The sequence below is a fragment of the Spirillospora sp. CA-128828 genome, from assembly GCF_050945415.1.
GTDB lineage: Bacteria > Actinomycetota > Actinomycetes > Streptosporangiales > Streptosporangiaceae > Spirillospora.
This window is the reverse complement of record NZ_CP191986.1, coordinates 6,048,325-6,102,726: the sequence shown is the minus strand read 5'-3', so window position 1 is coordinate 6,102,726 and position 54,402 is coordinate 6,048,325. Positions and strand designations below refer to the sequence as shown.

Below are 54,402 nucleotides of genomic sequence, written 5' to 3'. Positions count from 1 at the left end.
GGATCCAGACCGCGCAGCGCCCCACCGCGCCACAACCCCGGGCTTCCTGAACCGGTGCCGCGTGCTTCCGGCCCTCGGCGGTCCCAATGTGGCAGAAGGCACAGACGGGCCTCTGAGAGGCTGAAACACTGACGCAGGCGGAAAAAGCGCAACTGAGAACCGCCACGGATACCGATGAGGACGCTCGGGCAAGGAGCCGTGTGATGGCGGAGCGAGAGCCGGCGGTTCCCTGGCAGCGTGCGCGACTCGTCTTCGGCGGCCTGCTGTCGGTCGGCCTCGGGGCCGTGACCGCCGTCGCCAAGCAGCAGGAATGGCAGCTCGGGCTGATCGTCACGCTCGCCTGCGTCAACCTGACACTGGTCATCGACGCTTTCTTCCGCCGAGAGGAGAGCATCCACCAGGACCGCAGAGAGCTCAAAGAGATCTCCACCGCGCTCGCGATCACCAAGTCGCTGGCCGACGCGCCTCCCGCCTGCCACTCCTTCATCCGTGAGATCGCCGAGCAGTGGACACGGATCGACGAGCGCGACAGCGCGATTCTGCTGAAGCTGCGGGAGGCGCGGCAACGCGCGTTCACCGAGGAGATGCGCGACCTCGCCAACGGCCAATCGTCCCTGAGCCGCCGCCAGGAGTTCCGACCGAGCATCCTGTCCGAACTCGCGGAGATGACCGCGCTCAGCGCGACCGGCAACGACTACTGGTGGACCGGCCGCGACACCGGCTACCTCGCGACCGAACGGTCCGCGATCCTTCACAACGGTCTCACCCTCACCCGGATCTTGATCGTGTCGGAACGCGATATGGACGACGCAATGATCGAGGTTCTCAAGGGGCAGGTGGACGCGGGAATCGATCTTCATGTGGTCATTTCGGAAATGGTTCCGCCGTTGCATCAGAAGTGCCTGGTCGGCGACCGTGCCCTCGTCACGGACAGGGGAGGCATCGTCGGCGTGGTCATCCCGGGGAACGACGCTGAGGACGCCGTGGCCGACGCGGGGCGCTTCACCATCAACGAGGACAAGATCCAAAGCACGCGGGACATCCTGGAGATGCTCGCCCCGTACCAGATTCCCGTCGTCCAGTTCCTGGAGCATCCGGAGGCACGGGAAGTCCCTGATCCGGCCCAGCCCCGCGCCTCGGTACGGGCAGGCCTCCGGCGTAGTTGACGTTCGGGCCCGGATGGGACCGCCCTGGCGGGCGAGATGACCGCCCTGTGAAGCCTACGAATGGGCAGGTAGGGCGAGCCAGTCTTCCCAGGTGATGTCGTGGCCGAGGAATCGGGGATTCTCGAACGGCCAGTCGGTGGCCGTCCAATGCGGGACCAGTTCGTCCAGGGCCTGCTCAACAGGGCTTCCGACCAGGTCGTCCACCACCCACCAGGCGATCTCGCCGTCGGCGCCGGCCTTCTCCGGAGGGTCGATGTACACGCAGCCGAGGATCGCCGTCTCCGCCGTATCCAGAAGTGCGTAGTTGAAGGATTCGTGTGCGGCTATTTCACGCTCGTGGCGCAGCAGATCGACCCGGTCCTCCTCATAGGTCATGGTGGCCGCGGGCCATCCCCAGGCCGGTCCGAAGATGCTCCACAGCCTCTCCCGTGAGCCCATCACGGCCGGAAAGTCCAGGGGAGTGTCCGCCTCGCGGATCGGCCGCAGGTGGTGCGCGCCCCCGGGTAGCGGGACGTGGACGGGATGGACGAAGTCGTCAGGAAGCCAGGCCATGGCGCCCGAGGCTAGCCGAAGCGTCCGGCTGGACGGCGGGGGCCTGGCTCCGGCTATGGGGATGATTCGAGGATCTGTCTGAGAGTGAACGTTTTCCACCAGCGACCAGGGACGGGTGATCACAGCATGATCGCGGGCGGTGTGGCGGGCCCTGAAACATGAAGAAGCCCTGGTAGGACGGGTGATCTCTCACAACCCTCCGCCCCAACCAGAGGCTTCACATGCTTTTCTATCGTTCTTCGCTGCCGTTGTCGCGTCAGACGCTGCAGTACGTGGCCGGGGTCGTCGGCCGGCACCGCAAGCAGGTCGGCAGCAAGGGCCGGGCACTGCCGGCGGGCATGCAGGCGCTGATGACCTTGGCCTACTTGAAGAACGGGGAGACGTTCGCGCAGCTCGGCGCCGGGTTCGGGGTCGGAACCACCACCGCCTGGCGGTACGTCAACGAGACGGTCACGCTGCTGTCGGCCCGATCCCCCAAACTCAGCCGGGCGCTGGCCAAAGCGAAGAAGGACGGCCTGCTCTACCTGGTCATGGACGGCACGCTGATCCCGATTGACCGAGTGAAGGCCGACCGGCCGTTCTACTCGGGCAAACACAAGAAGCACGGCGTGAACCTGCAGGTGCTCGCGTCACCGGACGGGACCATCGTGTGGGTGTCGGGGCCGTTGCCCGGCTCAGTGCACGACCTGAAGGCCGCCCGGATCTGGGGCCTGGTCCGCGAACTGGCCGCCGCTGGGATCCTGGTGCTGGCCGACAAGGGCTACGTCGGCGCCGGCCCGCACGTCAAGACGCCCTACAAGGGCAAGGACAAGCCCGAGTCCTGCAAGGACGCCAACCGCTCCCACGCCAAGCTCCGCGGCCCCGGTGAACGCGCCAACGCCCAGCTCAAGCACTGGAAGATCCTGACCAAGCTACGTTGCTGCCCCCACCGGGCCGGTCATCTGGCCAAGGCCATCCACGTCCTCCAGAACCGCGAGCCCAACGCACGTTGAAAACGGTTCAGTGTTCAGGTTCTTCTTCATGCCCTGCTTGAAAAGGCGTTCGGTCAGGCCGCCTAGGTGGGCGGCGGGACCGGTCAGCCCTTCCCCGCTGATCTCACCGTCCAGCACCAGCCTGGTGCCGCCTGGGATTGGTTCGGTCCGGTAGTGGTAGCGGAAGGGAGTCGGGCCGCTCGTGGAGCGGAACGTGACTTCTCGGCCCGGGGCGTAGGCCGTGATCTCGACGTCGTTCCGCGCGGGCCCGCCGGGCAGGGACCGCAGCATGCGGAACCGTGTGCCCCTTCCGGGCGGGCCCGTCATCGCCGTGACGCCCTCCACCGCCTCGTACCACCGGGGCATGGCGCGGAAGTCCGCGACGAACTCGAACACGCGCGACGGCGGACGGTGGATGTCCAGCGATATGCGAAAGCTCATCGTCGTCTCCGATCGATCAAGCGGAGAGCCGCCGGCCGGGTCCGCCGTCGAGGGCGGCGGCCAGCCGCTCTGCCGCGCCCGGGTCGTGCGCGGGCAGGACGACCAGCCCGGGTAGGCGGGTGCGGAGCTCGTTCACCATCCGCGTCGCCGTCCGCATCTGCCGCTTGTCGCCGACGCCCGGAAGCTTGTTCTGGGCGAGCAGGGCGTCGTCATAGGTCAGGTCGCCGACCATGAGGAGCGGCGGACGGTCCGGACGGCGCACGAGCATCGACAGAGAGCCGGGCGTGTGGCCAGGAGTGGGCAGGAGCACCAGGCTGCCGTCGCCGAACAGGTCGTGCCCGTCCTGGAAGGGGGCGAGCGACGTGTCGGCGAGACCCTCCGGAGCGACGCGCTTCCACCGCAGGCCCGGCAGGTCGATGTGGTCGGGCATGAGGCCGCGGGCTTGCGGCAGCGGCCGGTGCAGTGACTCCCATTCCGGCAGGCTGACGACGATCTCCGACCGGCCGAGGAGCGGAAGCCCGCCGATGTGGTCTTGGTGGAGGTGGGAGACGACGGCTGTGCGGACGTCCTCGACGGCGTGCCCGAGGTGGCGCAGCCCGGCAGCCAGGGTCTCGTCGGGCCCGATGTCGAACCTGGCGAGCCGCGAGTAGACCAGGCCGTTCGCTCCGCCGGGGAAGTACCCGGGGTCGGTGACCGAGGCACGGTCCTGGCCCGTGTCGAACAGCACCAGGCCCTCGCGGTGCTCGACGACGTACACGTTGATCGGTCTCGGGGCCGTCCAGCGGCGGGAGGTGGCCAGCCACAGGTAGGTGTTCTTCCGGGTGGGCCCGACGTGCTCGGGCCGGATCGCGACGCTTCCGGTGCTGATGACGGACACTCCCGCGATGGGGTCGGACGTGTTCATGATGATCCCCTTCGATTGCGTTACACGACATTAGATTACACGACATCTACATCCCGGCAAGAGGTGTCCGGTAAATATGTGTCGTGTAACCTATGGGTCGTCCCGGCGGGGGCGATGCGACCGAAGGCGGACCGTGAAACCTGTTGAGGAACTGCGCTACCTGATCCTCGCCGTTCAGCGTGAGGGAAACCGGATCCTCGCCGCACAGCTGCGGCCGCTCGGGCTCACCCCCTCGCAGGCCGAGGTTCTGCGCGTGCTGCACGATCACCAGCCCCTCACCCTGTCGGCGCTCGGCCACCTCCTGGTCTGCGAGACCACCGCGAGCCCCAGCCGCCTGGTCGACCGGCTGGTGTCGCAGGGACTGGTCCAGCGCGCCACCGACCCGGACGACCGCAGATATGTCACGCTGACCCTCACCTCGGAAGGGCGGGGGCTCGAACGCCGGGTCGCGGACGCCGAAGACCACCTGTACGGCCTCCTGGAACGGCTCGTGGCCGGTGAGCCTCTCGACGAGACCGTCCATCTGCTCCGGAAGGTGGCGGACGAGTTCCCCGCCGGCCAGGCCCTCGCCCACCGCCGCGAGTCGTCACCGCCCCGACCGGCCTGACCTCTCGGAACAGCGAGGCGCAGAGGAGGGCTGGGCGAGTTGGCGGTCTGTGGCGGGACGCTCGCGAGCGTCCCGCCACAGACCGCTGGGTGGGGTCAGGTGCTGGCGGATACCTCCAGGTCCTTGACCTTCGGGTCGCCCTCGTCGGCGAGGTAGTCGGAGGTGCGGGTCGCGTCTTGCCCGTCGGCGAGCTTGGCGGCCTTGAAGATCACGGTGCCGACGACCGCGATCACGACGTTGACGGCGAGCGCCAGCATCCCGGCGTACACCGTGGTCTGGGTGTCCAGGCCGAGGTCGCTGAGGGGGTAGGCCGAGCCGCCGAAGTGCTCCTTGCCCTTGGCCGGGTTGGGGATTTGGTACAGCATCCACAGGCCTGCGGCCATGCCGGCGGCCCAGCCGGTGATCAGGGCGCCGCGGTGGAACCAGCGGGTGACCAGGCCGAGTCCGACCGAGGGCAGCGTCTGCAGGATGATGACGCCGCCGATCAACTGCAGGTCGATGGAGAATTCGGGGTCGAGCGCGAGGATGCACACCACCGCTCCGGCTTTGACGATCAGCGACACCAGCTTGCTGACGGTCGCCTCCTCCTTGGCGTCGGCGTCGCGGCGGATGTACTCCTTGTAGATGTTGCGGGTGAACAGGTTGGCCGCGGCGATCGACATGATCGCGGCGGGGACGAGCGCGCCGATGCCGACGGCGGCGAACGCGACGCCGGTGAACCAGTCGGGGAACATGTGGTCGAACAGCACCGGGACGACGGTGTTGGTGTCGGGTTTGCCGTCGGTGGTGATGGGTTTGACGCCGGCGGCGATGGCCATGTAGCCCAGCAGCGCGATCAGGCCGAGGACGAAGCTGTAGGCGGGCAGTGCCGCCATGTTCCGTTTGATCACGTTGCGGTTGCGGCTGGCCAGCACGCCGGTGACGCTGTGCGGATACAGGAACAGCGCCATCGCCGACCCGAGTGCGAGCATCGCGTAGTTCAGCTGCCCGCTGCCGGCGATGGTGATCCCGTCGCCGGGTGCGGGCGACTTGTCGAATTTGGTTTTGGCGGCGTCGAAGATGTCGCCCCAGCCGCCGAGTTTGGCCGGGATGTACAGCACCGCGACGATGATGACCAGGTAGATCAGCACGTCCTTGACGAAGGCGATCAACGCCGGTGCGCGCAGCCCGGATTGGTAGGTGTAGGCGGCCAGGATCACGAAGGCGATGATGATCGGCCAGTGCCCGTTCACGCCCATCGCCTTCAGCACCGCCTCGATGCCGACCAGCTGCAGGGCGATGTAGGGCATGGTGGCGACGATGCCGGTGATCGCGATGACCAGGGCCAGCGTCGGCGAGCCGAACCGGGCGCGGACGAAGTCGGCGGGGGTGACGAACCCGTGGACATGCGACACCGACCAGAGCCGGATCAGGATCAGGAACACCAGTGGGTAGACCACGATGGTGTAGGGGACGGCGAAGAAGCCGGCGGCGTAGCGCCGAACACCAGGGCGGGGACGGCCACGAAGGTGTAGGCGGTGTACAGGTCGCCGCCGATCAGGAACCAGGTGATCCAGCTGCCGAAGCTGCGGCCGCCCAGGCCCCATTCGTCCAGGCTGTGCATGGTGTCGGGCCGCCGCCACCGGGCGGCGACGAAACCCATCCCGCTGACCAGCAGGAACAGGACGGCGAAGACGATGATCTCGGTGAGGTGGTCGCGCGCCATCGGCTCAGCCCCGCTTCCGGGTCATCTGGTACACCACGACGGTGCAGGCGACACCGAGCGGGATGAAGGCGAGCTGGATCCAGTAGAAGGCCGGGAACCCGCCCAGCCGCGGGGTGTCGCTGTTGTAGAACAGCGTCAGCAGCGGAACCACCACCGGCACCACCAGCAGCCAGTTCCAGCCACTCCGATCCGAACGGCCCTCAGGCGGCGGGGACGATTGCGGCTCCTCTGGGGGTCGGTCATCGATTCTTGGCATGGGTGATCTCCTCGTGAACTGAAGGACAGGGCGGACCTGACCGCGGAGGCGTGCGGTCAGGTGTTCGGTCGGGGGCGTGGTGGCGAAGGGTGTGCCGGGTCTCCCGCGTCGAGCGTCATCGGTGGGGCGGGCGGTCCCGGCGCTCGCGCAGCAGCAGGTACGCGACCAGCATGCAGACGACGCTGCCCGGGACCCAGGCGAACTGGTACCAGTAGAAGAACTCCACCCCGGCCAGCCGCGGTGTCGAGCGGGCGTACCACGGCACGCACAGCAGCGCCACGACGGGCAGGACCAGGCAGGTGCCGGCGGCGGCACGTCGCGCCGGTCGGGTCGGCTTCGCCATCACGCCTCCGGGGGGTTTCACGGTCTTGTGGCAGAGTTGTCGACACCCGCGATCCGGTTGACATCGAATTTCCACGAGATTTTTCCGCCGGCCTGTGTCAACCAGACGTATGACATGCGCAACACAGAGGCAATGCTGGACGGATGCGGCGGTGACGGATGATCGAGCCGGTGAGCGTGGTGACGTTCCTCGCCGTGCTCGGCGGGACGTCGCTGTTCGCGGTCACCGCCCGCCGGTTCCGCCCGGCCCCCGAGCTGCCCACCCTGGAGAGCTGGGCGCTGGCCGACCGCCGGATCGGTGCGTTCGCCATGTGGTTTCTGCTCGGCGGCACGATCTACACCGCCTACACCTTCGCCGCCGTTCCCGGCCTGGTGTACGGCATCGGGGCGCTGGCGTTCTTCGCTCTGGCCTACACCGTGATCGTGTATCCGGTCGCCTTCGTGCTGCTGCCCCGGCTGTGGACGGTGGCGCGACGGCACAGGTACGTCACGGTGGCCGACTTCGTCCGAGGCCGTTACGGCTCCCCGATGTGGCGCTGGTCGTGGCCGTCACCGGCGTCCTGGCGACCATGCCTTACATAGCGCTGCAGCTGCTCGGCATCCGCGCCGTCCTGACCGCGGGCGGGCTCTACCCGCGTGGGGCGGCGGGCGATCTCGCGCTCATCGCGGTGTTCGCGGTCCTGGCGGTGGCGACCTGGCGGCATGGACTGCGCGCACCTGCGGTGATCTCGCTGGTGAAGGGGACGGCGATCGTCTGCGCGGTCGTGGCCGTGGTCGCCCTGACCATGGACCGCCTCGGCGGCCCGGGCCCGATGTTCGCCGACGCGGACCGCCGCCTGTCGACCGGCGGGACCGCCGGGGCCTCGATGGCCCTGGACCCGCGGATGTACTCCGTCTACGCCACCCTCGCGCTCGGCTCGGCGATGGCGCTGCTGATGTATCCGCACGTGCTGACGGCGGCGTTCGCGTCCACCCGAGCGGACGCGCTGCGCCGCACGTCGATCGCGTTGCCCGCCTGGACGGCGGTGCTCGGGCTGTTCGCGGTGCTGGGCGTCGCGGCCCTCGCCACCGGGATCGCCGCACCGCCGGGCAGCGCCGAGGTCGCGGTGCCCCTGCTGGTCAAGGAGGTGACGCCGGCGGCACTGACCGGGCTGGTGTTCGGCGCCCTGGCCGTCGGCGTGCTCGTTCCCGCTGCGGTGATGTCGATCGCGGTGGCGACCCTGTTCGTCCGCAACATCTACGTCGAGTTCTTCCATCCGACGGCCACGCCCAAGCACCAGCGGCGGATCGCGCAGGTGGTCTCGCTCGTGGCCAAGGCCGGGGCCGTGGTGTTCGTGTTCGGGCTCCGCGGCCAGGACGCCATCAACCTGCAGCTGCTGGGCGGTGTCTGGATCCTGCAGACCTTCCCGGCGGTGGCGGGCGGACTGTTCACCCGGCGACTGCACCACGTGGCGCTGCTCGGCGGATGGGCGGCCGGCATGGTCGCGGGCACCCACATGGTGGTCGGCGCCGGATTCACCTCGGTCATCCACGTGGGGCTGGGCGGGTGGCAGGCGCAGGCGTACGCTGCGGTCGTCGGCCTCGGGCTCAACCTGCTGATCGTCGCGGTGCTCACACCCCTGCTGGACAGGTGGGGGGTTCCGCGCGGCCCGGACCTGACGTCGTCGGCCGGCCCGCGGCCCGGAATGGAGACGACCACATGACCGTCCTGAGACCCGGTGTCCCGTTTCCGGCGCCGCAGCCTGCTCCGGACGTCGCGGCGTTCGCCCCGCCCCACGGCGCGGCGCCGTCTGCGCAGGGGCCCGCCACGGGGCAGGCCGACGCCGACGGACGTGCCATGGATCGCGAGGCCGTACTGACCCGGCTGTTCGACCTGCACTACCCCGGGCTCCTGCGGCTGGCCGTGCTGCTCGGCGCCGACGACGCCGAGGACATCGTCTCCGAGGCGTTCTGCCAGCTGCACCGCCGGTGGAACCGGCTCCGCACCCCCGACGCCGCGCTGCCCTACCTGCGGTCGGTGGTCTGCAACCTGACCCGCATGCGGCTGCGTCACCTCCAGGTCGTTCGCAAGCACATCGACCAGGGGGCGGATTCGGTGCAGTCGGCCGAGAGTGCCGCCCTGCTGCGCGATGACCAGCGGGCGCTGGTCGAGGCGCTGCGGCATCTGTCGGCACGGCAGCGCGAGGCGCTGGTCCTGCGATACTGGCTGGGGCTGTGCGAAAGCGACATCGCCGCCTCGATGGGCATCTCGCAGGGCGCGGTCAAGACGCACGTCGCCCGCGGCATGACCACTCTGACCAAGCTGATGCAGGAGCGACGATGACAAGCGGTCCCGCTCTTTCGGGAGATCAGCTGCGCGCGGCCCTCGACGCGCTCACCGACGGGGTCCAACCGGCACCGGACGCCTACCAGCGGGTCCGGCGCGAGTGGCGCCGCCGGGAACGCCGGCGCCGCCGGATCGTGGCCACCCTCATGGCCGTCCTGTTCGTCTGCGCCGACGCCGTCGGCCTGTGGGCCCTCAACCAGGCCGACGACCGGCCCCACGTCATCTTCAACGACCCGGCCCCGTCCCAGCGGCAGGCCCCGGCGATCGACACCCCCTGAGAAAGCGACTCAGGATCGGCTATTCGATCGTGCGTTTGGTCATGTTCTCCGCGTCCGGGTCGATGCCCCAGCTGAATACGGTGCGCGGGTGGACGCGGATGATGTCGCCGCCGAAATGCGAGCCTTCCACCGCCTTGACGACGGCGGTCTCGGCGCGTCCCCGGATCTCGATGCCGCGAACCTTCCACGGACTGACCGAGGCCAGATCGTCGATGACGAGGGCGACCTGGTCGTTGTGCTGCAGGTTGCGGTACTTGCGGGACTTGGCGAGGTTCCAGCCGCCGATATCGATCGTGCCGGTCTCGGCGTTGTAGGTGACTCCTACGGGATTGTTCTGCGGGTCGCCCTTGGGGCCGACGGTGGCGAGGCGGCCGAGCTGCTGCCCGGCGATGTATTCGCGTTCGAGGTCGGTGAGGATCATGCGGTCCAGGCTGCAATCTCAACCGCGGTTGAGGTCAAGTGAGGCGATGACGGTCCGGAGGCGGGGCGACATCTCGTCCGGCAGCGCGTCCAGCGGGCACCAGCGGGCCTCCAGGATCTCGCCGGCGTCCAGGTCGAGCCGCCCGCCGACGACCCGGGCCTCGTAGTAGGTCTCGACCCGGTGCCGGAATCCGCTGGCGACATGGAGCGGGGGCCCGGCGACCTTCACCTTCAGGGCCGTCTCCTCCCGCACCTCGCGCGCGACGCCGTCCTCCAGCCGCTCACCGGCGTTGACGTATCCGCCCGGCAGCCCCCAGGCGCGGTACGCGGGCCACATGCGGTGTCGCAGCAGCAGGATCCGTCCCTGCTCGTCCCGGACGATCCCGCCGGCATAGACCAGGAACGTGCGGTGCCGGAGCCGCGCGAGCCGCCACTGCGTCCGCCCGCCCAGCCGCCTCCAGACCCGCGCGGCCAGCGCCCCGGAGCGGCCGCGCGCACGCCGCGGCACGCCGGACGGGATCCTCATGATCGAGATGCTAGCCGCCGCGGGCGCCCGTCCCACGCCCGGCTCGGCCCGGGTGTGACGCTGGCCACACCGGCCGCGATCGGGATCCCGGACGCGGTTCCGGTTCGTCCCAATGACAAGACGTCCTGGGGAGGCGAAGTGACCACGACCGCGATGGACCGTTCCGGCTCGGAGACCGATCCCTCACCCGAGGCCCGGGGGCGGACGCCCGTCCGCCTTCTGCGCAAGATCGGCGTCGCGATCGTCGGCACCGCGCTGATCGTCGCGGGTGCCGCCATGCTCGTCCTTCCTGGCCCCGGCATCGTCGCGATCCTCGCGGGCCTCGGCCTGCTCGGCACCGAGTTCCCCGCCGCCCGCCGCGTCAGCACCCGCCTGAACACCCACGCCCGCACTGTTTGGCGCAAGATCCGCCGCCCTCGAAATCCCTGATCCCGCGGTATGGTGCGGGCATGGCTTTCCTTTACTTCGTCTGAGTCCGGGCACGGCCGATGCCGCCGTTTCTGCTGCCCGTAGACCCTTCGTACGTCCAGGAAAAGTCATATGCGCGACCGCGCCCATACCGTCCTGCCCACCGTCGCCCCCGTTGCCGTGGTGCAGTTGTCCGTCAAGGACGTCACCAAGTCCTACGGCACCCGGACCGTCCTCGACCAGATCTCCTTCACCGTCCGGCCAGGTGAGAAGGTCGCCGTCGTCGGCGAGAACGGCTCCGGCAAGTCCACCTTGCTGCGGCTGCTCGCCGCGGCCGAGATGCCGGACACCGGAGAGATCAACGTCGGCTTCCCCGGCGGCACCGGCCACCTCGCCCAGACCCTCGACCTCGATGCGTCCCGCACCGTGCAGGACGCCGTCGACCTCGCCCTGACCGAACTGCGCGATATGGAGCGAACGCTCCGTGCGGCAGAGGAGTCGCTGGGAGACGCGTCGGACGAGGAACTCGCCGCGTACGGCGAACTGCTGGTCGAATACGAGGAACGCGGCGGATACGAGGCGGACGCCCGTGTGGACGCCGCGATGCACGGGCTCGGGCTCGCCCGGATCACCCGTGACCGCCTGCTCGGCTCGCTGTCCGGCGGTGAGCAGTCGCGGCTCGCGCTCGCCTGCGTGCTGGCGGCCGCCCCCGAACTGCTGCTCCTGGACGAGCCGACGAACCACCTCGACGCGGCGGCCGTGCGCTGGCTGGAGGAGCACCTGCGCGCCCACTGCGGCACCGTCGTCGCGGTCACCCACGACCGCGGCTTCCTGGAGCGCATCGCCACCACGATCCTGGAGGTCGACCGTGATGAGTGCACCGTGCGACGGTACGGCGACGGCTGGGCCGGCTACCGCGCCGCGAAGGCCGCCGCCCGGCGCGGCGCGGAGCAGCGGTACGCGGCCTGGGCCGACGAGGTGGCCCGCATGGAGGAACTGCTCGAGGCCGCAGGGAGGCGGCTGGCCACCACCCGCCGCGACCCGAAGGAAGGGTTCGGCAAGCACCGCCGGTCCAGCGAGGCGAAGCTCGGCGGGCAGGTGCGCTCCGTCCGGGAGCGCCTGGCCCAGCTGCGGCGCAACCCGGTGGCGAAGCCGCCGGCACCGCTCCGCTTCACGGCGGCCCTGCCGGCGGCGGACGGCCCGGCCCGGCGGTCTCTCGCCGAGCTCGACGGCGTACGGGTCGGCGAACGACTCCGTCTGGACGGGCTCCTGACGATCGCGTCCGGACAGCGGCTGCTGGTCACCGGCGAGAACGGCGCGGGCAAGACGACGCTCCTGCGTGTACTGGCGGGCGACCTGGAGCCGGACGCGGGCGCGGCCCGGCGCCCCGCCCGGATCGGCTACCTCGCGCAGGAACTTCCCGCGCGCTCCACGCGGCTCCCGCTGCTCGCGGCGTTCGCCGCCGGGCGGCCGGGGCCGCCCGACGAGTACGCCGAACAGCTCCTGGCCCTGGGCCTGTTCCGCGAGGAGGACCTGCACATCCCGGTCGCCGCCCTGTCCGCGGGGCAGCAGCGGCGGCTGCAGATCGCGGCCCTGGTGACCAGGCCCGCGGACCTCCTCGTCCTCGACGAGCCGACCAACCACATCGCGCTCGACCTGGTCGAGGACCTTCAGAGTGCGCTCGCGGCGTACCCGGGGGCGGTGGTCGCCGTCTCGCACGACCGCGGCTTCCGCGCACGCTTCGAGGGGGAGCGGCTGGAACTCCGGGCCGGGCGCGGGCGTGGACGTGCGTGACCGCCGTTGCCCCGTTCGCTCCGCGACAGGGGAGCACGAATGGGGCCGGTGTGATTCCTGAGGCGGTCGTTATTGAGTCGAAAATGGTTGTTGTTCCTTGTGTCTTGACGGTCCGAGATTCTCGTATTTCGGATTGCAATGGCGGATAGTGCCAAACACTGTTGATCAGTTTGGGGCTTGGGGGAATGGCGGGGCGGGTATAAGTCGGGCGACACAATTCGATACGTCGCCCGGAGTGTGCAGATGCGTCTCTCCCGCCCCTGTCTGGTCGCTTTCGGTGCGGTGACCTTCGCCGCCGGCTCAGTGGCATGGTCCGGGTCCGCCTCGGCGGCCGGAACCAGCTACGTCGCATTGGGGGACTCCTACTCGTCCGGCACGGGGGCCGGGAACTACGACCCCGGCAGCGGGTCGTGCAACCGCAGCGCCAACGCCTACCCGAATCTGTGGGCGGCGGCGCACACCACGCAGTCGTACAAGTTCGCCGCCTGCTCGGGCGCGACGACGGACACCGTCGCCAGCGGGCAGCTCGGGGCGCTCAGTTCGTCCACGACGCTGGTGAGCATCACGGTCGGCGGCAACGACGCCGGGTTCAGCGACGTCATGCAGACCTGCGTCCTGGAGTCGACCTCGTCGTGCCAGAGCAGGGTGGCGCAGGCCGAGAGCTACATGAAGAACACGCTCCCTGGCAAGCTCGACTCCGTGTACGCCAAGATCCGGGCGAAGGCGCCGTCGGCCCGCGTGGTGGTGCTCGGCTACCCCCGCCTCTACAAGATCGTCAACTTGTGCGCGGGGCTGAGCAACACCAAGCGGACCGCCCTCAACGGCGCCGCCGACACCATGGACGGCGTGATCTCCAAGGCGGCCGGCCGCGCCGGGTTCACCTGGTCCGACGTCCGGGACGAGTTCGCCGGCCACGAGCTGTGTTCCGGCGACGGCTGGCTCAACGCGGTGACGATCCCGATCGGCTCGTCCTACCACCCGACCGCGCTCGGCCACCGGTCCGGCTATCTGCCCGCCATGACCGGCTCCGCCCTCCGGGCCCTGGAGAAGCAGGCCTGACCGGCCAGCAGCGCGATCGCGCCGGCCATCAGCAGCGCGCTCACCCAGACGGGCGAGCGGTAGCCGAGGCCGGCGCCGATCGCGGTGCCGCCGAGCCACGGGCCGATCGTCCCGCCGACGTTGAACGCGGCCGTCGCGAACCCGCCCGCCAGCGTCGGCGCGGCGGAGCCCTGGTCGAGGACGCGTGAGATCAGCGCCGGGCCCGTCCCGAACGCCAGCATGCCCTGCACGAACACGAGTGCGATCGTCGCCGCCGGGCTACCCGCGCTCAGCGCGAGGACGGTCCACCCGGCGGCCAGCGACGACATCCCGGCCGCGATCAGGGCGGCCGGGTGAGTGTCGGCGATCCGCCCGCCGATGGTGACGCCCGCGAAGGACCCGGCCCCGAAGAGGGCCAGCAGCGCCGGGACCCAGACTGAGCCGAACCCCGTGACGTTGGTGGCCAGCGGCGCGAGGTAGGTGAAGGTGCAGAACGTCGCCCCCTGGAAGAGCGCGTTGACCGTGAGGGTCAGCAGAAGCCGGCCACTGGCGAGCGCGCGGAGTTCCCGCCCCGCGCTGCTCACCGACGGGCGCTCCTCCGGGATCGCCTTGGCGATCGCGACCATCGCGGGCAGCGACACCAGCGCGACCGCCCAGAAGGCCGTCCGCCAGCCCCACGCCCCGCCGAGCAGCGCGCCGGCGGGAACTCCGGCGACGCAGGCGACGGTGACGCCGCCGACGACGACGGACGTGGCGCGGGCCCGCGCGGCGGGGGAGACGAGCGCGGTTGCGGTGGCGAGCGCGACCGCCCAGAACCCGGCGTTCGTCAGGGCGGCGGCGACGCGCGTCGCCAGCAGCACCGCGTAGCTGGTGGTGACGGCGCCGACGACATGGACGGCGATGAACGCGCACAGGAACGCCAGCAGGGCGCGGCGGCGCGGCCACCGGCGGGCGAGCAGGGTCATCGACGGGGCGCCGACCACCATGCCGATCGCGAAGGCCGAGGTGAGCAGGCCGGCGGCGGGGATGGACACGTGCAGGTCGGCGGCGATGCCCGGGATGAGGCCGGACAGCATGAACTCCGAGGTGCCCTGGGCGAACACGGCAAGCCCGAGGACGTAGACGGCGAAAGGCAAGGGGAGACTCCCGAATCGGCGAACAGGTCTGCTGATCGGCGGGGGCTGTGCCGGGAGGGCCGTCCGGGGTCGTCACGGACGGCGATGGCGAGAAGAGATCCCTCGGATCAGAGGGCGAAGGCAGCCCACCGCAGGCGGCCCGCACTCAGGGGAGCCGCCCGGGAGTCAGCGTCTGTCGGACTCGGGGCTGGACATGGGGACGAGGCTAGCAGCCCGGCGAGCGGGGTGAGCTCGGGAGCTTCTACCACGGGAGCATCCGAGGCGTGCCCGGTTCCTGTTCACCTGTTGCCTCCGGTGTGGAGGCAACGTCCTTCAGGGCGGGAGGAAACGCGGCATGGTGCCTCAGGATGTTCTCTCGGGTTTTGTCGGTGGCGGCCGGTAGCTTTCCGGGCATGTCCCGCTACCGTCTGCAGCCGACGCCCGCTCAGGAACAAGCGCTGCTGGAGCATTGCGGGCACGCACGTTTCGTGTGGAACCTGTGCGTCGAGCAGCGTGCGTGGTGGCGGCCGGGGCGCGGTTCGGCGCCGGGATTCGTCGAGCAGTGCCGCCAGTTGACGCAGGCCAGGTCGGAGTACGGGTGGCTGCGGGCGGGGTCGGTGACGGTGCAGCAGCAGGCGCTCAAGGACTTCCACCAAGCCATGGCCCACTTCTTCGCCGGTACCCACCGGCGCCCCACCTGGCGCAAGGTCGGACGGCATGAGGGGTTCCGGGTCGTGGCGGTCAAGCCCGGGGACGTGCGGCGGGTGTCGCGGCGGGTGGGTCAGGTGAAGATCCCGAAGGTGGGGTGGGTGCGGTTCCGCTTGTCCCAGCCCGTCCCCGACGGCGCCAGATCATTCCGGGTCACCCGGGACCGGGCGGGCCGCTGGCATGTCGCGTTCGCCGCGATCCCCGACCCCATCCACGCACCCGGCACCGGCAAGGTCGTGGGGGTGGACCGGGGCGTGGCCGTGGCTGCGGCGTTGTCGACCGGTGACCTGCTCACTGTGCCCGGACTGCGGGAGACCGAGCGGGCCCGGCTGGGGCGGCTGCTGCGCCGACTCGCCCGCGCCCAGCGCGGGTCGAAGCGGCGGGCCAGGGTCAAGGCCGCGATCGCCCGGTTACGGGCCCGCGAAACCGACCGCCGCAAGGACTGGATCGAGAAGACCTCCACCGGCCTGGCCCGCCGGTTCGACGTGATCGCCGTCGAGGACCTCAACATCAGGGGCATGACCCGGTCGGCACGCGGGACGGTGGAGGCGCCGGGCCGCAACGTGGCTCAGAAGGCCGGGCTGAACCGGGGCATCCTCGCCGCCGGCTGGGGCGGTCTGGTGCGGCGGCTGGAGGACAAGGCACCCGGGCGCGTGGTGAAGATCGATCCGCGTAACACCTCGCGGACCTGTAGCGCCTGCGGGCATGTCGCCGGGGAGAGCCGCGAGAGCCAAGCGGTCTTCTCCTGCGTGGCCTGCGGGCATCGGGTCAACGCCGACGTGAACGCCGCCTGCAACATTCGTGATACGGCCGCAGGGCATGCGGTCGCTGCACGGGGAGGCCCGCCGCTGGGCGGGCCGGTGAATCGTGAACCTCAACACGACCTGCCCCTCACGGGGTAGTTGGTCGCTGCTGGAATCCCTCTCGTTCACGAGGGGGAGGATGTCAAGGAACGTCCTGCCGGGAGCGCGCGCGAGCGAGCGAGGCGTTGGCCGAATTCCTCCGGGAGGTGCGCAGCTGGTGGCGGGTGCAGGGGCGGTCTTCGGCATCTAGTGATCTACAATGTAAAGGTCAGCGCCGGAGCGTCCGGCATGCCAGCACACCCAGCGGGACCGGCGCCCAGAAGGTGATCGCCCGGAACAGCAGGACGGCGTGCAAGGCGGGACCGGCGGCGATGCCGAGGGCGGCGAGCGCGGCGACGAGCGCCGCCTCGGTGGAGCCGACCCCGCCGGGCGTCGGGATGGCCGAGCCGGCCGCGGCGCCGACCAGGTAGGCGGCGACGAGCGCCAGCGCGTCCGCCGGGCCGACCGCCGTCCCGGGGATGGCGAGGACGCTGATGGCGAACGCGACGCCCATGACGAACGTGGTCCCGGCGGACGCGGCGAGGGTGATCGCCAGGTCGCGCGGGCGGCGGCACAGGTCGGCGAAGCCGGCGACGGCCCTGCGGGCGGGAGCGGAGCGCGCCGCGCGGCGGCCCCACAGAACGGCGGCCGGCAGGAGCACCCCGCCGGCGATGAGCAGTGGGACGGGCGGGACGAGGCCGGCGGCCTGGGCTGCGTGGTGGCCGAGCGCGTCCAGCATTCGGTCGTTCCCGGCGCCAGGCCCGAAGACGGTGCCGAGGCCGAGGACGGCTCCCATCAGCAGCAGGTCCGCGGGGACGCCGGCCACGTGCAGGACCGCCACGGCGACGGCGGCGCGGGCCAGCGGCACGCCGCGGCAGACGAGATAGCGGGTGTTGACCGCGGCGGCGCCGATGCCGCCCGGCGTGACCCGGTTGGCGGCGGACGCGGTGAACTGCGTCATCGTCGTGGTGACCAGCGGCAGAGGGCAGCCGGACGCGCCGCGGAGCGCGACCGCGGAGAAGACGTAGTGCAGAAGGGAGAGCAGGACCAGCGCCGGCAGGAAGACCCAGCGCATGTGACCGATCGTCGCGGCGGCCGCCCGCAGCGGGCCGACGGTCAGCATCAGGGCCGTGACGACGAGGGTCAGCAGCACCCCGAGAACGGCCCAACGGGCCCTGCGGGCCCGTTGAACGAGGGTTGGCGTCGCAGTGTGCGCGCCTAGGCCGGAAAGCTCGGCGCCCACCGCGGGGTCGGTGCCTGCGGCGATCGTCTCCACACCTTATTGTCCGGTTGCGTCGTTGAAGAGTATGCGACCGCCGGAACCACTCGGTGCGAACGTTGCGTGACCTGCGGGCCGCGCGCCCGCAGGTCACGGCCGGGTCAGGCCGTCCAGCCGGGGTCGCGGCCGAGGTAGCGCAGGAGTGCGGCCACCTCGTCGTCACCGGTGTGGTCGATGGCCGCGGCGTACGCGCCGTACTGGCGCAGCGGCTCAACGATCTGCCTGGCGACGTCGAGCAGGGTCCGGGCGAGTTCCGGGGTGAGCGGGGAGGGGCGGCCGGTGGCGACGGCGATGTCCCAGGCGTGGACGGCGGCGTCGAGCGCGGCGGCGCCGGCGCCCGTCTCCGGCTTGAGGGAGCCGGGCGGGACGGGGACCGGGGTCTCGGTGGCATCGCGGTCGACGGTGGCCCAGGCCGCGGCGCATGCGGACACGGACGGTTCCAGCAGGTCCATCGGCGATCCGTCGAGCGTGCCGGACGGCTCGAAGGGGTTGTAGCCGGGGCCGGGCTCGCCGGTGATGGAGGAGGCGAAGGCGAGCTGGTCGCCGGCGGCGTGCTGGACGACCTGGGCGACGTTCCAGTGGGCGCACGGGGTCGGGCGGCCGAGGTCCTGGCCGGAGAGGTCGCGGACGGCGTTGCTCAGTGCCTCGTGGGCGGTGTCGAGGATGGTCCAGCCCGAGGTGATGATCTCGCTCATGCCCTCCATAATAGCAGAACGGAATGATTTGTTCCACTCAAGCCCGCTACACTCCGTAGGCTTTGCCTCACCCCCGAGATTCTTTTCACACTATGATTAGGTTCCGCTACGGGACGTGACGGAAGTTTGACGGGGGAGAGTGACGACCATGACCAGCGCTCACCAGCGGCTGGGCGAACGCATCAGAGTGTTCCGGGGCACCCGGGGCGGGCGGCGGCCCGCGCCCGCGCCCCCCGGCGGCGGGGCGATCATGCTGACCTGTAGCGACTATCTCGCCCTCGCCGAGCATCCGGCGGTCACCGAGGCCATGATCGCCAGCCTGCGGGCGGCGGACGGCGGCGCGCAGCCCGCCGGTCTCTGCCTGTCCGACGACCACCCGCAGATCGTGCTGGGCGAGGACTTCGCGCGGCACATGGGCGCGCGGGCCGGGGTGCTGTGCCCGTCGGGCTGGGCCGCCAACACCGGGCTCCTGCAGGTGGCCGCCGGGCCGGACGTCCCCGTCTACCTGGACGTTCTCGCGCACATGTCGCTGTGGGAGGGGGCGCGGGGGGCGGGCGCGGAGATGGCCTACTTCCGCCACAACGACCTCGGCCACCTGCGCCGCCGGATCGAGGTGGGCGGCTCCGGCGTGATCGCGGTGGACGCCGTCTACAGCACCGACGGATCGGTCTGCCCGCTGCCCGGGCTGGTGGAGCTGGCCGAGGAGTTCGACTGCATGCTCGTGGTGGACGAGTCGCACTCGCTCGGCACGCACGGGGAGCACGGCGAGGGCCTGGTCGCCGCGCTGGGCCTCACCGGCCGCGTCGACTTCCGCACGGCGAGCCTGGCGAAGGCGCTTCCGGGGCGGGCGGGGCTGATCGCCTGCGACCGTCCGGGCTTCGCCGACTACTTCGTCCACACCGCGCTTCCGGCGGTGTTCAGCTCGACGCTGCTGCCGCACGACGTCGCGGGGCTCGCCGCGGCGCTGCGGGTCGTCCGCAAGGAGGGCTGGCGCCGGGAGCGGCTGCGCGCCGTCACCCGGCGCCTGCGGGACGGTCTGGCCGGGCTCGGTTACCGCCTCGTGGAGTCCGACTCGCAGATCGTCGCGCTGGAGACGGGCTCGGAGGCGGACGCGACCATGCTCCGGGACGCCCTGGTCGGCCGCGGCATCTTCAGTGCGGCGCTGTTCCCGCCGACGGCGTCGGTGGGCCGTACGCTGGTGCGCCTTTCCGTGCACGCGGCCCTGACCGACGGTGACGTCGGCCGGATCCTCGCCGCCTGTGAGGACCTGCGTCCCCGCCTGGCCTCTCCGGCCCCGGCGGGTTGACTCCCTCAGGCCGCCGGGCGGTACCGCGCGGGGCGGGTCTGCGCGCCGATGTAGCGGAGCATGCTGCGGAGGGCCCAGTGGTTGATGCCGGTGGGCATCATGCGGTACCCCTGCCGGTTGGCCATGGCGAGGGCGGCGAACCGGGCCTGGTCCAGCGGGGACCACGGGACGTCGAAGCGTTCCCGGACGATCGGGGGCAGGCAGCCGAAGGTGATCAGGCGCAGGGGGCGTTCGACGACGAGGCGTCCGGCGCGGTCGAGGCGGGCGCCGCCGACGGGCAGGATCGTGACGGTGTCGGAGCCGTGCTTGGCGATCTCCAGGGCGCGGGCGGCGGCCGGGGTGAGTTCCAGCGTCTTGGCGCAGATGTGCCAGAACTTGGACTGGAATCCGGCGTAGTCGGCGGGGACGGGACGCATGCTGACGCCGTAGCGGGAGTACCAGGTGACGGTCTCGGCGTACATCTGCTCGTGGTCCTCGGCGCTGAGGGTGCCGGGGTGGAAGGTCTCGGCGGCCTTGAAGATCTCCCAGGTGAAGGTGGCGTGCGCCCACCAGAACGTCTCGGGTTCGAGGGCGTGGTAGCGGCGGGCCCGCTCGTCCACGCCCCCGATCGCGCGGTGCAGGTCGCGGATGCCGCGGGCGCGGTCGGTGCCGTCGGGGGCGAGGATCGTCGCCCAGATCTGCGGGACGGACCGGTGGATCCGGTCGAACGGGGCGTCGAAGAACGCGGAGTGCCCGGTGACTCCGGCGCCGATGCCGGGGTGCATGAGCTGCATCAGGCCGGCGGCGGCGCCGGGGAGCAGGGAGCGCAGGTCGGCGGCGTGCCGCCACAGGAGCGTGCCGGGCCCGAGCGGAGCGCGGACGACCGCCCGCGCGGCCGCGGTGACGACCGATGGCGAGGACGAGGCGGGCATCACACCTCCTGACCAGTAACCACTTACTTCTAGCCTAGCGAACGTGAGACAAGAGTCAATCTTTGTCGCACGCCAAGGCCGAAGCAGAGGTCGCCCCAGGCAACGGCACCAGCCACCATTGCGGGCAGGCGCGTGGAGCGAGCGCAGCGAGCGGAGGGCGCATGCCCGCCGAGCCGGGCGACCGCAGCGCCACGACACAAACCCGCACGGTCACAACACATCGAAACCGTGGCGTGAGGATCGACCGGCTCGTGACGGGGGGTTCCAGGGGGGTCGCTACCCCTGGGTCAGCACTGCTTGTACACGGCGACTGCGCAGGCGCTGCCGAGGCCGATGTTGTGCTGGAGGGCTGTGCGGGCGCCGTCGACCTGGCGGTTTCCGGCCTTGCCGCGCAGTTGCCAGGTCAGTTCGGCGCACTGGGCGAGGCCGGTGGCGCCGAGCGGGTGGCCCTTGGAGATGAGGCCGCCGGAGGGGTTGACGACCCACTTTCCGCCGTAGGTGGTGGCCTCGTCGTCGATGAGCTTGTGGCCTTCGCCGACCTCGGCCATGCCGAGCGCTTCGTAGGTGATGAGTTCGTTTGCGCTGAAGCAGTCGTGGAGTTCGATGACGTCGACGTCGTCGATGGAGACCTGTGCCTCGTCCATGGCCTTCTTGGCGGCGTGCTGGGAGACGCCGAACCCGACGACCTGGATGGAGGAGTGGTCTTCGAAGCTCTGCGGTGTGTCGGTGGCGATGTGGTGGCCGGCGATCTCGACGGCCTGGTCCCACAGGTCGTGCTCGTCCAGGAACCGCTCGCTGACGACGAGCGCGGCGGCGGCGCCGTCGGAGGTGGGGGAGCACTGCAGCTTGGTGAGCGGGTCGAAGATCATCGTCGCGTTCTTGACGTCGTCGAGGGAGTACTCGGTCTGGAACTGCGCGTAGGGGTTGTTGACCGAGTGCTTGTGGTTCTTCCAGCCGATCCAGGCGTAGTGGTCGGGGGTGGAGCCGTACTTCTCCATGTGCTCGCGGCCGGCGTTGCCGAACATCTGCGGCATGGGCGCCTTGTCGAGTTCCCACTCGCGGCCCGCGGTCATGGAGCGCAGGTGGTGGTCGACGATGGTGACCTTGGACTCGCCCATGCCGGCGCCGAGCGAGCCCTTCTTCATCTTCTCCATGCCGAGGGCGAGGGCGCAGTCGGCGAGGCCGCCGCGGACGGCCTGGCGGGCGAGGAACAGCGCGCTGGAGCCGGTCGCGCAGGCGTTCATGACGGTCATCACCGGGATGCCGGTCATGCCGGTCTCGTAGAGGGCGCGCTGGCCCATCGATCCGTACATGGAGCCGGCGTAGGCCATCTCGACCGTGTCGTAGCCGACGCCTGCGTCCTGCAGCGCGTTGCCGACGGCCTCCTTGGCCATGTCGGGGTACTCCCAGTCGCGGGAGCCGGGCTTCTCGAACTTGGTCATGCCCACGCCGACGACGAAGGTGCGGTTGGCCATCGGGCTCGCCTCCTGTACCGAATGGTGTTCGGTAACACGATAACGCGCGGGCGGCGCGGCGGGCGGACGCACTCCCGATGATCGGGATGCGCCCCTGGTCAGGCGGACATCTCCTCGGCGAGCGCGGCGGCGAACGCGTCCACGTCGTCCTCGGTGGTGTCGAACGAGCAGACCCAGCGGACCTCGCCGGTCGCCTCGGACCAGCCGTAGAAGAAGAACCGCTTGCGCAGCTGCTCCGCCACGTCCTTCGGGACGACCGCGAACACCGCGTTCGCCTGCACGGGCTGGGTGATCTCGACGCCGGGGACGGCGCGGGCGGCGGTCTCCAGGCGGCGGGCCATCGCGTTGGCGTGCGCGGCGTTGCGCCGCCACAGGTCGCCGTCCAGCAGCGCGACGAGCTGCGCGGACACGTACCGCATCTTGGAGGCCAGTTGCATGCTCGACTTGCGCAGGTACGGGAGCCCCTTCACCGCGTCCGGGTTCAGCACGACGATCGCCTCGCCGAGCAGCAGGCCGTTCTTGGTGCCGCCGAACGACAGCACGTCCACGCCGGCGTCGGTGGTGAGGGCGCGCAGCGGCAGGCCGAGGGACGCGGCCGCGTTGGCGATGCGGGCGCCGTCCATGTGGACCGACAGGCCGCGCTCGTGCGCCGCCGCCGCGACGGCCGCGGTCTCCTCCGGGGTGTAGACGGTGCCGAGCTCGGTGCTCTGGGTGATCGACACGACGGCGGGCTGCCGCCGCTGGATGTTGCCGAAGCCCGTGGCGTGCTCCTCGACCTGAGCGGGGGTGAGCTTGCCGTCCGGCGTGGGCACGGTGACGAGCTTCAGCCCGGCGATCTTCTCGGCCGCGCCGCACTCGTCGGTGTTGATGTGCGCCGACTCCGGGCACACCACGGCGCTCCACCGGTCTGACATCGCCTGCAGCGACACCACGTTCGCGCCCGTCCCGTTGAACATGGGGAACACCTCGGCGCGGTCGCCGAAACGCCGCCGGACGACCTCGCGGAGCCGGCCGGTGACGACGTCGTCGCCGTAGGCGGGCTGATGCCCGTCGTTCACCCCGGCCAGTGCCGCGAGGATCTCCGGATGCACGCTCGCCTGGTTGTCGCTGGCGAAACCGCGCACGGCGGGCGGCACGGTGGGCGGACCGATGTCGGACGGCTGAGTCATGCGTCCATTCTCCAGGACGTCAGGCAATGCCCTTTTCCGTGCGGGACGGGCCGCTATGCGGGGCGGTCGGTGATGTTCTGCACCGGGGCGGGCGCGGCGTCGGCGGACGCCGGGGGCTCGGCGGCGCGCAGCGGGATCCGGGCGCGCATGGCGTCGAGGTCGTCGCCGAACCTGGCGACGGTGGACTGCAGGTCCCGCCACAGCCCGGTCCGCTGCTCCAGCTGGGCGATCTTGGTGCGCAGTTCGGCGAGGCGCCGCTCGGCGGCCTCCAGCCGGGTGCGGTTGCCGACGGTGTCGCGGCCGGTGCGGATCATGCTGGTGGCGACGGCGGCCAGGTCACGCTCCGTGTCGTCCATGCGCTCGTCGATGCGGGGCAGCAGCCTGTCGTTGAGCTGGACGACCAGCGAGTCGAGCTCGGTGCGGATCGTGCGGAGCTCGGCGTCCTGGTCGCGGACGGCCTGCTCTAGAATCGCGACACGCTCGATGTAGGAGGGCAGCACCCGGCCGAGCTCGGCCGACCGTTCCAGATCCCGCCCGACTCTGACGAGAAGGCCGACGCCCTCGCGCAGATGGCGCTCCGCCTCGGCGGCGGCGCGGCGGACGAGACCCGGGATCACGGTCATGGCGCTCCCTCCAAGGGGCAGGTCGGATGGAATCTCCTTAAACTGTAGGCGAACCGACCGTGAACATTTTGTGAACTCAGATGTTTATTTCCGGGGACCGGGCGTGCTTGCGGCGCGGTGCCGGGCGGGTCCGCGCGGGCGGTGGCGCGCAGGTGCACAGCCCCTGCCGGACGATGAGCCAGGCGCGTTCGGCGGTGTAGTCCGCCGGGCTCAGAGCCGGGCGGACACGGTGACAGGTCAGGCAGAGCATGCGTTCTTCGTCCTCCCCGTAACGCGGGGAGCGGCGCCGTCCCGCACGCATTCCCCCCGGACGCGCGCGGGACGGCGGATCCACAGGATGGCCCTTCCGCTCCCCAGCGCCGGTAACGGTAGGCCGCGGCACGTTGCATGCACGTTGCGATCGTCCGATCACGGAACGTGCCCGGATGCGGCCGGGCGGGATCTGTGGAATCGGTTGCGCCGCACCCGCGGATGGGCCGATCCTTCAGACGGGCCGAGGTTCTCTCCGAGGTTCGCTCCCGGGAAAGGGACTGATGGTGGTGCACGATCCGGTGACCGTCCGTCCGCCGATCACCGAGTCGTGGCGGCGTTCCCGGGATGCCGGGATCGACGCGGGCGTGGCCGCGGCGCCTCTGGTGTTCGACCGGGACGTTCTCGCCGACGCCCGCGCCGCGCACCCCCTCGAACGGCACCTGCCGATGCTGCGGGACCTGCTGCGGCGGGTCGCCGACGAGACCGAGCACCTGATGGTGATCACCGACGAGACGGGCAACGCGCTGTGGACGCAGGGCCCGCCGGCCGCCCGGCGCGCCGCCGACGCGATCGGGCTGACCGAGGGATTCCGCTGGTCGGAGGACGCCGTCGGGACCAACGGGATCGGCACCGCGCTCGCGACCGGCCGTCCCGAGTACGTCTACGCCGCCGAGCACGTCGCTCATGTCCTGCACCGCTGGTCGTGCGCCGGCGCGCCGATCACCGACCCCGACTCGGGGCGGGTGGTCGGCTGTATCGACGTCAGCGCGACCGTGGAGGCGCTTCATCCGGCCACCGTCGCGCTCGTCGCCGCCGCGGCCCGGCTGGCCGAGTCGCGGCTGGAGAACGAGATGCTGGCGCGGGACGAGCGGCTCCGCGCGCGGCTGCTGCCGCATCTGCGGGGGCTGCGCGGCAGCGGCGTCCTCGTCACCGCCACCGGCCGCGTCCTCGCGGCGTCGGCGGACGGGCTGCGCGGGCTGCGCGTCCCCGTCCCCGAGCCGGGCGGGACGGTCGCGCTGCCGGACGGCCGCATCGCCGTCGCCGAGCCGCTCGGCGAGGCGTTCCTGCTGCGGCTGCCCGGCACCCGCGGCCGGGTCGACGCGGGCGCCGTTCCCCGCGGCGGCGCCCGCGACGCGGCGGCGAGGCCCGCCGCCGGTGACGGGCCGCTGCTGACGCTGTCGCTCCTCGGCGACGGGCAGCCGCACGCGCATGTGGACGGGCGGCGGTCCGACCTGACCCTGCGGCACGCCGAGATCCTCGCGCTGCTGGCCCTGCACCCGTGCGGGCTGAGCGGCGACCGGCTCTCGCTGTACCTGTACGGCGACGACGGCAGCCCGGCGACCGTCCGCCCCGAGATCCACCGGCTCCGCCACCAGCTCGGCGACATCGTCCGGGCCCGCCCGTACCGGCTCGGCTGCGCGGTCGAGGCCGACTTCCTCACCGTGCGGCGGATGCTGGACGACGGCGACGTCGTCGGCGCCGTGCGGCTGTACGGCGGCGAGCTGCTGCCGCGTTCCGACGCGCCCGCCCTCCGTGCCGAGCGCGACGAGCTGGCCGTGCGGGTCCGGCGACTGGCGCTCGACCACGGCGGCGCCGACACGCTGTGGACCTACGTCCAGACCGAGCCGGGACGCGCCGACCTGGAGGCGCTGGAGCGGCTGCGGTCGGTCCTGCCGGCGGGGGACCCGCGGGTCGCCGCCGTCGCCTCGCGCAGCGCCCGGCTGCTCAGCGGCGAGCTTTAGGGGACGGCCGCACGACGCCGGCGAGGTGGGCGCAGTCGTTGTAGCAGACGGGCGCGAGGCCGGACCCGTCGTGCCGCCACCGGGTGACCGAGGCGTTGCCGATGGGCTCCTTCTCGATCTCCATGACCTCCCGCTCGGTCAGCTCCTCGACCAGGTAGCGGGTCATGACGACGATCGCGTCGTGCGCGACGGCCAGGACCCGGCCGCCGGGTGCGTCGGCCTGCAGGTCGCGGTAGAAGCTGCGCAGCCGCAGCGCCAGGTCGGCCCATGACTCGCCGCCGGGCGGCCGGTAGTAGAACTTGCCGAGGCGCCGCAGGCGGTCGGCCTCGCCCGGGTACCGGTTCTGGACGCCGCGGGCGGTGAGGCCCTGCAGGATGCCCTGTTCCCGGTCGCGGAGCCGCTCGTCCACCCGGACCGGCAGGATCTCGGAGGCGTCGGCCACCTGGGCGAGGGCGATCTGCGCGGTGTCGAACGCGCGCAGGTAGGGGGAGGAGACGACCAGTGTCGGGCGCTCATCGTCCGGCAGCGCGGCGAGCCAGCGGCCGAGCGTCGCGGCCTGGGCGCGGCCGGTGTCCGACAGCGGGACGTCGGCGTCCCGTTCGGGGATGCCGGCCTCCTCGGCGTCGGTGCCGTCCACCGCCTGGAAGGCGAGGTTCCCGGTGCTCTCACCGTGCCGGGTCAGGGTCAGCCACTGCAGCGCGTTCACGCCCGCCATGCTGCCATGCCCGGCGGGGTGCGGCCCCCGGTCGCGGTGACGCCGTCCTCTACACGCGGTAGTACTCTTTTGCCGTGACGAACGTCCTGGCCATCATGATCATCGTGGTGGCGCTGCTGGCCGCCGGCTACGCCCTGGTGACGGCGCTGCGCGGCCGCGCGATGGGCGTCGGCGACCTCGTCGTGCTCGGCGTCCTGGAGGCGCTGCTGATCGCGCAGGCCGTCGTCGGATTCGTCAAGCTCTCCGGCGGCGAGGGGCCGGACGGCCCCGCCACCTTCGTCGGCTACCTGCTGGGATCGCTGCTGATCCCGGTCGCCGGGGCCGGATGGGGGCTGCTGGAGCGCTCCCGGTGGGGGCCCGGCGTGATCGTGGTCGCCGGTATCGCCGTCGCCGTCATGATCGTGCGGATGAACCAGTTGTGGAGCGGCACCGGTGGCTGAGCCCGAGCACGTCAGGCCCGACCAGGTCAGGCCCGGAACCCCTGAGGACGGCGGGCCGCGAGCCCGCGCGGGCGACGGCGCCCGCGCCGGCGCCGAAGCCCGCACGGGCGGCGGAACCCGGCGCGGTCTCCTGCGGGGGGCGACTCCCCGCGCCCCCCGGGAAGAGCCGGCCGGGTCGGCTCTGCGCTCCGGGAACCGTCCCGGCGGCACCGCGGGCGGCCCGGGACGGCTGCTGGTCGCCGTCTACGCGATCTTCGCGCTCGCGGCCGGCGCGCGGGCCGGCGTGCAGATCGCCACCAAGTTCTCCGACGCGCCCGTGGCCTACCTGCTGTCGGCGTTCGCCGCGGCCGTCTACGTCCTGGCGACGGTGGCGCTGGCCCGCGGCGGCCGGACGTCGTTCCGGATCGCTGTCGCCGCCTGCTCCACCGAGTTGGCCGGCGTGCTGGTCGTGGGCACGCTCAGCATCGCCGACTCCGCGGCGTTCCCCGACGAGACCGTCTGGTCCATGTACGGGCGCGGCTACGGGTTCATCCCGCTGGTGCTGCCCGTCGTGGGCCTGCTGTGGCTGCGCCGCACCGCCCGCAGAGGTGGCGGATCCCCCGCGGGCGGTGGGCGCCCTGTGAGCGGCGGCGTGTGAGCCCTCCGGCCACAGGTGTCCGGTGGTCGTGCTCGGAAAGAGCCGCGGCATGCCCTCGCTCCGCTCCGTCATGCTGTACCGGTGTGGGGGGCGACCCCCCACGCCCCCCGGCAAGAGCCGCGGCATGCCCTCGCTCCGCTCCGTCATGCCGCGGCGGACAGTGAGCGGCCGCCGATGGGGAGGGCGTGCACGGCGGCCCGGGTGATCGCCTCGACCTCCTCGGAGGAGCGGTCCGCGGCCGGGTTGCGGCGCATCCAGCGGATCAGCTTCAGTGGCGGCGCGAACACGATGCCGTCCGCGGCGAACGGCGTCCGGACGAGCTTGCCGCCGTGCACGGCGAGGACCGGCGTCACCGTCACCGGCACCTCCGCGACGCGGGAGATCGCCTCGGCGGCGGCCTCGGCCCGCGCGGTCAGCCCGGCGACGAGCTTGGTCTGCGTCCGGCCGTCGACGAACAGCCTGCCGCCGTGCTGGGAGATCTCCGTGCCGGGGGCCCACGCCTCGTTGTGGACGAGCCACACGCCGCCCGGGCCGATCACCAGCTGGTCGGCCGGGCCGTGCTCGGGGACCGTCCGTGCGTGCAGCACGCGGTGCCCGCGCCGCTCCAGCGTGTAGCGCAGGAACCGGTTCATGCGCTCCTCGCCCCGCAGCCCGAGCCGCCACACCCGCGACGCGGTGTAAATGCGCCAATGGACGAACGTGTCGGCGGACGCCACCAGAACCGCCATCAGGATTCCGAAAACGGCGTTGACGAGCAGTGCGCACAACACGAGCGTCGCCGCCGCCAGAAATGCGCGTGTCCGCAATCTCCCTTTACGGCCGCGTTGCCAGAGCTCCTCGTGGACCGCCTGCGGTGAACCTCCGGTGAATGCGGGACGGTCCCTGAGGTAGATGGAGCTGCCGAACATCTCTAGCCTCCCAGCACCTGCGATGACGTCCTCATTATGTGGATACCCGCGGCATTGCCGCTACACTTCGCGAGGTGACTTAAATCAAACTCCCGCGTTACTTCTTGGTCTTGACGTCATTGCTCACCGGCCCGTTCGCCTGGATTGAGCCGGTTGATTCGGGGGATAATCAAGAACGGCCCGGCCTATTGCCTGAAAGGCTCGGTGCAACTATCACCGCAACCGGCAGAGCCTTTTTCATCGCAATTGATTTCGGGTCCGCCCGGTCGGGGCGGCACACTGGGACGATGCACCTCAGCGCCGCCGAGAACCTTCCCGTCCGCCGCGCGGTCCCCGCCCTGCGCGCGGCCCTGGACACCGCCGGCACGGCGGTGCTCGCGGCGCCACCCGGCACGGGGAAGACCACTCTCGTCCCGCTCGCGCTCGCCGGGCTCGCCCTCGGCGGCCCGCCCGCCGCCGGCAAGGTCCTCGTCCTGGAACCGCGCCGGCTCGCCGCCCGCGCCGCCGCGCGCCGCATGGCCTGGCTTCTCGGTGAACGTGCCGGCGGCCGGGTCGGCGTCACCGTCCGCGGCGAGTCCCGCCCGGGCTCCCACGTCGACGTCGTCACGACGGGCGTCGTGCTCCAGCGGCTGCAAGCGGAGCCCGAACTCGACGGCGTCGGCACGGTGATCCTGGACGAATGCCACGAGCGGCACCTGGACGCCGATACCGCGCTTGCGTTCCTCCTGGACGTCCGCGCGACGCTCCGCCCCGACCTGCGCCTGGTGGCCGCGTCCGCCACCGCCGACACCGGTCCCTGGGCGCGCCTCCTCGGCGACGCGCCCGTCGTCGAGACGGAGGCGGCGCTCCACCCGGTCGAGACGATCTGGGCGCCGCCACCGCGACCCCTGCCGCCGCCCCACGGCATGCGCGTCGACCCGGCGTTCCTCGCGCACGTCGCCGCCACCGCCGGCCGCGCCCTGGCCGAACGCGACGGCGACGTCCTGTGCTTCCTGCCCGGGGTCGGCGAGATCGCCCGCGTCGCCGGCCTGCTCAAGGACGCTCCCGCCGACGTCCTGCAGATTCACGGCCAGGCGCCCCGGCCGGTCCAGGACGAGGTGCTCGCCCCCGCGGCGCGCCGCCGGATCGTCCTCGCCACCTCGGTGGCCGAGTCGAGTCTCACCGTGCCCGGCGTCCGGGTGGTCGTGGACTCCGGCCTCGCCCGCGAGCCGCGCACCGACCACGCCCGCGGGCTCGGCTCCCTCACCACCGTCCGCGCATCCCGCGCCACCGCCGGACAGCGCGCCGGACGCGCCGGGCGGGAGGCCCCCGGCACCGTCTACCGTTGCTGGACGCAGGCGGAGCACGACCGCCTCCCGGCCCGTCCCCGCCCCGAGATCGAACTGGCCGACCTGACCGGCTTCGCGCTCCACGCGGCCTGCTGGGGCGACCCGGACGCGACCGGCCTCACCCTCCCCGACCCGCCCCCGGCCGCCGCGATGGACGCCGCCCGCGAGGTCCTGCACGCCCTCGGCGCCGTCGTGGACGGCCACGTCACCGACCGAGGCCGCCGCCTCGCCCGCGTCGGCCTCCACCCCCGGCTGGCCCGCGCCCTGATCGACGGCGCCCCCCAGGTGGGCGCCCGCGACGCGTCCCAGATCGTCGCCCTCCTCTCCGAGCCGCCGCCCCGCTCCGCGGGCGACGACCTGACCGCCACCTGGCGCGCCCTCCGCCGCCAGGCCCGCCCCGCCGACCCCCACGCGGCCCGCTGGCGCGACGAGACCACCCGCCTCCGCAACTCCCTCACCACCCGGGCCGGTACCCCCGCCGCGCGATCCGACGACCACGCGGCGGGGGTCGTGGTGGCGCTGGCGTTTCCGGAGAGGGTGGCGTGCAGGCGGGGCGGCGGGTATCTGATGGCGTCCGGGACGGGGGCCGAGCTCACCGGCGGGTCGGCGCTGGCCGCGGGCCGGGCCGAATGGCTCGCGGTGGCGGCGGCGGACCGTCCGGCCGGGTCGGCGTCGGCGCGGGTGCGGCAGGCCGTGGTGATCGACGAGGACGCGGCGCGGTTCGCGGCGGCGCCGCTGATCGGGACGACCGAGGAGGTCGTGTGGCGGGACGGGGACGTGGTCGCGCGGCGCGTCGAGCGGCTCGGCGCGATCGAACTGGGCTCCAGGCCGCTGCGGGAGCCGGGCCCGGAGCTCGTGCGGGCCGCGCTTCTGGACGGGGTGCGGGCCGAAGGGCTCGGGTTGCTCACCTGGACGCCGGGCGCCGTCGCGCTGCGCGAGCGGCTCGCCTTCCTCCGGGAGGCGCTCGGCGATCCCTGGCCCGCCGTCGATGACGCGGCGCTGCTGGAACGGGCCCCGGAGTGGCTGGCGGGGGCGCGCGGGCGGGCCGATCTCCGGCGGGTCGATGTGGCGGGGATGCTGCGGGGGCTGCTGCCCTGGGAGCAGGCCAAGCGGCTGGACGAGTACGCGCCCGAGCGGGTCGAGGTGCCGTCCGGGTCGCGGATCCGGGTGGACTACGCGGGGGAGCGGCCCGTCCTCGCGGTGAAGCTGCAGGAGCTGTTCGGCTGGGACGCGGCGCCGCGGCTCGCGGGCGGGCGGGTGCCGCTGGTCGTGCACCTGCTGTCGCCGGCGGGACGCCCGGCGGCGGTCACCGCGGACCTGGCCTCGTTCTGGCGCGAGGGCTACCGGGCGGTGCGGGCCGAACTGCGCGGGCGGTACCCGAAGCACCCGTGGCCCGAGGACCCCGCGCAGGCCGTCCCGACGAAGCGGACCAAGCGGGCTAGCGGGAGCTGATCAGCGCGTCGATGCCGTCCAGGACGCGGGCGAGGCCGAACTCGAAGGCGCGGCCCGGGGCGACGGCGGCGTCGTACTCCCGTCCGGCGGCGGTGCCGACGCGGGTGCCGAGCGGATAGTCGGCCTCGTCGATGAACGTGTCGAGGAACGGGGCGGCCGCCTGCCACCACTCCGCGTCGCTCATGCCGCTGCGGCGCCCGGCCTCGGCGGCGTTGACCGAGACGCGCGCGGCGCTCTCGGCGAATCCGGTGACGAGCGCGACCACCGAGTCCATCTCCAGGTCGGTGAGGCCGAGGCCGTCCACGGCGCGCAGCTCGTACTCGTACTTGCCGATCACGTTCGGGCCCATCGGAGGGCGGACCAGGGCCACGCGCAGCAGCCACGGGTGGCGGTGGAACAGTGCCCAGTTGTCGCGCGCGATGTGTTCCAGGCGGGCCCGCCACGTGTCGTCCTCGGGCGGGGTCAGCTCGCCGAACGCGCGGTCGACCATGACGTCGATCAGCTCGGCCTTGCCGGGCACGTAGGTGTAGATCGACATCGGCGACACGCCCAGCTCGTCGGCGATGCGCCGCATGGACAGGGCGTCCAGGCCCTCGGTGTCGGCCAGCTCGATCGCGGCCCGGACGATCTCCTCCGCGGTCAGCCGCGGCTTCGGCCCGCGTCTCGGGCGGTTCTGGACGCCCCACAGGAGTTCCAGGCTGCGCCTCGGGTCGCCCGCCCCGCTGTACTCGGTCACCGGCCGATCCTCTCAGGATGAAACTCTGTACTACGTACGTTATATTGGCCGCGATGGTAAATCCGTACTGCGTACATAGTTTGGGAGGACGGGTGACGGAACCACGGTTCGCGATCGCCGCCGAAGGGCTGCGCAAGCGCTACGGCGACACCGAGGCCCTCGCCGGGCTCGACCTGCGCGTCCCCGCCGGGACCGTGCACGGGCTGCTCGGCCCGAACGGCGCCGGCAAGACCACCGCCGTCCGGATCCTGACCACGCTCGCCCGGCCGGACGGCGGCACCGCCCGCGTCGCCGGGCACGACGTGGTCCGCGACGCGGTGGAGGTGCGGCGCGCGATCGGGCTCGTCGGGCAGCACGCGGCGGTCGACGAGGTGCTCGGCGGGCGGCAGAACCTCGTCATGTTCGGCCGCCTCCACCACCTCGGGGCGAAGCGGGCGCGGCGGCGGGCCGACGAGCTGCTGGAGCGGTTCCGGCTGACCGACGCCGCCGCCAGGCCCGCCGGGCGGTACTCCGGCGGCATGCGGCGCCGGCTCGACCTGGCCGCGTCCATGATCCTCGCGCCGCCGGTGCTGTTCCTGGACGAGCCGACCACCGGCCTGGACCCGCGCAGCCGCAACGAGGTGTGGGACGCGATCCGCGCCCTGGTGGACGGCGGCACCACCGTGCTGCTCACCACCCAGTACCTGGAGGAGGCCGACCGGCTGGCGTCCGGCATCTCGGTGATCGACCACGGCCGCGTCATCGCCGAGGGCGCCCCCGACGCGCTCAAGGCGCGGCTCGGCGGCGACCGCATCGAGGTCGTCCTGGACGATCCCGCGTCGCTCACCGCCGCCACCGAGATCGTCGCCAAGGTCGCGAACGGCGAGGTGGACGTCGACACCGAGACCCTGTGCATCGGGGCGCCGGTGTCCGGGCGGGCCGCCGCGCTGACCGAGGCCGTCCGGGCCCTGGACGACGCGGGGCTCGCCGTGGCGGACATCGGTCTTCGCCGGCCCACATTGGACGAGGTGTTCCTGCACCTCACCGAGGAGAAGGAGGTGCGCGCATGAGCGTCCGGACGATGCGGTGGGCCGTCGCGGACGGGCGGACTCTGACCGGCAGGGCCCTCGCCCACTGGGCGCGGCGGCCCGGCGAGGTCGCCGTCGGGCTGCTGTTCCCGGTAATGGTCGTGCTGATGATGGGCTACCTGTTCGGCGGCCAGATGGACGTCCCTGGCGGCGGGAACTACCGGGCGTTCATCGTCCCCGGCATGTTCGCCCTGACGATGGCGTTCGGCGTCGAGACGACGTTCGCCGCGGTCGCGAGCGACGCCGCCAAGGGCGTCACGGACCGGTTCCGCTCGATGCCGATGTCCCCGTCGGCCGTCGTGGTGGGGCGGGCCACCGCCGACATGCTGCACTCGGTCGTGGCGCTGGCGGTGATGGCGGCCTGCGGCGTGCTGATCGGCTGGCGCGTCCACGACGGCGCCGCCCGGGCCCTGGCCGGGCTCGGGCTGCTGCTGCTCCTGCGCTTCTCGCTGGTGTGGCTCGGCATCTACCTCGGCCTGATCGCCAAGGGGCCCGAGTCGGTCGCGACGATCCAGATCCTGGTGTGGCCGATCGGGTTCCTGTCCAGCGCCCTGATCGCGCCCAGCACCATGCCGGGCTGGCTGGCGGCCGTCGCCGAGTGGAATCCCATGTCGGCGACGGTGACGGCGTGCCGGGACCTGTTCGGCGAGCCCGTCACGGGCGGATCATGGACGGCGCAGCACAGCGTCCCGATGGCGGTCGCGTGGCCGCTGGTGATCGCGGCGGTGTTCGTCCCGCTGTCGGTCCGCCGGTACCGGGCCCTCGGCCGCTAGGGCAGCAGGGACGCCCGGTGGCGCGCCAGTGCCAGCGCCGGATAGCACTCCTCGGGCAAGGGTTCCGCGCCGTGTCCCATGTGGGGGGACGACCCCCCACGTCCCCCGGGAACCGCCTCGGTCAGTCCGGCGCGGAGCCTCGCCCCCGCGGCCGCCGCCTCGTACGGCTGGACGACGCACAGTTCGGCCTGCATCGCCTGCCGCGCCGCCGTCATCAGCGCCGGGACGTCCCCGACGATCACGACCTCGGCGAGGGCGCCGGCGTGGGACAGGCGCACGGCCAGCGCGTGCATCCCGGCGGTGCCGGCGTCCTCGTAGCGGAACTCGCAGACCAGCCGGTCGCCGTCCAGCGGGCCCTCCTGGATCAGCCACGCCTGGCCGGGGACGACCCGTCCGAGCGACCCCTCCCACGGCGCCGCCGGGACGTCGCCGAGCCCGTCCGCCGCGCGTCCGGCCGCCCGGCGCCCCTCGGGCGGCCCGATCGCGGCCAGCGCCCGCAGGAAGGCACGGGCGCCGGGCGTGGCCGCCGCCCGCAGGCAGCCGATCAGGTCGCCGAGCGCGGCGCGCCGCCCCTGCGCGTGCGGGGCCGCCGCCTCCAGACCGCCGAGCTGCGCGGACGTCCACACCTCCGCCTGCAGCGGGCCGGGCAGCGCGGCCAGCGCTCCCGCCTCCCGGACGTAGGCCGCGTACACCTCGCGGAGCCCCGGCAGCATCAGCTCGGGGCCCGCGGACGGCCGGGTCGCACTCACGGCGCCAGCCTACGAGACGCGGAGGAGCGGCGCGTCCCGCGCGGCCGGTGCGGCCGGACCGCGCGAGGACGCGCCGCGGGTCCTAGGCGGGGACGGTCAGCAGGGTGCGGCCCGCGCCGATCGTCCGGACCTCGAACCGGCTGATCTCCTGCGGCCGCAGCGCCGTCCCGCCCTGCAGCGCCAGCGCCGGCTGCTCCGAGCCCGGCAGGCCGTAGCCCTTGGCGGGGACGGACCAGCCGACGACGGTGTGCGCGTCGCCCCGCTTGTCGACCGCGACCAACTCGCACTCCAGCGGCCCGCGGACCTTGCTGAGCTGCAGCCCGATCCGGCTGCCCCACGCCTTCTGCTGCATCGCGACCGTCCCGGTGATGCCGGTGCCCGCGTCGGCCGCCGACATCCGCTGCCCCTCGCGCATCAGTGCGGCCGTCCCGTCCTGCTGGGACCTGGCCGGGTCGCGGTCGGCGCCCAGCGTGAACCCGGTGCCGGCCGCGCCGCCGAGCAGCACGACCCCGGCGGCGGCCGCGGTCAGCGCCCGCGCGGCCCGGTAGCGCCGGCGGCGCCGGATCCGGTGCCGCATCAGGTCGGTGACCAGCGCCGGTTCCGGCGGCGCCGGCATCGCCTCCGCCGGGTCGGCGATCGGGCCGATGCCGTCCAGCGTCTGCGCGAGCCCGCGGAGCGCGCCCAGCTCCTCGTGGCAGGAGAAGCACGTCGACAGGTGCGCCTCGAACGCGCGGCGGTCGGGCTCCTCCAGCAGGCCGAGGGCGTAGGCGCCGACGTCGACGTGCGGCATGTCCGGCGCTCTCATGGCGTCACGCCCCTCTCCTCCAGGGCGACGCGCAGCGCCCGGAGCGCGTAGTAGACCCGGGACTTCACGGTGCCCACGGGGATGCCGAGATGCTTGGCGGCCTCGTTCACCGAGCGGTCCCGGAAGAAGGTCTCGTTGAGGATCTCCCGGTGGGCGGGGGACAGCGCGAGGAGGGCCTCGGACACGACGACGGAGCGCAGAAGATCCTCCAACCCGTCGGGAACGCGCATGTTCTCCAGCGGGCCCTCGCCCGCCTCCTGCGGCCGTGCGTTCTTGCGGCGCTGGTCGTCGATGACGATCCGGCGGGCGACCGTCGCCAGCCAGGGCAGGAGGGAGGTCGCGTTCTCGTCCAGCTGGTGGGCGCTGCGCCACGCGCGGATCATCGTCTCCTGCACGACGTCCTCGGCCCAGTGCCGGTCGCCGCCGGTGAGGCGCAGGACGAACGACAGCAGCGGACGGCCGTACACGCGGTAGAGCTCGGTCACGATCACCTGGTCGTCGACGCCGCCGGCGGGCTGCGGCCCGCGGAACCAGCTCCACGGTCCGGGAGGGCGTTCGCGGGTGGCCGAGGCGGCCGGTGATCTGTGGGCCATCGGGGTCTCCGGGCGGGTGCGAGGGGGCGGGACGACGCGGTGACCGTGGGTGTCACGTTGGGAGGCAGTACGGGACCCCCGTGTCTCCCGGTTCAACTGAGCCCGTTTCGCTGCGGATTTTCCGAAAGGTCCCTTACTTGTTCGTCACCTTTTCCTTACCTGCTGGCGCGGATGATCCCCGAGCCGCGTCTCAGGTCCGTACGGCACGACAGGATCCGGCCGCACGGGATTCGCAGGGCGACGCTCACTCCATGACTTGGAGCGAATGCGGGCATCGGGCCCATTTGCCCACAGAGACCGAGGGGCGGGATCGGGCTAGTGAAAGGGAACGGGGAAGCACATCTCAGCTACCGCCTGCTGGTGGCGGTGGACATCCAGGGGTACAGCAAGCGCGACACGCGCGAGCAGCTCCTCGCGCAGCGGCGGCTGTCGGACGCGCTTGACCGCGCCGCGCGCGGCGTCGGCCTCGACCGGGCCGGCTGGGACAAGCAGGTCGGCGGGGACGGGGAACTCGCCACGCTGCCGGAGGGCGTCGACCCGGCGCCGGTCGCCGGCGACTTCGTGATCCTCCTCGACGAGGCGCTGCGCGAGGTCAACCGCGACGCCGGCCGCTTCCGGCTGCGGGTGCGGCTCGCGCTGCACCACGGCACGCTGACGGCCGGCCCGTTCGGGCCCGCCGGTGACGCGCCCATCGTCGTCCAGCGGCTGCTGGACGCGACGCCGCTGCGCCGCCTGCTGATCGACGACGCCGGCCGCGACCTGGCCTACGTCGTGTCGGACTCGCTGTTCGACGACGTCGTGCGCACCGGGTTCTGCGCGCTGCCGCCGCGGGACTTCCACGCCGTCAAGATCGTCGCGAAGGGCACGACCTTCCGCGGCCACATCCTCACCGGCCGCACGCCCCGTGAGGGCGCGGAGGGCGAGCGGGGCGGACCGGGTGCCGCCTCCGCCCCGCACGCCCGCGTCCTCGACTTCCCGGCCCTCGCCGTCCGCTGACCCCGCGGGCCCGTCGGGGAGCCGCGGGAAGCGATCGGCGCGGAACGGGGTTGTCGCCTGGAAAGAGGACCTGTCGACGGAGGCGGACGATGGCGGACGACGCGGCGCTGGTGAAGCTGCTGAAGGAACGTGACCTCGGGGTGCTCGCCACCCTCAGGCGGGACGGGCGCCCCCAGCTGTCCAACATCAACTACCACTTCGACGAGGGCCGCCGGCTCGTCCGGATCTCGATCACCGCGGACCGCGCCAAGGCGCGCAACCTGGCCCGCGATCCGCGGGCCAGCCTGCACGTCAGCTCACCCGACGGATGGTCGTGGGCGGTCGCCGAGGGCGACGCCGAGCTGTCGGAGGTCGCCGCGGACCCCGGTGACGCCGCCGTCGAGGAGCTCGTCGAGGTGTACCGCGACATCCGTGGCGAGCACCCCGACTGGGACGAGTACCGCCGCGTCATGGTCGAGGACGGCCGCCTCGTCGTCCGCCTGCACGTCGAGCGCCTCTACGGCCAGGCGCGCTAGTCGCGCCGGCCGGCCCCGCCGGCGGGCAGGAGGGCGGCCAGGAGGCGGTTGCCGCCGTGCTGCCACAGCGTCCCGACCTCGGTGAAGCCGGCGGCGTGCAGCGCCTCGGTGTGGGCGGACAGCAGCCGCGACGGCGAGCCGTGGTGCCCGGTCACCTCGTCGGTGCTCTGGGCGTGCAGGTCGGCGAACGCGGGGTCGGTGCCGATCGCCTCCCACCACTGCTCCCAGTTCTCCGGGCGCGGCCTCCCGGCGAGCCGGCGGGCCTTCTCCCGCTCGCGCAGTTCGCCGGCGAGCCCGTCCAGACCGGGCGTGACGTCGTCCACGTGCAGGTCGTCGCCGTTGAGGAGCAGCCCGCCGGGGCGCAGCACGGTGGCCAGTTCGGCGTAGACGACGCGCAGGTCGGCGGGGGAGATCCAGTGCAGCGCGGTGGTGCTGACGGCGGCGTCGGCCTGCCGGGGCAGCCGCAGCCGGGCGGCCCAGCCGGGCTCGCGCAGGTCCAGCGTGGTGAAGACGATGCCGTCGCGGCCGGCGTGCACGGCGCGGCCGAGCGACAGCAGCAGCGGGTCGGCGTCGACGGCGACGACGGTGGCCCCGGGGATCCGGTCGAGGATCCGGCCGGCGAGCGAGCCGGGCCCGCAGCCGAGGTCCAGCACCAGCGGGTCGGGGCGCCGCGCGGCCGCGCCGACCGCGTCGATCATCGCGGTGAAGCGCTCCTCGCGGTCGGGCACGTAGCCCTCCTGCTGGGCGTCCCAGCGTGCGATCCAGGTGCCGGCGGTCTGCTGGTCGAGCAGCGTCATGACCCCTCCTGTGACTGTCATGTAGCCTTTGGCCAGTGACACGCTAAACCGGAAGGACGTAACTGGTCAAGTGAACTTCAACAGTCACACCGATGGCGTGGTGGCGTCCGCCGTGAAGCTGGTCAACGGGCTGACCGAGGGGGAGGCCCGCGGCCGCCCGTTCACACTGCCCGGCGGGGACGCGCTCGTCCCCGCGGCCCTGGAGGTCCTCAAGGGCATGAGCAGGCGCACGAGCCTCACCGCGGACGAGGCGGCGGAACTGACGGCCGTCGCGCGCGACCTGCGCGTCGTGTTCGACTCCGTGGCCGCCGGCGACCGCGACACCGCCGCCGGGCAGCTCAACCGGCTGCTGACCGAGACCCGGGCCAGGCCCCGGCTGGAACGCCACGACGGCGAGCCGTGGCACCTGCACTTCCACGGCGAGGGCGGCACCATCACCGCCGACTGGGGCGCGTCCTGCGCCACCGGCCTCGCCGTCGTCCTCGGCGGCGAGATGCGCGACCGCCTCGGCGTCTGCACCGCGCCGCACTGCGACCGCGTCTACGTCGACACCTCGCGCAACGGCACCCGCCGGTTCTGCTCCACCGCCTGCCAGAACCGCGTCAAGGCCGCCGCGTTCCGCTCCCGCGCCAAGGTGTCCTGACACCGAATCCCGCTCGGTGTAGCGTGTGGCGATGATTCAGGTGACCGCCACCACCACCGCCTCGCCCGAGACCCTGTTCCGGCATCTGGCCGTCCCCGAGGCTTGGGGCGCCTGGGGCAGGTTCCCGACGCCGGCCCGGCAGACGCGCAAGGGCGACACGACCGCCTACGGGGTCGGGGCGGTCAAGAAGATCTGGCCCGCGAGCGAGCAGACCGTCGCCTACGAGCCGCACACGCGCTTCGGCTACATCGCGCTGTCGGGGCTGCCCGTCCGCCGCTACCGCTCCGACGTCCACCTGGAGGCCCGCGACTCCGGCACGCTCATCCGCTGGGAGGCCTCGTTCGAACCGCTGATCCCCGGCACCGGCGCGCTGGTCGGGTCCGGGCTGCGGCTCATGCTGAAGGCGTTCGCCAAATGGCTGCCCGCGCACGCCGAGCACTGCCCCGAGAACTGCCCCGCCCGCCTGGCCGGGGACATCTGACACCGTCCCCGGACAGGCAGAGCAAAAGCCGGAGACCGCGCGACCCCCCGCGCGGCCTCCGGCGTGAAAGGTGCAGGCCGAGAGCACCCCGCAGTTCCCTCGGCCTGCACGACCTTGGCCCCCCTTTCGGACCCTCAGACGGGGTCCGGGCCGTAGACCTCCCACAGCTCCCCGGCGAAGAATCTGCCGAAGTCGAGCAGCTTGCCCGCCCCGTCCGGGCCGGACGTGCGGAACGTCGTCAGCTGCCGCGCGAAGTCCGTCAGCTGGATGTGCAGCACGCCCGCCGCGACGATCTCCGCGCCGTCCTCCTCGTCCGCGCCGACATGCCCGTCGAGCAGCCGCACGTAGAGGGTGGAGGTGTCGGGCCAGATCCGCGTCGGCGGCCCGTGCAGGACGTTCTTGTGCCCGCTCAGCGTCCGCCGCCGGCCCTCGCCGTCGGTGTAGAACAGCCGGTACTTCATCAGCCGCCGGTCGTTGTCGCCGTCCGCGACGAACAGGTTGAACGTGCCCCGCTCGACCGGGCTGCGGCCCCCGTGGCCGGCGGCGTCCACCCACCCCTCGGCCGTCGCCTCGTGCCCGGGCTCGGCCAGGAACCGGTCGGTGTCCGCCGCGGTGATCGTCAGGCGGAACGACAGGTGCCGCCGCCCGTCGGCCAGCTCGCCGATCCGCGTGTCGGTCTCACCGTAGGTGACGAACCCCTTCATCTCCTCGGTGAACGACAGCGACGTACGGCGGGTCGCCACGCTGGACGGTCCCCGTGTCCCGTCGTGGCTCCCCGAACCCGCACCGTACGCCGTGTGGCGGGACGACCCCCCGCGCCCCCCGGGAACCGCCTCGTGTGCCGAGCCGTTTCCCGCCCCGCCAGGCGAGCCGGTTCCCCCGACCGGCTCGGCCCCCGTGGCAGGCGGGGCGGCGGAACCGCCCGCACCCCGTTGTGCGGACGCGCCCTCCAGCAGCCGCGTGGCCAGGCGGTCGGCCTGCGCGGCGATGGTGAGCGAGGGGTTCGGGCCCACCGGTCCCGGCATCGCCGCCCCGTCGGCGATGTACAGGCCCGGGAACCCGAACACCTCGCCGAAGGCGTCGCAGACGCCTTCGCCCGGGTGGGCGCCCATGGGGGCGCCACCCAGCGGGTGGACGGTGATGATGCGCTTGCGGAACCACATCGGGTTGTCGGCGTAGTCGGCGCCGAGCACGTCCGCGATGCCCTGCATCGTCTTGCGGACGCGGTTGAACAGCTCCTCGCTGGTCTCCGACGTCCACTCGGCGGCGAGCCGGCCGTCCTTCAGCCGCAGCCGGCCGTCGGCGGTGTCGCGGCCCATCCCGAGCAGCGGCAGCGAGCTGACCGTCAGCGCCCCGTCGCCGATCAGGTCGGAGATCTCCTTGGACAGGTTGGTGTCCGGCGTGTCCTTGAAGTACTCGGTGAAGCGGTTCCACAGGAACTTCACCGAGCGTTCGAAGTCGTTGCGGACGTCGAAGCCGTCGACGATCCAGTCGGTGAACCCCGGGTAGCCGCCGTCCTCGATGTAGGCGCCGCGGCCCGCACCGGGCACGCCGTCGAGCTCGTCCGGCAGCCGGATCGCCGTGGTGATCACCGGCCCCCGGCTGGCGTTCAGCGGCCGGACCCGGTTGCGGTCCTTGGCGCGCAGCAGGAACGTCAGCAGGTCGCCGTTGCCGCTGAACCGGGTGCCGAGCGCGTCGCTCAGGCCGGGGAACGCCTTGAGGGACTTCAGCAGCAGGAACGTGGTGCCGTAGGTGCCCGCGCCCAGGATCAGCCGGTCGCATGAGATCGTCTCGACCGCCGGGCGGCCCTTCTTGGCGGTCAGGTCCTCGTGGTGGACGTAGTCGACCTCGTACCCGCCGCCCGGCCGCGGCCGGATCGCCTTCACCTCGTGCGAGGTGCGGATGTCGGCGCCGTGGTGCGCGGCCGCGGACAGGTAGGTGTGGTCGAGGCTGTTCTTGGAGCCGTCGTTGCAGCCGATGTCGCATTCGCCGCACAGCCTGCACGTCCGGCGGCCGCCGCCGTGGATGTTGCCGTACCCGGCGTCCACGATCGGCAGGCTCAGCCCCGGCGTCCCGCCCGGCTCGGAGGCGAAGCTGACCGCGAGCGGCGGCAGCGTGCAGTGCAGGCCGAGCTCGGCGGCCGCGTCCTGCATCGCGTGCGTCTTCGGGGTGTCGTCGAACGGGACCTGCTCCAGCGGGTACGGCGTCGCGCCCAGCATCTTCTCGACCACGTCGTAGTGCGGGTCGAGGTCGGCGCGGGAGACCGGCCACGACTCGTACCCGCCGCCGGGCAGCGGCTGGTCGTGGACGAACCAGTGCTCGTCCTTGCGCAGCAGCACGTTCGCGTAGATCAGGGAGCCGCCGCCGAGGCCGGCGGACACGACCGAGTCGCAGCCCTTGAAGCCCCACACGTCGAACATCCCGTACAGGCCTGCGGCCGGGTCCCAGAACGCCCGTCCCATCTCCGCGGGGGAGCGGGGGAAGCTGCCCGGCGGGTACGGCTGCCCGCGCTCCAGCAGCACGACCCGCTGCCCGGCCTCCGCCAGCCGGTAGGCGGTGACGGATCCGCCGAAGCCGGATCCGATCACGACGGCGCTGACATGTTCCATGGGGCGGCCTGCCTTCCGCTGCTTCGTCGCCGGACCGCTCATGCGCTGTGGCGCTTGAGGAAGTCGACGACACGAGGGAAGACGTCGATGTGCGAGTTCTTGCCGATCAGGGGGTCCAGGTGGCCGTAGCCGGTCAGCAGAGCCAGTTCGTGGCGTCCCGGCGCGGCCTTTTCGAGGATCTTGTGCAGGTGGATGTTGGAGTCGGTGAAGACGCGGTTGTTCTCGGGCGCGAGCAGCAGCATGGGCGTCCGCACGTCGGCCGCGTTCTCCAGGTAGTTCTTCGGGAGGCGCGCGTAGCGCGGGTCGTCCGGGGCGTACTTCACCGAGCCACCCGCTTTGACCATCTTGCGGACGTGCCGGTAGTAGTTCAGCCCGGACGCGGCGCAGATGTCGGCGACGCGCGCGTGCGTCTCGGGCAGCAGGTTGGCGTGCTCGTACATCGCCGGCTTGCCCGCGCCCCACTGGAAGCTCTGCATGTGGCAGGACCGGGTGCCGCACTCGTTGTGGAACAGCGACACGACCCGCGACAGCATCCACGGGCGGGTGAAGCGCGGCGCGCTCCCGAACCTCGGATCGAGGAACGGCAGGCCGAAGACGTACTCCAGGAACCACGTGCCGGCGCCGAGCTTGACCTTCGACCACGCCGGCACCCGTGGCGTCAGCGACACGCTGTTGCAGGTGAGCGTGGCGATGCCGTCGACCGTCCCGGCGAACACGCTCATGGAGAACGACACGGCGCCGAGGCAGTGCGCGATGACGTGCAGCCGCTTGTCGCCGATGTGCTCGCGCAGCTCTTCGAGCGCGGGCGGGAAATCGAACAGGGCGATGTCGTCGAGGGTGTAGCGATGCGTCTCGGTGTCGTACGGGAAGCGGCCGCTCATCCGGAAGTCCAGTGTCCAGACGTCGGTGAAGCCGTTGTCGAGCAGGTGCGAGGCCAGGTTCTCGATCTCCGGCATGATGAACAGGTCGCTGGAGGAGGTGAGGCCGTGCACGAGCAGGACGACGTTCTCGCTCTCCTCGCGCAGGAACCGCGTGAGCTGCAGCCCGAGCCCATCCTCGGTCGCCACCGGGTACGTCGTGATGTCCGCGTCCTTCACACCCTCGTACGTGAATCGGGGGATCATCCGCTGCATGTCCGTCACCTCCCTTTCCCGCAGTAATGATGGGGTGACCTGCTGATACGCGACATCGTGGTAAACCCTTACTTCTTCCACGGAACCCGGACGGGCAGGTACTGAGACGGTTGTACGCGGGTGATCGTTCAGGTCGGGGCGGGGCGGCCCGGTCAGCCGATGCCCGGGACGTCGGGGTCAGGCCCGTTGCGGGTGAGCGCGTTCACCACGCCGACCCGGGAGCTCACCCCGAACTTGGCGAAGATGTGGGACAGGTGCGTCTCCACGGTGCGGATGCTGACGAACAGTCTCTCGGCGATCTGGGAGTTCGTACATCCCTCGACGACGAGTGACGCGACCTCGTACTCGCGCTTGGACAGCCCGCCGGGCAGCCCCGTGCCGCGGCCGCCCCTGGCGGGGACCCGCACGCCGATCTTGCGCTGCTCGCGGACGGCCTGCGCGTGCAGCGCCCGCGCGCCGCAGTCGGTGAAGGTGTCGGCGGCGAGCCGCAGCTGCTCGCGGGCGGCCGAGCGGTCGCCGGCCGCGGCCTGCGCCTGCCCGGCCCGCATCCTGGCCCGCCCGGCGTCGATCCGGTGCCCGGCCTCCCCGAACAGCTCCGCGGCGGCGAGCGCCTCCCGCGCCGCGGCGGCGGGTTCGGTGAGCTGCAGGAGGTGGGCGCGGGCGAGCTGCGCGAGCCCGTTGTGGGCCTCCAGACCGGGGATGACGTAGTGCTCGCCGCGCTCCACCCACGTCCGCGCGGCGTCGGCGCGGCCCCGGCCCGCTTCGACACCGGCCATGACCTCGCTCAGCGACAGATGCGTCCGCTGGTCCAGCGGGCCCTTCATCGTCGCCTCGACGGCCTGCGCGCCCTCCTCCAGCCGGCCGAGGCCGATCAGCGCCATCGCGCGTGCGTAGCGGGCCATGGAGCCCCACCATTCGCCGACGCCGGTGCCGCTCTCGATGGCCTCCTCGGCGTGCTGGAGCGCGGTCTCGTCGTCCCCGGACCACCCTGCGACGAGGCTCTGCTGGGTGAGCGCGAACACCAGTTGCTGCCCCGAGTGCAGCAGCCTGGCCTCCTCCACGGCCTCCTCGGCGACGGCCGCCGCCTCCTCCAGCCGGCCGAGCATGCCGTAGGCGCGGGTGAGGCCCGCCATCAGGGTGGGGACGACATAGAGCTGCCCGGTGGTGCGGGCGACGTTGACCGCGCGTTCGAACCGGCGGGACGCGCTGCGGAAGTGCCCCATGAACGTCTCCGCCCAGCACAGCCAGGCGATCGCGTCCATCCATTCGGCCAGGTGCTCGTCCGGGGCCGCGTCGACCAGCCGGTCGGCCGCCGCCAGGTAGCGCAGGGTGTCCTCGATGCGGCCGGCGGCGAGCGCGGGCATCGGCCGGAACGCGGCCACCGCGAGTTCCAGGCTGGGCTCCCAGTCCTCGGAGCTGTCGGGCATCAGGTCGAGGACGGCCTGTGCGGCGCGGAAGTCGATCCGCATCATCCGCTCGGCGATCAGCCGCATCCGCAGGGGCACCGCGGCGGGCGACCGCGGGTCGGGCATCCGGCGCAGCTCGTCCAGCAGCAGGGTGCGGGCCTCGTTCGGCCGGTCGAGCTGGCGCTCCATCAGCGCGGCGAGCCGAGCCGCGCGGGCGCGCTGCGCGTAGGCGTCCAGCGGCAGCATCTTCAGGACGTTCCGCGCGGTCTCCCTTCCGTCGGTGAGGTGCCCCCCGACCGTCTGGACCCGCGCCAGCTCCATCATCAGTTCGAGCCGGGAGGGCAGCGACGCGTCGTCGTCGCCGGCGTTGCCGGCCACGGGCATCAGCCCGAGCGCGACCTTCAGCCAGTGCGCGGCGGTCGACGGGGCCTGGGTGGCGAACGCGCGGGCGGCCTCCACCAGGGTGGCGATGGCGGCCCGGTCGCCGACCCGTGCCGACCGCTCCAGGTGCCGGGCGCGGACCGCGGCGGGCGCGCCGATCTCGGTGAGGTAGGCGGCGATCCGGCCGTGCGCGGCCAGCCGCCAGCCCGCCGCCGCGGACCGGTAGGCGGCGTGCCGGACGAGCGGATGCCGGAACCGGAACCGTTCGGCCCGCGGCCGGACGATGTCGCGGGCGACCAGCTCGTCGAGGGCGGCCAGCGCGGCGCGTTCGCTCACCTCGGCGGCGACCGCGGCCAACGGCGGTGCGAACTCGTCGGCGGCGACGGCGGCGCTCTGCGCGACCAGCAGCGCGTCCGGCGACAGCCCGCTCAGCTCCAGCTGCAGCGCCGCGCGCACGGCGGGCGGCAGCTCGCCCTCGGTGTCCCCGGCGGCCAGCGGCTCCCGGGTGCGGGCGAGCGCCTCCAGGTAGAAGGGGTTGCCGCCGCTGGCCTTGTACAGCTCGCTGCAGCGCGCGTTGCTGACCTCGGGACCGAGCAGCTCGGCGACCTCGGCCTGGGTGAGGGGCCCGACGGGCAGCCGGTATCCGCCTTCGGCCCGCAGGGACGCCTGGACCAGCGCGGCCAGCCGCGCGGACGCCTGCGCGGGCCGGTACGCGACGGCGATCAGCACCCGGGCGCGCGGCGGGTGCCGGACGAGATGGTCCAACAGCTCGATCGTGGCGTTGTCGGCCCAGTGGACGTCGTCGAGGATCAGCACCAGGCCCGACGGGGCGGCCACGTCCTCCAGCAGCCGCCGCACCGCCCGGTAAAGCTGGTAGCGGGCGACCGGGGTGGCGACGGGCGCGCTGCCGGGCGGCCCGGCCTCCTCGCCGTCGCTGAGGGACGCGGCCAGCGCGGGGAACACCTGGCCGAGCAGCCGGACGGTGCCGCGGCCGAGGTCGCCGACGTGTTCTTCGAGGTGGTCGTCGAGGGCGTCGACGACGGCGCCGAACGGCATCTCCTGCTCGAACTCGGAGGCGCGGCCGGACAGGGTGGCGAGCTTGCGGGCGTCGGCGGCGTTCGACAGCTCGTTGAGCAGCCGCGTCTTGCCGGCGCCCGGCTCGCCCACCAGGGCCAGGAAGCGGAACGCGTCGGCGGCGGTGGCGTCCAGAGCCTCCTCGAAGACGCGCAGGACGTCCCTGCGCCCGACCAGCGGGACACTGCTCGGCGACGCTCCGTTGTCCTGGCCCCTACGACCCTCCATGTCCACACCCCAACAGTGACAGGCGGTCGATACGCCGTGGTCATGCTTCTCGTCGTGGTCCCTGAGAATGGGCGGGATTCACTCTATCGGGTGGAACGTCAATAAGGTGGGGTCTCCCGTCCACGCCCGCGCGTCAGCAACACGGGCCGGCTCCTCCGTGATCGCGTGGTTCATAGCTATGAACGGTCGTTTACGCGCCCGTGTCAACCTCGGGTGGGTAAACCGTCCCAGGACCGTGACATCCGCCCCGCGGGGTCAGCTTTCCAGGCCCAGCCGGGCGGCGGCCTCCTGCCAGCGGGACTCGTCACCCGACGGCGTGTAGCGGCGGACGTCCTGGGTGGCGGCGACCAGCGCGCGGGACTCGGCGAGGTCCGCGACGAGGCCGTGGGCGCGGGCCTGGACCAGGACGTTTCCGAGGGCCGTCGCCTCCACCGGCCCGGCGATCAGCGGAAGGCCGCTCGCGTCGGCGGTCAGCCGGCACAGCAGGTCGTTGCGGCTGCCGCCGCCCACCAGGTGGACGACGTCGATCCCCCTGCCCGCCAGGCGGGACGCCTGGCGGAGCGTGGCGCGGTGGGCCAGCGCGAGGCTGTCCAGCAGGCAGCGGACGGTCTCGGCGCGGGTGGCCGGCTCGGGGAACCCGCGGCGGCGGCAGTGCGCGGCGATGCGGGCGGGCATGTCGCCGGGCGGCAGGAACTCCGGATCGTCGGGGTCGATGAGCGACCGCAGGCCCGGGACGTCCTCGGCCTCGGCGAGCAGGGCGGGAAGATCCGGGTTCCCCCAGGCCCGCAGGGACTCCTGGAGGAGCCACAGGCCCATCACGTTGCGCAGGTAGCGGACCGTCCCGTCGACGCCGCCCTCGTTGGTGAAGTTGGCCTTGCGGCTCGCCTCCGTCAGCACGGGCGCGTCCAGTTCGACGCCCACCAGCGACCAGGTGCCGCAGGAGATGTAGGCAAAACGGCCGGTGGTGGCCGGGACGGCGGCGACCGCGGAGGCCGTGTCGTGGGAGCCGACGGCCGTCACGCGGAGGGCGTCGTGGCCGATCTCGGCCGCCACGTCCGCGCGGAGGGTCCCGATGACCGAGCCCGGGTCGCGCAGCGGCGGGAGGATCCCGGCGGGAAGGCCCAGGCGGGACAGCAGCTCGCCCGACCAGGTGCCGTCGCGGACGTCCAGCAGCCCCGTCGTGGACGCGTTCGTGCGCTCGGCGCCGATCTCGCCGGTGAGCCAGTAGGCCAGCAGGTCGGGGACGAGGAGGAGCGTGCCCGCCCGGGACAGGTCGTCCGCCGCCAGCTGGTAGATCGTGTTGAAGGGCAGGAACTGCAGGCCCGACGCCTGGTAGAGCAGGTCGTCGCCCAGTTCGGCGCGGACCCGGTCCATCACGCCGTCCGTGCGGGCGTCGCGGTAGTGGACGGGATTGCCGAGCAGGGTTCCGGCGGCGTCCAGCAGTCCGTAGTCGACCGCCCACGAGTCGATCCCGGCCGAGGCGAGGCCCGGCGGCGCGGCGCGCAGCCCGTCCAGGACGTTGCCGTAAAGGCCGAGGATGTCCCAGTGCAGCGTGCCGTTGACCCGGACGGGGCGATTCGGGAAGCGGCGGATCTCCTCCAGCGCGAGCGTGCCCGGGCCGACGCGTCCCGCCATCACCCGCCCGCTGGACGCCCCGAGGTCGACCGCCGCGAAGGCCGCCTCGCTCATTGGACCACCAGCACTTCCAGTGTGCGCGGCCCGTGCACGCCCTCGACGCGGGACAGCTCGATGTCGCTCGTCGCCGACGGCCCCGACACGAACGTCAGCGGTCGGCGCGGGTCGAGCCGTTCGAGCGCCTCCGGCACATCCGCCGCCACCTGGCCGGCCAGGACGACGATCAGGTGGTAGTCCGGCACGAGCGACAGGGCGCGCGGCCCCTGCGCGGCGCCGTGGTCCAGGACGATCGTGCCGGTCTCGGCGATGGCGGCGGCGCAGCCGGTGACCGCCCCCGCCAGCCCGTCGAGCGATGCGACATCGGGATCCCGGACCAGCGAGGAGCCGGCGGCGGTGAGCCATTCCTCGGGGACGCCACCGGGAACACCGTAGGAGCCGGGCCGCGCCGAGAGCCGCTCCGCGACCGTCGAGGCCACCTCGGACGGGGACACGCGCAGGACCGTCGCGCGGTAGTCGGCGACCCGCTCGGCGAACAGGTCGAGGATGCCGTCCTCGTGGTGGCGGCGCAGGTAACCGCGGTCGATCCGGTCGTAGGAGGCCGCGACCTCGGCGGCGGGACGGGTGGGCGTCACCCGCTCGACCCGTCCGAGGATCTCCTCGCGCGCGTTCACCTGTCTCCCTCCTTCCGGCCGCCGTCCGTCCTCGCCCACCAGGCGCGGAACGACTCGGGAGGCGGCGCCGGGGCGTCCCTGGTCTCGGTCCACGCTTTCAGCGGACCCGGCAGCCGCCGGATCCGGCCGCCGCGCGCTACCACGCGGCGGCTCGCCGACGCGGCCCGCTGCGCGAGCGCGAGCCGGGTCGGCGAGCGCAGCGTCCACCCGGCCGCCGTCATCGCCACCCGCTCCAGCGGATGGCGGGGGCCCTTCTCGACGGCGCGGGCCCGCAGGTGAACGAGCACCTCCGGGATGTCGATCGCGACCGGGCACGCCTCGAAGCACGCCCCGCACAGCGACGACGCGTAGGGCAGGGAGGCGTCCACGTCCGACCCGATGCCCCTGATCTGCGGGGACAGGATCGCGCCGATCGGCCCCGGGTAGGGCGACCCGTAGGCGTGGCCGCCCGCGCGCTGGTAGACCGGGCACACGTTCAGGCACGCGGAGCAGCGGATGCAGCGCAGCGCCTGCCGGCCCACCTCGTCGGCCAGGGTGGCGGTCCGGCCGTTGTCCAGCAGGACCAGGTGGAAATCGCGCGGGCCGTCGCCGGGGGACACGCCCGTCCATGTGGAGGTGTAGGGGTTCATCCGCTCGGCCGTGGACGAGCGGGGCAGCAGCTGGAGGAACACCTCCAGGTCCCGCCAGCTCGGCACGATCTTCTCCACGCCCATCACCGAGATCAGCGTCTCGGGGAGCGTCAGGCACATCCGGCCGTTGCCCTCCGACTCCAGCACGACGAGCGTGCCGGTGTCGGCGACCGCGAAGTTCACCCCCGACACCCCGACCTTCGCCGACAGGAACTTGGCGCGCAGATGCCGCCTGGCCGCCTCCGCCAGCTCGGCGGGGGAGTCGGTCAGGCCCTCCGGCGCGTCGTCCATCGCGCGCAGGAAGATGTCGCGGATGTCGGACCGGTTCCGGTGGATGGCCGGGACGAGGATGTGCGACGGCCGGTCGTCCCCGAGCTGGACGATCAGCTCGGCGAGGTCGGTCTCGTAGGCGGTGATGCCCTCCTCCGCCAGGAACTCGTTGAGGCCGATCTCCTGCGTGGCCATCGACTTGACCTTGACGACCTCGGTCTCGCCGGTCGCCTTCACCAGGTCCGCGACGATCCGGTTGGCCTCGGCCGCGTCCCGCGCCCAGTGCACCGTCCCGCCGGCCTCGGTGACCTTGTCCTCCAGCAGCCGCAGGTAGTGGCCGAGGTTCGCGAGGACGTGGTCCTTGATCTGCTTGCCCGACTCGCGCAGCGCGGACCAGTCGTCCAGCTCGGCCACCGCCGACGCGCGCCGCCCGCGGATCGTCGTGGTCGCGTGCGCGAGGTTGCCGCGCAGCCGCGTGTCGGCCACCGCGCGCCGCGCCGCCTCCGGAAACGACGGCATCCCCAGATAAGTAGGCATCGTCATGACGGGTCCTCCTCCGTGGACGCGAGGATCTCGGCCAGGTGGACGGTCCGTACCCCCGCGCGGGTGCGGGTGAGGGCGCCGCCGATGTGCATCAGGCAGGAGTTGTCGGCCGCGCACAGCGCCTCGGCCCCGGTCCTGCGGACGGCGGTGACCTTGTCCGCGCACATCGCGGCGGACACCTCGGAGTTCTTCAGCGCGAACGTCCCGCCGAACCCGCAGCACTCGGCGGCGTCCGGCAGGTCGGCCAGGTCGATGCCGCGGACCTCGCGCAGCAGCCGCAGCGGCCGGTCGCCGACGTGCAGCATCCGCAGCGAGTGGCAGGTGGGGTGGTAGGTGACGCGGTGCGGGAAGTACGCGCCGACGTCGGTGACGCCGAGGACGTCCACCAGGAACTCCGACAGCTCGTACACCCGGGACGCGACTCCGGCGGCGCGCGGCGCCAGCCTCGGATGCCAGTCGCGGATCATCGCCCCGCACGACGCGGACGGCGTCACGATCGCGTCGTACGGATCGAACGTCTCCGCGAACCCCTTCACCAGGGGCAGCGCCTGCTTCCGGTAGCCGGTGTTGAGATGCATCTGCCCGCAGCAGGTCTGCGACTCCGGGAACTCGACGTCGTGCCCGAGCCGCCGCAGCAGCCGCACCATCGCCTTGCCCGTATCGGGGAACATCGTGTCGTTGACGCAGGTGAGGAACAGCGCGACCTTCAAGGAGTGCCTCCGGAGGAGGAGCGGCTGGACTCGCGGACCACCAGTTCGGGCTGGAACATGACCTGCTGGTGGGCGTGCCCGCCGGACTCGTCGCACTCCTCCAGCAGCAGCTCGGTCGCGATCCGGCCGAGCTGGTACGTGGGCTGACGCACCGAGCTGAGCGGGACGGCCGCCGCGGCCGAGAACTCGATGTCGTCGTACCCGATCAGCGCGACGTCACCCGGCACCTCGATCCCGGCCTGCAGCAGGACGCGCAGCACGCCGAGCGCGAGCAGGTCGTTCGCGCAGAAGATCGCGTCGGGCAGCGGCGGGCCCGCCTCCAGTAGCCGCCGGGCGGCCTCCTGCCCGGCGCGCGCGTTCATCGCCCCGACGGCGACCTCGCGCATGACCTCGCGGCCGAGGCCGGCGGCGCGCAGCGCCCGCAGCGCGCCCTTGCGGCGGTCGGCGCACTGCCGTAGCACGGTGGGCCCGGTGACGAACGCCAGCGTGCGGGCGCCCCCGTCCAGCAGCTCGCCGACCGCCAGCTCGCCGCCCGCGACGTCGTCGACGGCGACCGAGCACTGGTTCGCCCGCGGCGTCGGATGGTCGAGCAGCACCACCGGGACGCCCCGGTCGCGGAGCCGGTCGGCGGTCTCCCCGTCGTCGCCGACCGGGGTCAGCAGGACGCCGCGCACCCGCTGCTCGGCGAACACCCGCAGGTTGCGCTGCTCCCGCTCGTCCGACTCGCCGGACGACGACAGGATGACCGCGTAGCCGCGCTCGCTGGCGGTGTCCTCCACGCCGCGCGCCACGTCGGTGAAGAACGGGTTGGCGAGGTCGAGCACCATCAGCCCGATCGTGCTGCTGTGCCCGGCGCGCAGCGTGGACGCCGAGCCGTTGCGGACGAAGCCGAGGTCGCGGATCGCCTTCTCGACCCGGACGCGGGTCGCCTCCGCGACCCGCTCGGGCCGGTTGAGGACGTTCGACACGGTCCCGGGCGAGACGCCCGCGCGCGCGGCGACCTGCTTGATGCCGACCGTCCGGCTCAGGGTCCCGGGACGTCCGGTGTCGTCAGTGCTCAATCCGTGTGCCCCCGGTCCGTCCGCTGCTGTGTCGCCGCTCACTTTGGGTCATCGGATTAAAACGTGTCAACCCCGGAGTCGGGACGCCGCGGTGGCAAACCCGGCTGGCCGGTCCCGGTCGCGGGCGAGTTCGAAATCTTCGCCGCCCTTGTGGAGACGGCGTTTTCGCAGGGTCGGACGGGCCCTGCCGACAGGTTCCCTCTTGACGAGTGCTCCGGCTCACATCTAGCGTCCTCCGCAACATCCTGTTAAAACGTTTTTCATTCGTACGTCACAGACGTCCCCCGCGAGGAGGGCCGCGATGGGTGCACCGGGCCGGTCGGCGCCGCCGACATTGGCACTGGTCAACGTGAGTAAGTCGTTCGGCGCCGTGCGCGCTCTCCAGGGCGTCACCCTGGAGCTCCACGCGGGCGAGGTGCACGCTCTGGCCGGGGAGAACGGCGCGGGCAAGTCCACCGTTGTAAAAACGTTCGCAGGGGTGCACCGCCCCGACGCGGGCGAGGTGCGGGTGGGCGGCGAGGCCGTCACGTTCGGCGGGCCCGCCGACGCGCAGGCCGCCGGCGTCGCGGTCATCTACCAGGAGCCGACGCTGTTCCCCGACCTGTCGGTCGCCGAGAACATCTTCATGGGCCGCCAGCCGCGCGGCGCGCTCGGCCGCATCGACCGCCGCGCCATGCACGCCGAGGCCGCGAAGCTGTTCGGGCGGCTCGGCGTCGCGCTGGACCCCCAGCAGCCCGCCCGCGGCCTGTCGATCGCCGACCAGCAGGTCGTCGAGATCGCCAAGGCCATCTCCCGGGACGCGCGGGTCCTCATCATGGACGAGCCCACCGCCGCGCTCACCGGCCAGGAGGTCGCCCGGCTGTTCACCGTGACCCGCACCCTGCAGGAGCACGGCTGCGCGGTCCTGTTCATCTCGCACCGGCTGGAGGAGATCTTCGAGCTCTGCCAGCGGGTCACCACGCTGCGCGACGGCACCTACGTCGGCACCGACCGGACCGGGGACATCACCGCCGACGACCTCGTCCGCCGGATGGTCGGCCGCGACCTCGACGCGCTCTACCCCAAGCAGGACGTCACGCCCGGCGAGGTCGCGCTGAAGGTCAGCCGGCTGACCCGCGAGGGCGCCTTCACCGACGTCTCCTTCGAGGTCCGCCGCGGCGAGATCGTCGCGCTGGCCGGGCTGGTCGGCGCCGGCCGCAGCGAGGTCGCCCGCGCCGTCTTCGGGGTGGACCGCTGGGACGCCGGCGACGTCGAGGTCGACGGCCGGAAGCTGCCGGCCGGCAGCCCGACCGCCGCGATGTCGGCCGGGCTCGCGCTGGTCCCCGAGGACCGCCGCCAGCAGGGCCTGGTCATGGACATGTCCATCGAGCGGAACATGGGCCTCACCCAGCTGAAGACGCTGCGGCGCGAGACCGGCCGCGGAGGGCTGATCTCGCGGAAGGTCGAGCGGGACCGCGCCGCCGACTGGGGCCTGCGGCTCCAGCTGAAGTACGCCCGGCTCACCGACGCCGTCGGCGTCCTGTCCGGCGGCAACCAGCAGAAGGTCGTGCTCGCCAAGTGGCTGGCCACCGAGCCGGCCGTGCTGATCGTGGACGAGCCGACCCGCGGCATCGACGTCGGCACCAAGGCCGAGGTCCACCGGCTGCTGTCGGAGCTGGCCGCGCAGGACCTCGCGGTGCTGATGATCTCCTCCGACCTGCCGGAGGTGATCGGCATGGCCGACCGCGTCCTGGTCATGCACGAGGGCCGGCTCACCGCCGAGATCGCCCGCGCGGACGCGACCGAGGAGACCGTGATGGCCGCCGCGACCGGCCGCCCCGGCAACGGAAAGGCGGCCTGATGACCGGAGCGAAGCGAGGATCTTCGGGCCGCCCGCCCGGGGGTCTGGGGGTCGTCCCCCGGAAAGGCAGGGCCTGAGCAGATGACCGTCCTCGCACAGTCCCCGGCCAAGCCGGGTTCGGGCGGGCCCCCCGGCGGCGGCCGCCGCCTCGTCGACATGGTGCTGCGCGCCCGCGAGCTGAGCATCCTCGGCGCGCTCGTCGTCCTCGTCGTCGGCACGACCATCGCCAACCCGCGGTTCCTGTCCGGGCAGGGCGTGAAGGACATCTTCCTCAACGCCTCGATCCTGGTGCTGCTCGCCGTCGGGCAGAGCATGGTCGTCGTCACCCGCAACATCGACCTGTCGGTCGGATCCGTCGTCGGGCTCGTCGCGTTCACCGCCGGCAAGTTCGCCTCCGGCGGCGACCGCAACGTCGTGCTGGTCGTCCTGGCCGGCGTCCTCATCGGCCTCCTCTGCGGGCTGGTGAACGGGCTGCTCGTCAGCTTCTGCCGCGTCCCGTCCCTCGTCGTCACCCTCGGCACCCTGTACGTGATCCAGGGGCTCGACTACCGGATCGCGCACGGCGACCAGATCGGCGCCGCCGAGCTGCCGTCCTCGCTGCTGAAGCTCGGCAACGACGGCGTCCTCGGCATCCCCTACCTGCCGATCATCACCGTGGTCGTGATGCTCGCGGTCGGCTACTACCTGCGCTCCTACTCGTCCGGACGCGAGTACTACGCGATCGGG

General features: G+C 72.5%; 56 protein-coding genes (2 of these 56 cut by a window edge). 25 read left to right on the top strand and 31 right to left on the bottom strand.

Annotation, left to right across the window (positions count from 1 at the left end; all coding sequences use genetic code 11):
• Together ACQPXG_RS29575 and ACQPXG_RS29570 are read left to right on the top strand one after the other, a co-directional pair.
• Positions 1-50 carry the 3' portion of a hypothetical protein gene (locus ACQPXG_RS29575; RefSeq protein WP_433462402.1) on the top strand. It extends 364 nt beyond the left edge of the window, so the window shows 50 of its 414 coding nt (coding positions 365-414); its start codon lies off the left edge, out of view; its stop codon occupies positions 48-50.
• Positions 51-203: 153 nt separating this feature from the next.
• The gene (locus tag ACQPXG_RS29570) at positions 204-1,166 is read left to right on the top strand and encodes a hypothetical protein (RefSeq protein WP_433462401.1); all 963 of its coding nucleotides are present in this window, start codon (positions 204-206) and stop codon (positions 1,164-1,166) included.
• 54 nt (positions 1,167-1,220) lie between these two features.
• Here ACQPXG_RS29570 and ACQPXG_RS29565 read toward each other — a convergent pair whose 3' ends face one another.
• Positions 1,221-1,718: a GNAT family N-acetyltransferase gene (locus tag ACQPXG_RS29565; protein WP_433462400.1), complete on the bottom strand. Its 498-nt coding sequence runs from the start codon at positions 1,716-1,718 to the stop codon at positions 1,221-1,223.
• A gap of 221 nt (positions 1,719-1,939) precedes the next feature.
• On the opposite strand from ACQPXG_RS29565, the gene ACQPXG_RS29560 reads away from it, so the two are divergent.
• A complete protein-coding gene (locus ACQPXG_RS29560) occupies positions 1,940-2,710 on the top strand; it encodes a transposase family protein (protein WP_433462399.1) in 771 nt (256 codons plus the stop codon).
• On the opposite strand, the gene ACQPXG_RS29555 is transcribed toward ACQPXG_RS29560, so the two are convergent.
• Both ACQPXG_RS29555 and ACQPXG_RS29550 read right to left on the bottom strand, forming a co-directional pair.
• Entirely contained in the window at positions 2,630-3,130 is a 501-nt protein-coding gene (locus ACQPXG_RS29555; RefSeq protein WP_433462398.1) for an SRPBCC family protein, read from the bottom strand. The two genes, ACQPXG_RS29560 and ACQPXG_RS29555, sit on opposite strands and share 81 nt — an antisense overlap.
• Positions 3,131-3,146: 16 nt before the next feature.
• Entirely contained in the window at positions 3,147-4,034 is an 888-nt protein-coding gene (locus ACQPXG_RS29550) for an N-acyl homoserine lactonase family protein (RefSeq protein ID WP_433462397.1), read from the bottom strand.
• Positions 4,035-4,167: 133 nt separating this feature from the next.
• Here ACQPXG_RS29550 and ACQPXG_RS29545 point away from each other — a divergent pair, with 133 nt between their 5' ends.
• Positions 4,168-4,641 carry a MarR family winged helix-turn-helix transcriptional regulator gene (locus ACQPXG_RS29545; protein WP_433462396.1) on the top strand — a complete coding sequence of 158 codons (474 nt, stop codon included), beginning with the start codon at positions 4,168-4,170 and terminating at the stop codon, positions 4,639-4,641.
• Between the two features lie 95 nt (positions 4,642-4,736).
• Here the strand turns inward: ACQPXG_RS29545 and ACQPXG_RS29540 are convergent, their stop codons facing one another.
• From ACQPXG_RS29540 to ACQPXG_RS29525, 4 genes are all read right to left on the bottom strand, one after another.
• Positions 4,737-6,080 carry a sodium:solute symporter family protein gene (locus ACQPXG_RS29540; RefSeq protein ID WP_433462395.1) on the bottom strand — a complete coding sequence of 448 codons (1,344 nt, stop codon included), beginning with the start codon at positions 6,078-6,080 and terminating at the stop codon, positions 4,737-4,739.
• Positions 6,056-6,346 carry a hypothetical protein gene (locus ACQPXG_RS29535; RefSeq protein WP_433462394.1) on the bottom strand — a complete coding sequence of 97 codons (291 nt, stop codon included), beginning with the start codon at positions 6,344-6,346 and terminating at the stop codon, positions 6,056-6,058. Before ACQPXG_RS29535 ends, ACQPXG_RS29540 begins: the two co-directional genes overlap by 25 nt.
• Positions 6,347-6,350: 4 nt before the next feature.
• Entirely contained in the window at positions 6,351-6,602 is a 252-nt protein-coding gene (locus ACQPXG_RS29530) for a DUF3311 domain-containing protein (RefSeq protein ID WP_433462393.1), read from the bottom strand.
• Between the two features lie 115 nt (positions 6,603-6,717).
• The gene (locus tag ACQPXG_RS29525; protein WP_433462392.1) at positions 6,718-6,945 is read right to left on the bottom strand and encodes a DUF3311 domain-containing protein; all 228 of its coding nucleotides are present in this window, start codon (positions 6,943-6,945) and stop codon (positions 6,718-6,720) included.
• A gap of 170 nt (positions 6,946-7,115) precedes the next feature.
• Here ACQPXG_RS29525 and ACQPXG_RS29520 point away from each other — a divergent pair, with 170 nt between their 5' ends.
• The 4 genes from ACQPXG_RS29520 to ACQPXG_RS29505 are packed head-to-tail and all read left to right on the top strand — an operon-like array spanning position 7,116 to position 9,548.
• A complete protein-coding gene (locus ACQPXG_RS29520; RefSeq protein WP_433462391.1) occupies positions 7,116-7,526 on the top strand; it encodes a hypothetical protein in 411 nt (136 codons plus the stop codon).
• Positions 7,475-8,647, top strand: a complete 1,173-nt coding sequence (locus ACQPXG_RS29515; protein WP_433462390.1) for a sodium:solute symporter family protein — start codon at positions 7,475-7,477, stop codon at positions 8,645-8,647. The genes ACQPXG_RS29520 and ACQPXG_RS29515 overlap by 52 nt, the downstream gene beginning before the upstream one ends.
• Complete coding sequence (locus ACQPXG_RS29510; RefSeq protein WP_433462389.1) at positions 8,644-9,267, top strand: RNA polymerase sigma factor; 624 nt, start codon at positions 8,644-8,646, stop codon at positions 9,265-9,267. Before ACQPXG_RS29515 ends, ACQPXG_RS29510 begins: the two co-directional genes overlap by 4 nt.
• Positions 9,264-9,548: a hypothetical protein gene (locus ACQPXG_RS29505; RefSeq protein WP_433462388.1), complete on the top strand. Its 285-nt coding sequence runs from the start codon at positions 9,264-9,266 to the stop codon at positions 9,546-9,548. The genes ACQPXG_RS29510 and ACQPXG_RS29505 overlap by 4 nt, the downstream gene beginning before the upstream one ends.
• A gap of 19 nt (positions 9,549-9,567) precedes the next feature.
• On the opposite strand, the gene ACQPXG_RS29500 is transcribed toward ACQPXG_RS29505, so the two are convergent.
• Both ACQPXG_RS29500 and ACQPXG_RS29495 read right to left on the bottom strand, forming a co-directional pair.
• A complete protein-coding gene (locus ACQPXG_RS29500; RefSeq protein ID WP_433462387.1) occupies positions 9,568-9,969 on the bottom strand; it encodes a PPOX class F420-dependent oxidoreductase in 402 nt (133 codons plus the stop codon).
• A gap of 18 nt (positions 9,970-9,987) precedes the next feature.
• Entirely contained in the window at positions 9,988-10,494 is a 507-nt protein-coding gene (locus ACQPXG_RS29495) for an NUDIX domain-containing protein (RefSeq protein WP_433462386.1), read from the bottom strand.
• Positions 10,495-10,632: 138 nt separating this feature from the next.
• On the opposite strand from ACQPXG_RS29495, the gene ACQPXG_RS29490 reads away from it, so the two are divergent.
• The 3 genes from ACQPXG_RS29490 to ACQPXG_RS29480 all read left to right on the top strand — a co-directional run bounded on the left by ACQPXG_RS29490 (position 10,633) and on the right by ACQPXG_RS29480 (position 13,755).
• Positions 10,633-10,923, top strand: coding sequence for a PGPGW domain-containing protein (locus ACQPXG_RS29490; RefSeq protein ID WP_433462385.1), 291 nt, complete (start codon positions 10,633-10,635; stop codon positions 10,921-10,923).
• Positions 10,924-11,034: 111 nt separating this feature from the next.
• Positions 11,035-12,696 carry a ribosomal protection-like ABC-F family protein gene (gene abc-f / locus ACQPXG_RS29485; protein ID WP_433462384.1) on the top strand — a complete coding sequence of 554 codons (1,662 nt, stop codon included), beginning with the start codon at positions 11,035-11,037 and terminating at the stop codon, positions 12,694-12,696.
• 243 nt (positions 12,697-12,939) lie between these two features.
• Complete coding sequence (locus ACQPXG_RS29480) at positions 12,940-13,755, top strand: SGNH/GDSL hydrolase family protein (RefSeq protein WP_433462383.1); 816 nt, start codon at positions 12,940-12,942, stop codon at positions 13,753-13,755.
• Here ACQPXG_RS29480 and ACQPXG_RS29475 read toward each other — a convergent pair.
• Positions 13,701-14,870, bottom strand: coding sequence for a Cmx/CmrA family chloramphenicol efflux MFS transporter (locus tag ACQPXG_RS29475; protein ID WP_433462382.1), 1,170 nt, complete (start codon positions 14,868-14,870; stop codon positions 13,701-13,703). The two genes, ACQPXG_RS29480 and ACQPXG_RS29475, sit on opposite strands and share 55 nt — an antisense overlap.
• Positions 14,871-15,262: 392 nt before the next feature.
• Here ACQPXG_RS29475 and ACQPXG_RS29470 point away from each other — a divergent pair, with 392 nt between their 5' ends.
• Entirely contained in the window at positions 15,263-16,459 is a 1,197-nt protein-coding gene (locus ACQPXG_RS29470; protein WP_433462381.1) for an RNA-guided endonuclease InsQ/TnpB family protein, read from the top strand.
• 169 nt (positions 16,460-16,628) lie between these two features.
• Here the strand turns inward: ACQPXG_RS29470 and ACQPXG_RS29465 are convergent, their stop codons facing one another.
• Complete coding sequence (locus ACQPXG_RS29465) at positions 16,629-17,552, bottom strand: lysylphosphatidylglycerol synthase transmembrane domain-containing protein (RefSeq protein WP_433462380.1); 924 nt, start codon at positions 17,550-17,552, stop codon at positions 16,629-16,631.
• A 227-nt stretch (positions 17,553-17,779) separates the two neighbouring features.
• Positions 17,780-18,373 (bottom strand): TIGR03086 family metal-binding protein, encoded by a 594-nt coding sequence (locus tag ACQPXG_RS29460; protein WP_433462379.1) that lies wholly within the window; start codon positions 18,371-18,373, stop codon positions 17,780-17,782.
• 148 nt (positions 18,374-18,521) lie between these two features.
• On the opposite strand from ACQPXG_RS29460, the gene cqsA reads away from it, so the two are divergent.
• Entirely contained in the window at positions 18,522-19,679 is a 1,158-nt protein-coding gene (gene cqsA / locus ACQPXG_RS29455) for an alpha-hydroxyketone-type quorum-sensing autoinducer synthase (protein WP_433462378.1), read from the top strand.
• A gap of 5 nt (positions 19,680-19,684) precedes the next feature.
• Here cqsA and ACQPXG_RS29450 read toward each other — a convergent pair whose 3' ends face one another.
• The 4 genes from ACQPXG_RS29450 to ACQPXG_RS29435 form a co-directional block, all read right to left on the bottom strand.
• Positions 19,685-20,590, bottom strand: coding sequence for an oxygenase MpaB family protein (locus ACQPXG_RS29450; RefSeq protein WP_433462377.1), 906 nt, complete (start codon positions 20,588-20,590; stop codon positions 19,685-19,687).
• Between the two features lie 287 nt (positions 20,591-20,877).
• Positions 20,878-22,065, bottom strand: coding sequence for a thiolase C-terminal domain-containing protein (locus ACQPXG_RS29445; RefSeq protein ID WP_433462376.1), 1,188 nt, complete (start codon positions 22,063-22,065; stop codon positions 20,878-20,880).
• Positions 22,066-22,163: 98 nt separating this feature from the next.
• Positions 22,164-23,234: a threonine aldolase family protein gene (locus ACQPXG_RS29440; RefSeq protein ID WP_433462375.1), complete on the bottom strand. Its 1,071-nt coding sequence runs from the start codon at positions 23,232-23,234 to the stop codon at positions 22,164-22,166.
• A 53-nt stretch (positions 23,235-23,287) separates the two neighbouring features.
• Positions 23,288-23,857: a hypothetical protein gene (locus ACQPXG_RS29435; RefSeq protein ID WP_433462374.1), complete on the bottom strand. Its 570-nt coding sequence runs from the start codon at positions 23,855-23,857 to the stop codon at positions 23,288-23,290.
• Between the two features lie 533 nt (positions 23,858-24,390).
• Here ACQPXG_RS29435 and ACQPXG_RS29430 point away from each other — a divergent pair.
• Positions 24,391-25,851: a GAF domain-containing protein gene (locus ACQPXG_RS29430; protein ID WP_433462373.1), complete on the top strand. Its 1,461-nt coding sequence runs from the start codon at positions 24,391-24,393 to the stop codon at positions 25,849-25,851.
• Here ACQPXG_RS29430 and ACQPXG_RS29425 read toward each other — a convergent pair.
• Entirely contained in the window at positions 25,835-26,566 is a 732-nt protein-coding gene (locus tag ACQPXG_RS29425; RefSeq protein WP_433462372.1) for a histidine phosphatase family protein, read from the bottom strand. The genes ACQPXG_RS29430 and ACQPXG_RS29425 overlap by 17 nt on opposite strands.
• A gap of 74 nt (positions 26,567-26,640) precedes the next feature.
• Here ACQPXG_RS29425 and ACQPXG_RS29420 point away from each other — a divergent pair, with 74 nt between their 5' ends.
• A complete protein-coding gene (locus ACQPXG_RS29420; protein WP_433462371.1) occupies positions 26,641-27,006 on the top strand; it encodes a hypothetical protein in 366 nt (121 codons plus the stop codon).
• Between the two features lie 181 nt (positions 27,007-27,187).
• Positions 27,188-27,643 carry a hypothetical protein gene (locus ACQPXG_RS29415; protein ID WP_433470070.1) on the top strand — a complete coding sequence of 152 codons (456 nt, stop codon included), beginning with the start codon at positions 27,188-27,190 and terminating at the stop codon, positions 27,641-27,643.
• A 143-nt stretch (positions 27,644-27,786) separates the two neighbouring features.
• Here the strand turns inward: ACQPXG_RS29415 and ACQPXG_RS29410 are convergent, their stop codons facing one another.
• The gene (locus tag ACQPXG_RS29410; protein ID WP_433462370.1) at positions 27,787-28,551 is read right to left on the bottom strand and encodes a nuclease-related domain-containing protein; all 765 of its coding nucleotides are present in this window, start codon (positions 28,549-28,551) and stop codon (positions 27,787-27,789) included.
• A gap of 287 nt (positions 28,552-28,838) precedes the next feature.
• Between ACQPXG_RS29410 and hrpB the strand changes: the two genes are divergently transcribed.
• On the top strand, positions 28,839-31,331 hold the full coding sequence (gene hrpB / locus ACQPXG_RS29405) for an ATP-dependent helicase HrpB (protein WP_433462369.1): 2,493 nt from the start codon (positions 28,839-28,841) through the stop codon (positions 31,329-31,331).
• Here hrpB and ACQPXG_RS29400 read toward each other — a convergent pair.
• Positions 31,318-32,067: a TetR/AcrR family transcriptional regulator gene (locus tag ACQPXG_RS29400; RefSeq protein ID WP_433462368.1), complete on the bottom strand. Its 750-nt coding sequence runs from the start codon at positions 32,065-32,067 to the stop codon at positions 31,318-31,320. The genes hrpB and ACQPXG_RS29400 overlap by 14 nt on opposite strands.
• Positions 32,068-32,120: 53 nt before the next feature.
• Between ACQPXG_RS29400 and ACQPXG_RS29395 the strand changes: the two genes are divergently transcribed.
• Together ACQPXG_RS29395 and ACQPXG_RS29390 are read left to right on the top strand one after the other, a co-directional pair.
• Complete coding sequence (locus ACQPXG_RS29395) at positions 32,121-33,116, top strand: ATP-binding cassette domain-containing protein (RefSeq protein ID WP_433462367.1); 996 nt, start codon at positions 32,121-32,123, stop codon at positions 33,114-33,116.
• Entirely contained in the window at positions 33,113-33,907 is a 795-nt protein-coding gene (locus tag ACQPXG_RS29390; protein ID WP_433462366.1) for an ABC transporter permease, read from the top strand. Before ACQPXG_RS29395 ends, ACQPXG_RS29390 begins: the two co-directional genes overlap by 4 nt.
• On the opposite strand, the gene ACQPXG_RS29385 is transcribed toward ACQPXG_RS29390, so the two are convergent.
• From ACQPXG_RS29385 to ACQPXG_RS29375, 3 genes are all read right to left on the bottom strand, one after another.
• Complete coding sequence (locus tag ACQPXG_RS29385) at positions 33,904-34,656, bottom strand: hypothetical protein (protein ID WP_433462365.1); 753 nt, start codon at positions 34,654-34,656, stop codon at positions 33,904-33,906. The genes ACQPXG_RS29390 and ACQPXG_RS29385 overlap by 4 nt on opposite strands.
• Positions 34,657-34,738: 82 nt before the next feature.
• Positions 34,739-35,461 (bottom strand): anti-sigma factor family protein, encoded by a 723-nt coding sequence (locus ACQPXG_RS29380; RefSeq protein ID WP_433462364.1) that lies wholly within the window; start codon positions 35,459-35,461, stop codon positions 34,739-34,741.
• On the bottom strand, positions 35,458-36,054 hold the full coding sequence (locus ACQPXG_RS29375; protein ID WP_433462363.1) for a sigma-70 family RNA polymerase sigma factor: 597 nt from the start codon (positions 36,052-36,054) through the stop codon (positions 35,458-35,460). Before ACQPXG_RS29375 ends, ACQPXG_RS29380 begins: the two co-directional genes overlap by 4 nt.
• A 318-nt stretch (positions 36,055-36,372) precedes the next feature.
• Between ACQPXG_RS29375 and ACQPXG_RS29370 the strand changes: the two genes are divergently transcribed.
• Both ACQPXG_RS29370 and ACQPXG_RS29365 read left to right on the top strand, forming a co-directional pair.
• The gene (locus tag ACQPXG_RS29370) at positions 36,373-37,050 is read left to right on the top strand and encodes a hypothetical protein (RefSeq protein ID WP_433462362.1); all 678 of its coding nucleotides are present in this window, start codon (positions 36,373-36,375) and stop codon (positions 37,048-37,050) included.
• Between the two features lie 89 nt (positions 37,051-37,139).
• On the top strand, positions 37,140-37,565 hold the full coding sequence (locus ACQPXG_RS29365) for a PPOX class F420-dependent oxidoreductase (protein ID WP_433462361.1): 426 nt from the start codon (positions 37,140-37,142) through the stop codon (positions 37,563-37,565).
• Here ACQPXG_RS29365 and ACQPXG_RS29360 read toward each other — a convergent pair.
• Positions 37,562-38,362 carry a class I SAM-dependent methyltransferase gene (locus ACQPXG_RS29360; RefSeq protein ID WP_433462360.1) on the bottom strand — a complete coding sequence of 267 codons (801 nt, stop codon included), beginning with the start codon at positions 38,360-38,362 and terminating at the stop codon, positions 37,562-37,564. The genes ACQPXG_RS29365 and ACQPXG_RS29360 overlap by 4 nt on opposite strands.
• 70 nt (positions 38,363-38,432) lie before the next feature.
• Here ACQPXG_RS29360 and ACQPXG_RS29355 point away from each other — a divergent pair, with 70 nt between their 5' ends.
• Entirely contained in the window at positions 38,433-39,005 is a 573-nt protein-coding gene (locus ACQPXG_RS29355; protein ID WP_433462359.1) for a CGNR zinc finger domain-containing protein, read from the top strand.
• A 31-nt stretch (positions 39,006-39,036) separates the two neighbouring features.
• Positions 39,037-39,486 carry an SRPBCC family protein gene (locus ACQPXG_RS29350; RefSeq protein ID WP_433462358.1) on the top strand — a complete coding sequence of 150 codons (450 nt, stop codon included), beginning with the start codon at positions 39,037-39,039 and terminating at the stop codon, positions 39,484-39,486.
• A 134-nt stretch (positions 39,487-39,620) separates the two neighbouring features.
• Here ACQPXG_RS29350 and ACQPXG_RS29345 read toward each other — a convergent pair whose 3' ends face one another.
• The 8 genes from ACQPXG_RS29345 to ACQPXG_RS29310 form a co-directional block, all read right to left on the bottom strand.
• Positions 39,621-42,095 carry a GMC oxidoreductase gene (locus ACQPXG_RS29345; RefSeq protein WP_433462357.1) on the bottom strand — a complete coding sequence of 825 codons (2,475 nt, stop codon included), beginning with the start codon at positions 42,093-42,095 and terminating at the stop codon, positions 39,621-39,623.
• A 38-nt stretch (positions 42,096-42,133) separates the two neighbouring features.
• On the bottom strand, positions 42,134-43,228 hold the full coding sequence (locus ACQPXG_RS29340; RefSeq protein ID WP_433462356.1) for an alpha/beta fold hydrolase: 1,095 nt from the start codon (positions 43,226-43,228) through the stop codon (positions 42,134-42,136).
• Between the two features lie 152 nt (positions 43,229-43,380).
• Complete coding sequence (locus ACQPXG_RS29335) at positions 43,381-46,317, bottom strand: helix-turn-helix transcriptional regulator (RefSeq protein WP_433462355.1); 2,937 nt, start codon at positions 46,315-46,317, stop codon at positions 43,381-43,383.
• Positions 46,318-46,572: 255 nt separating this feature from the next.
• The gene (locus tag ACQPXG_RS29330) at positions 46,573-48,006 is read right to left on the bottom strand and encodes a rhamnulokinase (RefSeq protein WP_433462354.1); all 1,434 of its coding nucleotides are present in this window, start codon (positions 48,004-48,006) and stop codon (positions 46,573-46,575) included.
• Complete coding sequence (locus ACQPXG_RS29325) at positions 48,003-48,623, bottom strand: LutC/YkgG family protein (RefSeq protein ID WP_433462353.1); 621 nt, start codon at positions 48,621-48,623, stop codon at positions 48,003-48,005. The genes ACQPXG_RS29330 and ACQPXG_RS29325 overlap by 4 nt, the downstream gene beginning before the upstream one ends.
• Entirely contained in the window at positions 48,620-50,065 is a 1,446-nt protein-coding gene (locus ACQPXG_RS29320) for a LutB/LldF family L-lactate oxidation iron-sulfur protein (protein WP_433462352.1), read from the bottom strand. The genes ACQPXG_RS29325 and ACQPXG_RS29320 overlap by 4 nt, the downstream gene beginning before the upstream one ends.
• Entirely contained in the window at positions 50,062-50,775 is a 714-nt protein-coding gene (locus ACQPXG_RS29315; protein ID WP_433462351.1) for a (Fe-S)-binding protein, read from the bottom strand. Before ACQPXG_RS29315 ends, ACQPXG_RS29320 begins: the two co-directional genes overlap by 4 nt.
• Positions 50,772-51,836, bottom strand: a complete 1,065-nt coding sequence (locus tag ACQPXG_RS29310; protein ID WP_433462350.1) for a LacI family DNA-binding transcriptional regulator — start codon at positions 51,834-51,836, stop codon at positions 50,772-50,774. Before ACQPXG_RS29310 ends, ACQPXG_RS29315 begins: the two co-directional genes overlap by 4 nt.
• 301 nt (positions 51,837-52,137) lie before the next feature.
• Here ACQPXG_RS29310 and ACQPXG_RS29305 point away from each other — a divergent pair, with 301 nt between their 5' ends.
• Both ACQPXG_RS29305 and ACQPXG_RS29300 read left to right on the top strand, forming a co-directional pair.
• Complete coding sequence (locus ACQPXG_RS29305) at positions 52,138-53,676, top strand: sugar ABC transporter ATP-binding protein (RefSeq protein ID WP_433462349.1); 1,539 nt, start codon at positions 52,138-52,140, stop codon at positions 53,674-53,676.
• Positions 53,677-53,757: 81 nt separating this feature from the next.
• Positions 53,758-54,402, top strand: partial view of an ABC transporter permease gene (locus tag ACQPXG_RS29300; RefSeq protein WP_433462348.1) — the 5' portion only. The gene runs 483 nt beyond the window's last position; the window shows 645 of its 1,128 coding nt (coding positions 1-645); its start codon is at positions 53,758-53,760; its stop codon lies off the right edge, out of view.

Bases quoted from the DNA above. Each gene is read 5' to 3' on its own strand.
- ACQPXG_RS29570 (WP_433462401.1), top strand. From the start codon at position 204: ATGGCGGAGCGAGAGCCGGCGGTTCCCTGGCAGCGTGCGCGACTCGTC.
- ACQPXG_RS29565 (WP_433462400.1), bottom strand. From the start codon at position 1,718: ATGGCCTGGCTTCCTGACGACTTCGTCCATCCCGTCCACGTCCCGCTA.
- ACQPXG_RS29560 (WP_433462399.1), top strand. From the start codon at position 1,940: ATGCTTTTCTATCGTTCTTCGCTGCCGTTGTCGCGTCAGACGCTGCAG.
- ACQPXG_RS29555 (WP_433462398.1), bottom strand. From the start codon at position 3,130: ATGAGCTTTCGCATATCGCTGGACATCCACCGTCCGCCGTCGCGCGTG.
- ACQPXG_RS29550 (WP_433462397.1), bottom strand. From the start codon at position 4,034: ATGAACACGTCCGACCCCATCGCGGGAGTGTCCGTCATCAGCACCGGA.
- ACQPXG_RS29535 (WP_433462394.1), bottom strand. From the start codon at position 6,346: ATGGCGCGCGACCACCTCACCGAGATCATCGTCTTCGCCGTCCTGTTC.
- ACQPXG_RS29530 (WP_433462393.1), bottom strand. From the start codon at position 6,602: ATGCCAAGAATCGATGACCGACCCCCAGAGGAGCCGCAATCGTCCCCG.
- ACQPXG_RS29525 (WP_433462392.1), bottom strand. From the start codon at position 6,945: ATGGCGAAGCCGACCCGACCGGCGCGACGTGCCGCCGCCGGCACCTGC.
- ACQPXG_RS29510 (WP_433462389.1), top strand. From the start codon at position 8,644: ATGACCGTCCTGAGACCCGGTGTCCCGTTTCCGGCGCCGCAGCCTGCT.
- ACQPXG_RS29505 (WP_433462388.1), top strand. From the start codon at position 9,264: ATGACAAGCGGTCCCGCTCTTTCGGGAGATCAGCTGCGCGCGGCCCTC.
- ACQPXG_RS29500 (WP_433462387.1), bottom strand. From the start codon at position 9,969: ATGATCCTCACCGACCTCGAACGCGAATACATCGCCGGGCAGCAGCTC.
- ACQPXG_RS29495 (WP_433462386.1), bottom strand. From the start codon at position 10,494: ATGAGGATCCCGTCCGGCGTGCCGCGGCGTGCGCGCGGCCGCTCCGGG.
- abc-f (WP_433462384.1), top strand. From the start codon at position 11,035: ATGCGCGACCGCGCCCATACCGTCCTGCCCACCGTCGCCCCCGTTGCC.
- ACQPXG_RS29480 (WP_433462383.1), top strand. From the start codon at position 12,940: ATGCGTCTCTCCCGCCCCTGTCTGGTCGCTTTCGGTGCGGTGACCTTC.
- ACQPXG_RS29470 (WP_433462381.1), top strand. From the start codon at position 15,263: ATGTCCCGCTACCGTCTGCAGCCGACGCCCGCTCAGGAACAAGCGCTG.
- ACQPXG_RS29460 (WP_433462379.1), bottom strand. From the start codon at position 18,373: ATGAGCGAGATCATCACCTCGGGCTGGACCATCCTCGACACCGCCCAC.
- cqsA (WP_433462378.1), top strand. From the start codon at position 18,522: ATGACCAGCGCTCACCAGCGGCTGGGCGAACGCATCAGAGTGTTCCGG.
- ACQPXG_RS29450 (WP_433462377.1), bottom strand. From the start codon at position 20,590: ATGCCCGCCTCGTCCTCGCCATCGGTCGTCACCGCGGCCGCGCGGGCG.
- ACQPXG_RS29445 (WP_433462376.1), bottom strand. From the start codon at position 22,065: ATGGCCAACCGCACCTTCGTCGTCGGCGTGGGCATGACCAAGTTCGAG.
- ACQPXG_RS29440 (WP_433462375.1), bottom strand. From the start codon at position 23,234: ATGACTCAGCCGTCCGACATCGGTCCGCCCACCGTGCCGCCCGCCGTG.
- ACQPXG_RS29435 (WP_433462374.1), bottom strand. From the start codon at position 23,857: ATGACCGTGATCCCGGGTCTCGTCCGCCGCGCCGCCGCCGAGGCGGAG.
- ACQPXG_RS29430 (WP_433462373.1), top strand. From the start codon at position 24,391: ATGGTGGTGCACGATCCGGTGACCGTCCGTCCGCCGATCACCGAGTCG.
- ACQPXG_RS29425 (WP_433462372.1), bottom strand. From the start codon at position 26,566: ATGGCGGGCGTGAACGCGCTGCAGTGGCTGACCCTGACCCGGCACGGT.
- ACQPXG_RS29410 (WP_433462370.1), bottom strand. From the start codon at position 28,551: ATGTTCGGCAGCTCCATCTACCTCAGGGACCGTCCCGCATTCACCGGA.
- hrpB (WP_433462369.1), top strand. From the start codon at position 28,839: ATGCACCTCAGCGCCGCCGAGAACCTTCCCGTCCGCCGCGCGGTCCCC.
- ACQPXG_RS29395 (WP_433462367.1), top strand. From the start codon at position 32,121: ATGGTAAATCCGTACTGCGTACATAGTTTGGGAGGACGGGTGACGGAA.
- ACQPXG_RS29390 (WP_433462366.1), top strand. From the start codon at position 33,113: ATGAGCGTCCGGACGATGCGGTGGGCCGTCGCGGACGGGCGGACTCTG.
- ACQPXG_RS29380 (WP_433462364.1), bottom strand. From the start codon at position 35,461: ATGAGAGCGCCGGACATGCCGCACGTCGACGTCGGCGCCTACGCCCTC.
- ACQPXG_RS29375 (WP_433462363.1), bottom strand. From the start codon at position 36,054: ATGGCCCACAGATCACCGGCCGCCTCGGCCACCCGCGAACGCCCTCCC.
- ACQPXG_RS29365 (WP_433462361.1), top strand. From the start codon at position 37,140: ATGGCGGACGACGCGGCGCTGGTGAAGCTGCTGAAGGAACGTGACCTC.
- ACQPXG_RS29360 (WP_433462360.1), bottom strand. From the start codon at position 38,362: ATGACGCTGCTCGACCAGCAGACCGCCGGCACCTGGATCGCACGCTGG.
- ACQPXG_RS29350 (WP_433462358.1), top strand. From the start codon at position 39,037: ATGATTCAGGTGACCGCCACCACCACCGCCTCGCCCGAGACCCTGTTC.
- ACQPXG_RS29345 (WP_433462357.1), bottom strand. From the start codon at position 42,095: ATGGAACATGTCAGCGCCGTCGTGATCGGATCCGGCTTCGGCGGATCC.
- ACQPXG_RS29340 (WP_433462356.1), bottom strand. From the start codon at position 43,228: ATGCAGCGGATGATCCCCCGATTCACGTACGAGGGTGTGAAGGACGCG.
- ACQPXG_RS29335 (WP_433462355.1), bottom strand. From the start codon at position 46,317: ATGGAGGGTCGTAGGGGCCAGGACAACGGAGCGTCGCCGAGCAGTGTC.
- ACQPXG_RS29330 (WP_433462354.1), bottom strand. From the start codon at position 48,006: ATGAGCGAGGCGGCCTTCGCGGCGGTCGACCTCGGGGCGTCCAGCGGG.
- ACQPXG_RS29320 (WP_433462352.1), bottom strand. From the start codon at position 50,065: ATGACGATGCCTACTTATCTGGGGATGCCGTCGTTTCCGGAGGCGGCG.
- ACQPXG_RS29305 (WP_433462349.1), top strand. From the start codon at position 52,138: ATGGGTGCACCGGGCCGGTCGGCGCCGCCGACATTGGCACTGGTCAAC.